The sequence below is a fragment of the Aeromonas sp. CD genome, assembly GCF_033349375.1.
GTDB classification, from domain to species: Bacteria; Pseudomonadota; Gammaproteobacteria; order Enterobacterales; family Aeromonadaceae; genus Aeromonas; species Aeromonas hydrophila.
Map to the genome: position 1 here is coordinate 872,672 of NZ_CP137631.1, position 56,325 is coordinate 928,996.

Here is a 56,325-nt window from a genome sequence, read left to right on the forward strand (position 1 = left end):
CGCGCCAGATCGAATCGGCAAAGAACAGCCAGGCAGGGGAGGCGGTGGTGCCGGTGGTCAGGTTGATGAACACCTTCGGATTGGCGGCCCGCGCATCTGCAATCAGGTGGATGGCGGCATCGAAGTCGCTGGTGAAGCGGCTCCCCTCGATCAGCTTGTCCGCATTGCCGGTCCCGTCGAACTTGAAGTGGCTGACCCCCTGCTCCTTGATGAGCGACATCACCTTCTGGTGGAAGTTCTGGTAGTAGACCGGGCCGGAGAGGGCGAACTTGCCATCGCTCAGCTCATAGCCGAACTCGGCGGCATGGGAGACCCGCTCATCCCTTGGCTTGTTGTAGCCACCCCAGGGGGAGAGCCAGATCCCGAGCTGGGCATGGTAGCGTTCGGCCGCACGCTTGAGCTTGCTGAAGCCGTTGGGGAAATCCTTGCTGAAACCCCAGTTGCCCAGTCGATCGTCCCAGCCGTCGTCAAACAGAAAGCCGTTCATGGGTACGCCGCGCCGGCTGATCAGCGCCTCGCCGAACTGATCGATGCGCTTGAGTGCCTCGGCCTCCGTGTAGGGATTGAAGAAGCCGATGTCGAGCCAGGAGTTGTAGTGCAGGTAGGGGGCGTAGGGGCGATCGCGGGCCTCGTTGAGGAAGCGGTTGAAGTCGCGCCTGAGCTGACCCTCGCCAAAGGTGCCGACATAGGTGCGATAGCTGAGCGGCTTGCCCTGGGCGAGCGGCAGCTTGAGCGGGATCAGCTGGCTGACGCCACCCTCGTAAGCCCGGGTATTGACCAGTGGATTCTGGGGGGTAATGAAGAAGCTGTCGCTGACGATGGGCGAGCTGTTGATGGCGCCATAGACAAACGGCGCCTGGGAGTGGAAGGGAAGCATGGAGAAGCCGTTGATCTTTTTGCCGTTCTTGAGGGTATCGAGGGCAAAGTCGATGCTGGCGTAGCGCTTGTCCCGGCCCAGCCGGATGGCGCTTTTGACCACGAAGTCGGCATTTTCCAACGCCATCTCGATCCGGTCCTCGCTCTTGGTGAATGCAGTGACCTTGAAATCGGCGGAGGGGGTCAGCCGATCATCCGTCCCCTTGATGTCGAACAGGTTGTCAGAGCGAATGAGATCGCCGTTGGCGGTATTGGTGAAGGTCAGCTCCCGGAACTTGCCGGCATCGGTCTCGACCTTGATACGGTACTGGTCACCCTCCAGCGACAGGGTTTCGGCCTGGGTGAAGGGGGTCAGCATGAGCAGCAGCGTCATGGCGGTACGTGCGTGCATGGTTGTCTCCATGTGTTGATGTGAGTGAGGTGTGAGTCGGCAGAACCTCGCCTGTGATACCGGGATGGAGGCGGGCTCGCCGCAGCGGGCCCGCCTTTGGGATTACAGCTTGCCGTCGCTCATGCACATGCGGATCTTGGCGGCGACCACCTCCTCCATGGCAGCCATGGCGGGCACCAGATACTGGCGCGGGTCGCTGGCGTCGGGGTGGGAGGCCAGGAACGCCTTCATGGCGTCGGAGAAGGCGATCTTGAGCTCGGTGGCCACGTTGACCTTGCACACCCCGAGCTCGATGCAGCGGCGTACGTCCCGGTCGGGAATGCCGGAGGCACCGTGCAGCACCAGCGGCACCGCTACCCTGGCCCGGATGGCGGCGAGGCGCTCGAAGTCGAGGCGCGGCTCCTCCTTGTAGAGGCCGTGGGCCGTGCCGATGGCGACCGCCAGGGAGTCGATGCCGGTGCGCGCCACGAACTCGGCCGCCTTGTCCGGGTCGGTCAGATGGGCGTTGGCGGCGTCCACGATGAGGTCATCCTCCTGGCCGCCGAGCTGGCCCAGCTCGGCTTCCACGCTCGCCCCCATGCGGTGGCAGAAGGTGACGACCCGCTGCACCTTGGCGACGTTCTCCTCGAACGGCAGGTGGGAAGCGTCGATCATGGCGGAGTGGATGCCGGCCTCGACCTTGTAGTGGATATCCTGCTCGTCCTCGTGGTGGTCCAGATGCAGAACCAGCGGGATGCGGTACTGATGGGCAGCCGAGGCGCAGATGGAGACCAGATACTCGACCCCGGCGTGGCGGTAGGTGCCCGGCGTGGCGGCCAGGATCACCGGGGAGTGCAGCTTGGCGGCGGTGCGGGCCACCACCTCGACGGTCTCTAGGTTGTGGATGTTGAAGGCGGGCACCGCATAGCCGCGGCGCTGGGCATCTTTAAGCATTTCGTGGGACGAGATCAGATACATGAGGACTCCTTGGCACCCTGGCGGGCACCAGCTTCAGGGAAAGAGAGCGGGGTTGGGGCGGGGAGGAGCTCCCGGCCCGCCACCCAGATATGTTGTTGATTGAGTTCCGCGGTCAGGGCGAGCAGGTTGGCCTGCTTGCCGACGGCCAGCGAGCCGAGGCGATGTTCGATTCCCAGCATCCGGGCCGGTGCCAGCGAAGCCATGGGGATGGCCTCGTCCAGCGGTACGCCGGCCAGCTGCACCATGTTGCGCACGGCGCCGAGCAGGGTGAGGGTGCTGCCCGCCAGGCCGCCGGTGTCGGTGCGCACCACCCCGCCCTTCATCTCCACCCGGTAGTCACCGAGCAGGTAGTGGCCGTCCGGCATGCCGGCGGCGCGCATGGCATCCGTAATGAGCAGCAGGCGATCCCTGGCGCAGCAGTGACAGAGTCTGAGCACGCTCGGATGGACGTGGTGGCCGTCGGCGATGAGCTCCAGCCAGGCATCGGGATGCACCAGGCCGGCGCCGACCATGCCGGGCTCTCTGTGGTGCAGGCCGCGCATGCCGTTGAAGCAGTGCACCAGCCCGGAGGCCCCCGCCGCCAGCGCCGCCATGGTGGTGTCGTGGTCGGCGGCGGAGTGGCCCAGCATCACCCGGATGCCGGCCTGCTTGAGATGACGGATGGCGGCCAGCGCCCCGGTTTTCTCGGGGGCGAGGGCGACCACCTTCAGGGTGCCTCGCGCCACCTGTTGCAGCCGGTCGAGCTCCGCCAGATCCAGCTCCCGGAACAGGGCCGGGTCATGGGCGCCCTTGTTGTCCGGGGTAAAATAGGGCCCCTCCAGATAGCTGCCGAGCAGCTGTGCACCCGGCAGGGGGCTCGCCATGGCATCGGCGATGCGACCCAGGGTGCTGAGGATGGCGGGCAGCGGGGCGGTGACCGTGGTGGCGAGGAAGGCGCCCACCCCTTCTGCCGCCTTGGCAAGGGAGAGACGGGCCAGGGCGTCGGCCGCCTCATCCATCACGTCGACGCCGGCCCCGCCGTGGACATGGCCATCGATGAGGGCGGGCACCAGCAGCTCGACCTCCCGCACCGGGTCGTCGGCCGGGATGGGGTTGATGGCGGTGATGACGCCCCCTTCATGGGTCAGTACCTGATGTTCCCGCCAGCCCTGCTCGGTCAGCAGGCGGCGGGCGCGGATCCGCTCTGCCATCTAGATCCCCTCCTCGGCCAGGGTATCGGCCCGCTCGCGCGCCAGCTCGTCCACCAGGCTGGTGAGGCCGCGATGACCACAGCACAGCGCCTGTTCACGAAACTGGGACGGGGTCAGCTCGCCGCGCTCCATCACCATCTCCAGCAGCAGCTGCAGATTGGTGCCGGTGACCACCTCCCGCCCGGGCTGGCGCAGCGCCAGGGTGGAGGCGACCCGAAACGGGGTTCCCCCCAGCAGGTCGGTCAGAAAGACCACCCCATCCCCTCGTTCCACCTGAGTCAGGGCAGTTTCGCACTGATCCTGCAGCAGGGCCGTGGTGGAGGACTCGGGAAAGTCGATGGCGACCACCGCCTCCTGCTCGCCGAGGATCTGCAACATGGCCTGTTCCATGCCGCTGGCGAAGCCGCCGTGTCCGCAAATGATGATGCCCAACATAATCTGTTCCTTTACAGCAAAGGGCCGGCCTGGTGCCGGCGCCGGATTAGAGGAAGCCTGCAAACTTGCCGACGATGCCGAGCACGACCGTGATGACGATGAGGCGCAGCGGGCTCCAGCCGCGGCGGATCAGCCCATACATGGCCAGGGTGTAGAGCAGCGGCAGGAAGGCGGGCATCAGCTTGTCGAGCACGTCCGCCTGCAGCTTCACCACCGCATCGCCGGCGGTGATCTCCAGGGTGGTGCCGAGCCGCACATAGGTGGCGACCAGGGCGCCGATCACCGTCATGCCGACGATGGAGGCGGCATGGCCCACCTTGCGGGTGTTGGCCTTGATGAGCGGAATGGCGGCCACCCCCATGCGGTAGGCGTAGTGCGCCAGCCCGAAGCGCAGACCGAAGTGCACCAGGTTGAACAGCAGGAAGAAGACCACAGCCCCCATGATGGAACCCTGCAGGGCCAAGTCGGCGCCGATGCCGCCGCAGATGGGCAGCAGGGTGAGCCAGAACATGGCATCGCCGATCCCGCCGAGCGGGGCGCCGACCGCGATCTTGGTGCTCTGGATGCTGTTGACGTTCTGCTTGGAGCGCTCCATCGCCAGCACTATCCCCATCACGAAGGTGACCAGGAAGGGGTGGGTGTTGAAGAAGCCCATGTGGCCCTTCATCGCCCGGGAGAGATCCTTGGGATTGGTGTGGATCTTTTGCAGTGCCGGCAGCAGGCCGTAAAGCCAGCCGGAGGCCTGCATCCGCTCGTAGTTGAAGGAGGCCTGCAGCAGCAGGGAGCGCCAGGCGAAGCGGTTGATGTCCTGGCGGGTCAGCTCGGCCCCCAGCTGTTGATCTTCGTAGACGTCGTCGGAGACGGTGCGGGTCGGTTGCGGCTCGGCCGCCTGGGCCAGCCGGGTGGCGGTGTTGTTAGATGCCATCTTCAGTTTCCTCCTGGATGGGGCGGGCTTGTGGCGCCGGGTCCTTGCGCATGAAATCGATCAGAGCCATGGCCAGGGCGGCCGCGGCGATGGCCAGCACCGGCAGCTTGAGCCAGGCGGCGGCGACGAAACCGAGGATGAAGTAGGGGATGTAGACATTCTTCATCATGATCTTGAGCAGCACGGCGAAGCCGATGGCGGGCATGATGCCGCCGGCGACGCCAAGACCGTCGATGAGACGGGCGGGCAGCACGTCGATGGCGCTCTTGGCGTGTTCGGCCCCGAAGTAGGTGGGCAGGAAGGCGCACAGGAAGTAGAAGGAGCCGAGCGCCAGCAGCGCCAGGTAGTTGACCCGCTCGATGCCGCGCACATCCCCCTGTTCCGCCATCCGGTCACAACGGGACATGACCCCCGACATCACCGAGAAGAGGAAGGTAATCCCCATCTGGACCGCCACCGCGAACGGCACCGCGACCCCGACCGCCACATCCGGCTTGACCCCGGTGGTGATGGCGAAGGTGGCGCCGACTATGGTGCCGATGATGACGTTGGGCGGCTGGGCGCCTGCCAGCGGGGCCAGCCCCATCCAGACCAGCTCCAGGGTGCCGCCCACCAGAATGCCGGTGGGCAGGTCGCCGAGGATCAGGCCCACCAGCGGGCCCAGTACCACGGGCCGGTGGAAGTGGGTCAGGCCGTTGAACAGGTCAAGCCCGGCGAAGAACGCCAGCATGCCCAGCAAGAGCCCTTGCAACAAACTGATTTCCATCACAATTGTCCTTAATCAGATGAGGTTGAAAATGTCCTGTGCCGGTTCGGTCGGCACCCCTTGGACAAAGCAGGCGACGTGGGCGTCCTGCAGGGCGCGAAACGCCGCTATGTCCGACTCGTCCACCGATACCGTCTTGTGGATCTGACGCTTGCCGTCGGCGTAGTGCATGTTGCCGACGTTGATGCGGGGGATGGGCACCCCGCCCTCCACCAGGGTGCGAAAGTCCGCGGGACTCTTGCACACCAGCAGGATCTTCTGGCGATCGGCGGCCTTGCCGATGTTGTCGATCACCTTCTGCAGCGGCCAGAAGCGCACTGCGATGCCTTCGGCCAGCACCATCTCCATCAGGTTCTGCTGGATGGGGTCCTCTGCGACTTCGTCGTTGGCGACCAGCACCAGATTGGCGCCGGCGAAGCCGACCCATTGCACGCCGACCTGACCGTGGATCAGGCGCTCGTCGATACGGCTCAGCACTATGTTCGGCATTAGACGCCTCCTTGCTGGTTGAACGGATAGATGTTGACCCCCTGCACGACCCGGTTGACCCGCCCGCTCGGGCAGGGATTGTCCGGGGTGATGCCCAGCACTAGCGCGGTGTGGAAGGCGTAGTACTGGGCGTAGAGCAGGTAGCAGAGCGCCAGCTCGGCGTCGTCACCGTTGAGGGAGATGGGCAGATAGATGTGTTCGCCGGCGCTGATGAGCGGATCTGGCCGGTCGGCCAGGGCGACCACCCGGGCGGCATGGCCGTCCTGGCGCAGCTCGCCGAGCAGATCCAGATCGTACTGGCGGGTATAGGGATCGTTAGACACCATCAGCACGATCAGGGTCTGCCGATTGATGGCCGACTTGGGCCCGTGGCGAAAGCCGGTGGGGGAGTCGTGCATGGCCATCACCTGGCCGGCGGTGAGCTCCAGCAGCTTGAGGGCCGCCTCCTGGGCCACCCCTTGCAGGCTGCCACTGCCAAGGTAGATGACCCGCTCCGGCAACGGCCGATCCCACTCGGGCACCTTCAGTTCGGCCTGGGGCAGGATGGCGTCTCCCAGCGCGATGAGCGGCTGGCTGGCGATCGGGTTGAACTGGCGCGGCAGGAATACCGCCAGGCAGCTCAGCATCATGCTGGTCAGGCTGCTGGTCATGGCAAAGCTGCGGTCGTGGGTCTGGGGCGGCATCAGCAGCGCCAGGGAGCGGGCATCCTTCTGGCCGCGGCGATAGAGCTCCCCCTCACCGTTGCAGGTCAGCACCAGGTGGTGGCACTCGCTCAGCAGCTGGCTGGCCAGCTCGACCGCCGCCACGCTCTCCGGGCTGTTGCCGGAGCGGGCGAAGGAGATGAGCAGGGTCGGACAGTCCTGTGCCAGGTATTCTCCCGGATCGGTGACTATGTCGGTGGTGGCGATCGCCTCGAAACGGCCGTTGAGGCGGGCACTGAGATAGGGGGCGAGGGCGCGGCCGGCAAAGGCGGAGGTGCCGGCCCCGGTCAGGATCACCCGCAGGTTGCCCCGTGACAGCAGGGGCAGCAGGAAGCGCTCTATGGTGGCGCGGCACTCCTCCACCATGGTGAGGGTCTCCCGCCAGGTGGCGGGTTGCTGGCGAATTTCACGGGCGGTGGCCAGGCCGTTGGCCGACCGCAGCGTCTCTTCTGGATAACCAAGGATCATCTCTACAACTCCTTATACAACCGGGGTCAGCCGGGAGTGGCTGGCGGGGACGGCGCTGCAGGCCGCCGCGTATTGGCGCAGCACCTCCTGCACCTGATCGAGAATGAGGTCGTGAACCCGGGGCGACAGCGTGCCCTGGCGCACCTTGCGGTATTGCAGCGGCAGGTGCTGGCTGAGCAGCGGCAGGGGAATGGGTTCGGCGGCCAGGTTGGCCAGCAGCCGGGCGTAACAGTCGTCGACCCGGCTGTCGGGCCAGTAGTAGCGAATGCGATCGGAGTAGCTGTAGCCGCGGGCCAGCCGGCACTCGTTGGGGCTGCCCTGATAGTGGCTGCGCCAGAAGTCGGGGCGATCCAGCATGGTCTCTTCCAGCACCTGGCGCAGGCCCGAGCAGGCCTTGGCCACCACCAGCTCCTCCTCGATGGCGGCGAGGGCAAACAGTGCCTCGCGCAGGGCAAAGGTGAGGGCCGGGCCGACCTTGAGGATGGCGAAGTGATCGCGCACCAGCTGGCGGTAGGCGTCCGGGGTCTGGTAATCGGTGGAGTGGGCCTCGAACACCAGATGGGGATAGGCCTCGATCATCCGGCTCAAGGGGGCGGCCCGCTCGGGGCGGTAGTCGATGACGTGGGTGTGGTCGAACTCTACGCCGGGCTGTACCACCAGACCGATCACCCGCGGCCAGAGCTGGGCCAGTCCGGCCTGCTCGAAGGCTTGCTGGTGGGCAGCCAGGGTGTGGCGCGCCGCCTCCGGTGTGGTGACCGCCAGTTCGGCCAGATCCTCGTGGGCACCGCCCGGTACCGGCACTTCGGTGCCAATCACATAGACCAGGTCGCTGTGGCCAAACTGCCGGGTGGCGGTCTGCTCGGCTATCCTGGCCAGCCGGGCGGCACGCGCCGCCACCAGCTCGTCGGTCAGCGGCACCGGATCCCCCTGGCAGGACATGCTGCAGTCGAGGTGGATCTTCTTGAAGCCGGCCGCGACATAGCTGGCGATAAGATCCTCGGCGTGGGCCATGGCCTGTTCGGCGGGCTCGCTCTGCCAGCGGTTGGGGCCGAGGTGATCCCCACCCAGTACCAGCCGCTGCACGGGAAAGCGGCACTCGGCGGCGAGCCGGTGCAGCAGGTCGCGAAAATCGGCCGGTGTCATGCCGGTGTAGCCGCCAAATTGATCCACTTGATTGGAGGTGGCCTCGACCAGCAGCAGCTGATCCCCTTGCGCCGCCAGTCGCAGGGCCGCCTCCAGCACCAGCGGATGGGCGGAGCAGACGGCGTAGATCCCGACCTGCTCCCCCTGCTTGTGTTGTGCGACCAGATCCAGCATTGATTTCATTTCCCTCTTCCTCTTGGTCTGAACAAGATGCTTTGCTTTCGGTTTCTTTCTTTACCCTAGGCGTACGGCGTTCGAAACGAAATAAAAGCGTGTTCACATCTTGAGCAAGATCACAAAAAGAAATGAATCGAAAGTGTTGTGACTGTTTTAGGGAGTCTGACGGCACTTTTCAATTCAATGAAAGCTTGATTTGCCATCGAGGCTGAGTGTTAATAGGGAAACGTAACGAAGTGAAAGCTCTACTTTCACCACAGGACTCCGGCAGAGAGACTATGCAAATCACCGAAAAGAGCGTGCTCGGCACCAGCGAGCGACGGGAGCGCATCATTCAGCAGCTGCGCAGCAATGGCAGCGTTCAGGTCAACGAGCTGGCCGGCCACTATCAGGTCTCCACCGTCACCATCCGCAACGATCTGGCATTTCTGGAGAAACAGGGGGTGGCGGTGCGCGCTTACGGCGGCGCCCTGTTGTGTGAATCCGGCCAGCCGGTGGCCGAGCGCACCATTGCCGACAAGAGTGTGCTCAACACCCCGGTCAAACAACGCATCGGCGCCATGGCGGCGAGCCTGGTGCAGCCGGGTTGCCGCCTCATTCTCGACTCGGGCACCACCACCCTGGAGGTGGCACGCCACCTGCGCGATCACCAGGAGATAGTGGTGATGACCAACGGCATGAATGTGGCGAATGCCCTGCTGGAGGCGGAAGGGGTGGAGCTGCTGATGACGGGGGGCCACCTGCGCCGCAAGTCGCTCTCCTTCTACGGCGCCCAGGCGGATCTCTCCCTGCAGAACTATCACTTCGATCTGCTGTTTCTCGGGGTGGATGGCATCGATCTGGATCGCGGCGTCAGCACCCATCATGAAGACGAGGCCAGGCTCAACCGCTGCATGTGCCACGTGGCCGAGCGGATCATCGTCGTGACCGATTCCAGCAAGTTTGGCCGGCTGAGCCTGCACAAGATCATCGATACCCGGCGCATCCACACCCTGATCACCGACGACGCTATTGCGGCCGAGACCCTGGCCGGTCTGCGTCAGGCCGGGATAGAGGTACTGCTGGTGGAGGCCTGAGTCGGCACTCGACGGAGAATGCGAAAGAGGGACGCCGCGGCGTCCCTCTTTCGTGGTCAGGGGCGAAGCTCAGCGCTGCTCGGGAAAATAACGCTCGAGCAGGGCAGTGAGGATGGCCTGGCTCTCGGCATCCGCTTCACCGCTGACCAGGGCGGGTCGGAAGTGGAGCTGGAAGGCGCGCAGGGCGGCGCGGCTCTGCTCGTCCCAGGCGCCGCTTTGGGCGACGCCGTAGCCGTAGCGGGCCAGCCGTTGCTGCCAGCCGAGGGCATCCCAGGCCGGTGCCGGCTGCTGGCGCAATTCGGCCAGCCGGGTTTCGTCGGGCCAGGCTCCCACCCCGTAGTGCAGGGCCAGCTCGCGCCAGGGGAAGTGGGGGCCGGGATCCTGCTTGCGCTCGGGGGCGACATCGCTGTGGGCCAGCACCTGGGTGGGGGGGATCTGGTAGCGCTCGACCAGCTTGCGGGTGAGGGCACCGAGGGCGGCTATCTGTGCCTGGGTGTAGGGCTGCCAGCGCCGCTGGTGGGCGGGCAGCAGTTCGTCTTGTGGCGGGTAGCCGAGGTTGACGATCTCGATGCCGAGTGAGCTGGCGTTGAGCCCCGCATATTGATGCCAGCGACTGCGGCCGGCATGCCAGGCGCGCTGGCTGTCGGGCACCAGCTGGTAGACCGGCAGTGGCCGCTCATGGGTATCGCGCGGGATCAGGTAGTGGGCGCTCACCTGATGGGCCGGCTCGGTCAGCAGGCGCAGGGAGTGGCCATCGTCTTCGTCCGTGTAGTGCAGGATCAGAAAGGCGATGCGCTCGTTCTGGCTGGCGCTCTGATAGTCGTTGTTGAGCCGATAGGGGACGGGCTGGCAGGCGCTGAGCAGCAGGGCGAGGCAGAGTGCACACCCGTGGCGACGGGTGCCCGGGAGGTGAACACCCAGTTGCCATGGCCGGCGCCACCCACCGGCCGCCTGCTGGCGGGATGACGGTGAGAGCAGACGCCGGCCCATGGTTCAGCCGCGATACTTGGCGGTGAGACCGATGAGGAAGTTGCGCAGGATCTGATCCCCGCAATCCTGATAGTGCTTGTGGTCCCGTGAACGGAACAGGGCGCTCAGCTCGGACTTGGAGAGGTTGAAGTGGGCCAGCTTGAGGGTGCCCAGCATGTCCTCTTCCTTGAAGTTGAGGCCGATGCGCAGCTTGCGCAGGATCATGTTGTTGTTGATCCGGTTCGGGATCACCTGGGCCGGCGCATCTTCCCGCGCACCGCGGCGCACCAGGATGAAGCCGTCGAGGAACTGGCTCAGGGCCGAATCCGGACAGGCGGCAAAGCCCGCTTCCTGCTCTTCCCCTTCCTCCGCCTCTTTGATCAGCCAGCCGTGCAGCTGGGCATGGGTGACGGTCAGGTTGCCCTTGGCAAACATGTCGACCATCTGGTCGTTGCTGATGCTGAGGGCGTAGCGCAGGCGGCGCAAAATATCGTTGTTGGTCATGTCGACTCCTGTGGAAACGGCGCAACTTTACCATCTGGCGGGGCCCGCGTCAGAAAAAGCGGGTTGCCCGGTTCAGGATAGATAGCGTGGCGCCTCCTGGCGTACCTGCTCCATCGCATCCTGCAGCTCCAGCAGTTCGGGCTCGAGTTCGGTCACCGGCACCCCGTCGCGCAGCTGCTGCTCCAGCTGGGAGAGCAGCCGCTGCAGGCTGGGCACGCCGGAATAGGCGCAGCCGCCGTTGAGGCGATGCAGCTGGACCAGCACCTCGCTATCCTCCACCTGGCCGGCAAGCGCCGCCTCCAGCACCGGATCCACCTCGTCGAAACTGGCCATCAGCATGGTCAGCATCTCCTTGGCCAGATCCAGCTTGCCCGCCGCCTGGCGCACCGCCAGCGCCCAGTCGATCTGCTGGCTGGCGTGGTTCTGGTGGCGACGATGGGCAAAGTCGGTGATGAGCTTGGCCAGCATGGCCTCGTCGATGGGCTTGGCCAGGTAGTCGTCCATGCCCTGGCGGATCAGCCGCTCCCGCTCGCCGGGAATGGCGTGGGCGGTGACCGCGACGATGGGGGTCTCGGTGTTGAGCGACTGGCTGCGAATAGCCTGGGTGGCGCTGATGCCGTCCATGATCGGCATCTGGATATCCATGAAGATGATGTCGAACGGCTGGCTCTGGGCCAGTCTGACCGCCTCCTTGCCGTTCTTGCACACCACCACCTGGCTCACCATCTCCTTGAGCATGGCGGCGATGAGCTTGAGGTTGGCGGCGTTGTCGTCCACCGCCAACACCTTGATCTCCTGCACGCTGCGCGGGGAGGGGGTCGGCAGCGGGGCGCTGCGGACCGCCTCGGGGGAGAGCAGGGCATGCAGCAGCTTGCGATGGTTGATGGGCTTGGAGAGGCAGTGCTGGGCGCCGTGGGCCAGCATGGCCTCGTAGAGCGAAGGTTCGTGGCTGCTGAGCAGCACTATGGTGTTCTGCTGGCGATCCAGCCCGTCGAGGCGTGCCACCACCTGCTGCGGACTGTGCTGGGTGCCGCTGCCGATGATCACCATGTCCTGGCTGCTCATTTCGGGCCAGGGGGCGTCGCTGGTGAGGGATTGCACCTCCAACTGCCACTCCGCCAGCAGGGCGCAGAGGGCTGAGTGGCTGAAGGGATCCGGCTCCAGCAGCCAGACCCGCTTGCCCTGGATGCGATCCAGCGGCAGCTTGTCAGTCTGGGGCAGGGGAGAGACCTCCAGATCCAGGCTGAAGGAGAAGACAGATCCCTTGCCGAGCTCCGATTCGAACCGGATCTGGCCACCCATCTGTTGCACCAGCTTCTGGGTGATGACGAGACCCAGGCCGGTGCCGCCATAGCGGCGGGAGATGGAGGAGTCGGCCTGGTTGAAGGCCTGGAACAGCTGGCGTTGCTGCTCTTCCGAGATGCCGATGCCGGTGTCGCGGATCAGCACGTTGAGCCGCACCTTGCTGCCGCTGGCACTGCCGATCTGCTCGATGCGCACATCCACGTTGCCGTGCTCGGTGAACTTGATGGCGTTGCCGGTGAGGTTGGTCAGCACCTGCTGCAGGCGCATGGGGTCGCCGGTGAGGTAGTCCGGCACCTCGGCATCCACCTGCAGGGAGAGCTCCAGTTGCTTGTCGTGAGCGCTGGGACCGAGCAGGTGCATGGTCTCGTTGAGGGTGTCGCGCAGGCTGAAGGGGATGTGCTCCAGCTGCAGCTTGCCCGCCTCCAGCTTGGAGAAGTCGAGGATGTCGTTGATGATGCCGAGCAGGTTGCGGGCCGACTTCTCGATGGTCTGCATGTAGTCGGTCTGGCTCGGGGTCAGGCTGGTCTTGAGCAGCTGGCGGGTAAAGCCGATGACCCCGTTGAGCGGGGTGCGCAGCTCGTGGGACATGTTGGCGAGGAACTCCGACTTGACCCGCGCCGCCTCCTGCGCCCGCTTCTTGGCCATGTCGAGCTCGACGTTCTGGATCTCGATCTGCTCCAGCGTTTCGCGCAAGTCGGAGGTGGCCTGATCGATGTTCTGCTGCATCTCCTCGTGATATTCCGAGAGCGCCTTGGCCATGGCGTTGATGCCGTTTTTCAGCATGTCCAGCTCGCCGGTGAGCTGACCGCTGACCCGGGTATCGAGCCGCCCCTCCCTGATCTTGTGCACCGCCTGCACCATGTCGGTGATGGGCTGGGTCACGCTCTTGACGAGTCTGAATCCAAACAGGGTACTGAAGGCGATGCCGATGAGCACCATGATCACCGCGAAGAAGGTGTCGCGGTACTGCAGGATCATGGCCCGGTCGGTGGTCATCTGCATGGAGATGTAGCCGATCATCGGTGGCTCCACGTCGCTTGGCAGCGGGAAGCCGTCCATGCTGGTCTCGGCCTGGATCGGGGTGCGCAGTATGATGTCGTCACCATAGAGGGTGACGCTGGTGAGCTCGGGGATCTGGCTGCCGTCCGGCAGCCGCAGCCGGGTGAAGTCCCTGTGGTAGTTGGACGTCACGAACAGCTGGTTGTCCTGGGTGAAGACGGCGATGGACTTGATGAGCGGCGAGTTCTTGCGGTGGGTGAGGCCGATCAGCCGCTTGAGCGACTCGCGGCTGTGCTGGGTCATCCCGTATTCGCTGGCGATGGCCAGCGGCTCTATGATGTTGATGCCCTGATCGATGAGGTTGTTTTCCAGCTGCTGATAGCGGTGGAAAGTGAAATAGCCGGCCATCAGGCCGCCGATGATCAGGGTCGGCAAGATGGTAAAGGCCAGCACACGCGCCCGAAGGCCGTATTTGGTCATGCGGATGATCCCCCGATGAGCAGGGTTGGCAATGGCGTAAACGAGCGGGAGCGGGCCCACAGGCCGTATTTGGTCATACTATTATTCTTGTGGGACAATAGCCTGCTGCAGATTCCACAATCATGACATAGCCACCTATAGGCACCAAGTTTTATGGCCCAGTTTTTCAAGCCCCAAAAGAAATCCACCCAGCCCCAACGCATTGAATTTACGGTAGACAGTTTGGATCACCACTGCGTCGGGATCGGCCGCCACCAGGGCAAGGCGATCTTCATCGAAGGGGCGCTGCCCGGTGAGCAGGTCAAGGCCCGCATCCTCGAAGACAAGAAGCAGTATGCCCACGCCGCCCTGCAACAGGTGGTGACTCCGGCGGCCAATCGCATCGCCCCCTTCTGCAGCCACTACCGCGAGTGCGGCGGCTGCAGCGCCCAGCACCTGGCTGAAGCGGATCAGCGTGCCGCCAAGGAGGCCGGCCTGGTCAGCCTGTTCGAGCGGCTCGGCAACATCCAGCCTCCGGCGCTGGAGCCCGTGCTGGGAGGAGAGTCCCGCGCCTATCGCCGGGTCTGCCGGCTGGCCATCAAGTTCGACAAGAACGGCCGCTGCACCCGGGTGGGCTTTCGTCGCCGTCAGTCGAACGATCTGGTGGAGATCGGCGGTTGCCCGGTGCTGGCCGAGCCGCTCTCCGTGCTGATCACCCCGCTGCGCGAGTGTCTCAACCGTCTCAAGAGCCAGCGCGAGCTGGGCCATGCTGAGCTTATCCAGGCCGAGCAGGGGATCCTGATGCTGCTGCGTCATACCGGTCGGCCGACCGAGGCGGATCGGGCGCAGCTAATTGAGTTTGCCAAGACGCAGGGGATCGACCTCTATCTGCAGGCGGCCGACGAGCAGATTGAGCCGCTGCACCAGCAGTTTGCGCCCTCCTACTCGCTGGATGGCCTGTCTCTTGCATTCGCTCCTGGTGACTTCATTCAGGTCAATGCGCCGGTCAACCAGCGCATGGTGGAGCAGGCGCTCTCCTGGCTGGAGGCGGGCAAGGATGACAAGGTGCTCGATCTGTTCTGCGGCATCGGCAACTTCACCCTGCCGCTGGCCCGTCAGGCCCGCGAAGTGGTGGGGGTGGAAGGGGAGCTGGCCATGGTGGCGCGCGCCGAAGAGAACGCCCGTCGCAACGGCATCAACAATGCCCGTTTCTACAAGGCGGACTTGAGCGGTGACATCGCCGGCATGTCCTGGGCACGGGAAGGCTTCGATCTGGTGTTGCTGGATCCGGCCCGTCCCGGAGCGTTCGAGGTGATGGAGCACGTCGTGAAACTTTCACCCAGACGGGTGGTCTACGTTTCTTGTAATCCGGTCACCCTGGCGCGCGACAGCCAGGTGCTGGTGAAAGGGGGCTACCGGCTGGTGCGTCTCGGCATGCTCGACATGTTCCCCCACACCGGCCATCTGGAGTCCATGGCGCTGTTCGAGCGCAAGTAACGGGCGCTGCGGGGCAGATGAAACGGTACCGCCGCTGGGGCGTCGGCTCGCCAGGTTGCGTGGCATCTGCCCGGTCCATAACGCTGTCTGGGCGGGCATGATTGGGGTAATCTAGACCCTCGTAAATCGGCAGGGGCTGGCGGAGAACTCTATTGTCTTTCTTGACAATATGCCTTGAAAAAATCTCCGCATATCCCCATTTGAGGCATTCTCATGAGGGGGAGGGGGCGACAGCCTTCGGCCCAATAATTTAAAGGATTGATACCATGGTTGCGGTTCGCGATATTCATTTGAAAGACAACTTCACCCTGGAGGAGTGGGTCAGCTCGCTCACCCTGAGTGATAGTGACAAGGATCAGCTGCGAACCGTCTACCAGTACTGTCTGACGCTCGGTGACGAAGCGCTCACCAACCGCCTGCTGGTGCGCGGGGTCGAGATGGTGGGCATCCTGCTGATGCTCAGCATGGATCTCGGCACCCTCAAGGCCGCCATCATCTACCCCTTCGTCGAAGCCGGTCTCATCAGCCAGGAGCGGATGGACGAGGACTTCGGCCCCAAGATCGCCAAGCTGGTGGAAGGGGTGCTGGAGATGGAGGCCATCCGCTCCCTGCAGACCCTGCACCGCAGCGAAACTTCGCCGGAACAGGTCGACAACGTGCGCCGCATGCTGCTCGCCATGGTCGAGGATGTGCGCGCCGTGGTGATCAAGCTGGCGGAGCGGATCGCCTGCCTGCGGGAAGCGAAGAAGGCGGATGAAGAGACCCGGGTGCTGATGGCCCAGGAGATCACCAACATCTACGCCCCGCTGGCCAACCGGCTCGGCATCGGTCAGCTCAAGTGGGAGCTCGAAGATCTCGCCTTCCGCTACCTGCACCCGGATACCTACAAGCAGATCGCCAGGCAGCTCGACGAGAAGCGGCTCGATCGGGAGCGCTACATCCGCGAGTTCGTGCAGTCCCTGCGCGATGCACTGAAAGAGGCGGGGGTCGAGGCCGAGGTCTACGGCCGGCCGAAACACATCTACAGCATCTGGCGCAAGATGCAGAAGAAGCACCTCGAGTTCAACGAACTGTTCGACGTGCGGGCGGTGCGGGTGGTGACCAAGCGGCTGCAGGATTGCTATGCGGCGCTCGGCATCGTTCACACCCACTTCCATCATATTCCCCGCGAGTTTGACGACTACGTCGCCAACCCCAAACCCAACGGCTATCAGTCCATCCACACAGTCGTGGTGGGGCCTGAGGGCAAGACGGTCGAGATCCAGATCCGTACCGACCAGATGCACCAGGATGCCGAGCTCGGCGTGGCGGCGCACTGGCGCTACAAGGAAGGGGCTCAGGCCGGCGGCAAGGCCAACACCTTCGAAGACAAGATCGAGTGGCTGCGCAAGCTGCTCGCCTGGCAGGAGGATCTCTCCGAGAGCGGCTCCCTGCTCGAAGATCTGCGCAGTCAGGTGTTCGAGGACAGGGTCTACGTCTTCACCCCGAAAGGGGATGTCATCGACCTGCCGGCGGGCGCCACCCCGCTCGATTTTGCCTATCACGTGCACAGCATGATCGGCCACCGCTGCATCGGCGCCAAGATCGACGGCCGCATCGTGCCGTTCACCTATGCGCTGCAGACCGGCGATCAGGTGGAGGTGATCACCCAGAAGGAGCCGAACCCAAGCCGCGACTGGATGAACCCCAACTCAGGCTTCCTGCGCTCCAGCCGGGCGCGGGCCAAGGTGGCCACCTGGTTCAGAAAGCTGGATCGGGACAAGAACATTGCCGCCGGCAAGGAGCTGCTGGAGAAGGAGCTCGACAGACACAACCTGACCCTCTCCAAGGTGGACAAGGTGGTGCTGGAGCGCTTCCATGCCGACGAGCTGGAAGATCTGCTGGCCGGCATCGGCAGCGGCGACATCCGCATCAACCAGCTGCTGAACTATCTGGACACCCGCTACAACAAGCCGACGGCGGAAGAGGAAGATCGCCGCCTGCTGGAAAAGCTGGAGCAGAAGGCCAACGTACCGTTCCGGCCCAAGCCCAAGGATCACATAGTCGTGGAAGGGGTCGGCAACCTGATGACCCATATCGCCCGTTGCTGCCAGCCCATTCCGGGGGACGGCATCCAGGGCTTCATCACCATGGGTCGTGGCGTCTCCATCCACCGCGAGGATTGCGAGCAGCTCAAAGAGCTCTCCCGTCGCAACCCGGAGCGGCTGATCGACGCGGTATGGGGGGAGAACTACTCCGGCGGCTACGGCCTCACCATCCGCATCCTCTCCAACGACCGCTCCGGCTTGCTGCGCGACATCACCACCGTGCTGGCCAACGAGAAGATCAACGTGATGGGGGTGCGTTCGCGCTCCAACGTGCGCGAGCAGACCGCCGAGATCGACATGGAGCTGGAGATTTACAACATCAACGCCTTCAACCGGGCGTTGGCCAAGCTCAGTCAGCTCAACGACGTGATCAGCGCCAAGCGCCTCTGATTGTCATCAACAACCAACTCGTGACCGACCGCCAGGTCGGTCACTGTTTTCCGAATCAAGAAGCGAATATCCCATGTCCCAACGTTACGACCTGCCTCAACTGCTCGACATCATGGCCAGATTGCGCGACCCGAACGGGGGTTGCCCCTGGGATCTGAAGCAGAGCTTCCAGACCATAGTGCCGCACACCCTGGAGGAGGCCTACGAGGTAGCCGATGCCATCGAAACCCAGGATTGGGACGGATTAAAGGGTGAACTGGGCGATCTGCTGTTTCAGGTGGTGTTCTACGCGCAGCTCGGCAAGGAACAGGGGCTGTTCGATTTTGCCGATATCGTCGATACGGTGAGCGAGAAGCTGATCCGCCGCCATCCCCATGTTTTCTCTGATGCCGACCTTGGCGACGAGCAGGCGGTCAAGGTGAACTGGGAGGCAGAAAAAGCCAGAGAGCGGGCTGCGCTCGACAAGGAGAGCGTGCTGGACGACATCCCGCTTTCGCTGCCGGCCCTGACCCGCGCGGCCAAGATCCAGAAGCGCTGCGCCACCGTCGGCTTCGATTGGAAGACCCTGGGGCCTGTGGTGGACAAGATCCACGAGGAGATCGACGAGGTGATGGAAGAGGTGCTGATGGTCGATGTGGACGAGGCGCGGGTGAGCGATGAGCTCGGCGATCTCTTGTTCGCCACTGTCAACCTGGTGCGCCATCTGGGCAAGGATCCGGAGCAGGTATTGAGGGGCGCCAACGCCAAGTTCGAACGCCGGTTTCGTCAGGTTGAGCAGTTTATCGCCGCAGAAGGGCTGAAAGTGAGCGACTGTTCGTTGGAAAAGCTCGATGCCGCCTGGAACAGGGCCAAGGAAACCGAACAAAGTTGATTTGGCGCAAGATGGGGGCGCCGGGAGCCTGATAGATTTTTGTTCATTGTTTGGGAGAGGGGGTTTTGGTATACTGTTTCCCCGTCCTGCTTCATCCCCGAAGCACCCCTTAAAATTCCCTAAACTTCTTTCAGGTTCAGCATGACGACAAAATATATTTTTGTAACTGGTGGCGTTGTTTCATCCCTCGGCAAAGGCATTGCCGCAGCTTCTCTGGCAGCCATTCTGGAAGCCCGTGGTCTGGATGTGACCATCATGAAACTGGACCCCTATATCAACGTGGATCCGGGCACCATGAGCCCGACCCAGCACGGTGAAGTGTTCGTAACCGAGGACGGGGCCGAGACCGATCTGGACTTGGGCCACTACGAGCGTTTCATCCGCACCAAGATGACCCGCCGCAACAACTTCACCACCGGTCGCATCTATGCAGACGTGCTGCGCAAAGAGCGCCGTGGTGACTATCTGGGCGCCACCATTCAGGTGATCCCGCACATCACCAACGCCATCAAGGAGCGGGTGATTGCCGGTGCCGAAGGCCATCAGGTTGCCATCGTCGAAGTGGGCGGTACCGTGGGCGATATCGAGTCCCTGCCGTTCCTCGAGGCCATTCGTCAGCTGGCTGCCGAAGTGGGCCGCAACAATGCCATGTTCATGCACCTGACGCTGGTTCCTTACCTGGCTGCCGCCGGTGAAGTGAAGACCAAGCCGACCCAGCACTCCGTCAAAGAGCTGCTCTCCATCGGTATCCAGCCAGACGTGCTGATCTGTCGCTCCGACCGTGCCATCCCGGCCGTTGAGCGCGCCAAGATCGCCCTGTTCTGCAACGTGCCGGAGCGCGCCGTCATCTCCATGAAAGACGTTGACTCCATCTACAAGATCCCGGCACTGCTCAAGTCCCAGAATCTGGACTCCTACTTCACCGAGCGCTTCGGTCTGGAGTGCAAGGAGGCCGATCTGGCCGAGTGGGAACAGGTCATCTATGAAGAGGCCAACCCGACCGCAGAAGTGACCATCGGCATGGTCGGCAAGTACGTATCCCTGCCGGATGCCTACAAGTCCGTCAACGAGGCACTCAAGCACGGTGGCCTGAAGACCCGTCTGTCCGTCAACATCAAGTACATCGATTCCCAGGACATCGAGACCCGTGGCGCCGAGCTGCTGGAAGGTCTGGATGCGATCCTGGTGCCGGGTGGCTTCGGTGAGCGCGGCGTGGAAGGCAAAATTCAGGCAGCCCAGTATGCTCGCGAGAACAAGATCCCCTACCTGGGTATCTGCCTCGGCATGCAGGTTGCCATGATCGAATTCGCCCGCAACGTGGCAGGCATGGAGGGGGCTCACTCTTCCGAATTCAAGAAGGATTGTGCCTATCCGGTGGTGGGTCTCATCACCGAGTGGGTGGATGACGAAGGCAACGTCGAGACCCGTACCGAGAAGTCCGATCTGGGCGGTACCATGCGTCTGGGTTCCCAGCTCTGCCACCTGGTCGAAGGTTCCAAGGTGCGCCAGATGTACGGCAGCCCGACCATTTACGAGCGCCACCGTCACCGTTATGAAGTGAACAACAAGTTGCTGCCGCAGATTGAAGCAGCAGGCCTGAAAGTGACCGGTCTCTCCGCCGACAAGAAGTTGGTGGAAATTATCGAGATCCCGGATCACCCTTGGTTCGTGGCCGCGCAGTTCCACCCGGAGTTCACCTCGACTCCCCGTGATGGCCACGCCCTGTTCGCCGGTTTTGTGAAGGCGGCAGGCGAGTATCAGAAGCGTAATCTGAAGTAATTGAAAATAAATGCGGTTGGGGCCCTGTGCCGCAGCCGCTTTTTTTGGCATATTTTTGTTGTTTTTTTACGAAACCTGAGGAAATACACATGTCCAAGATCGTTAAAGTGATCGGTCGTGAAATCATCGACTCCCGTGGTAACCCGACCGTTGAGGCCGAAGTTCACCTGGAAGGTGGTTTTGTTGGTATGGCAGCCGCTCCGTCTGGCGCGTCCACCGGTTCCCGCGAAGCGCTGGAACTGCGTGACGGCGACAAGAGCCGTTTCCTGGGTAAAGGCGTGCTGAAAGCCCTCGAAGCCGTAAACGGCCCGATCGCTCAAGCTCTGCTGGGTAAAGATGCCAAGGACCAGGCCACTGTCGACCAGATCATGATCGACCTCGACGGTACCGAGAACAAATCCAAGTTCGGCGCCAACGCCATCCTGGCTGTTTCCCTGGCCAACGCCAAAGCTGCCGCTGCTGCCAAAGGCATGCCGCTGTACGCCCACATCGCCGAGCTGAACGGCACCCCGGGTGTCTACTCCATGCCGCTGCCGATGATGAACATCATCAACGGTGGTGAGCACGCCGACAACAACGTCGACATCCAGGAGTTCATGATCCAGCCGGTTGGCGCCAAGACCCTGAAAGAAGCCGTTCGCATGGGCGCAGAAGTGTTCCACAACCTGGCCAAAGTGCTGAAGTCCAAGGGCTACAACACTGCCGTTGGTGACGAAGGTGGTTTCGCTCCGAACCTGAAATCCAACGCCGAAGCGCTGGAAGTGATCGCCGAAGCCGTTGCCGCTGCCGGTTACAAACTGGGCACCGACATCACCCTGGCCATGGACTGCGCAGCTTCCGAGTTCTACGACGCAGAGAAGAAAGAGTACAACCTGAAAGGCGAAGGTCGTGTCTTCACCTCCAACGGTTTCTCCGACTTCCTGGCTGACCTGACCACCAAGTTCCCGATCGTCTCCATCGAAGATGGCCTGGACGAATCTGACTGGGACGGTTTCGCTTACCAGACTGCCGAGCTGGGCAAGAAAATCCAGATCGTGGGTGACGACCTGTTCGTAACCAACACCAAGATCCTGAAGCGCGGTATCGACAACGGCATCGCCAACTCCATCCTGATCAAGTTCAACCAGATCGGTTCCCTGACCGAAACTCTGGCTGCCATCAAGATGGCCAAAGACGCTGGCTACACTGCCGTCATCTCCCACCGCTCCGGTGAGACCGAAGACGCGACCATCGCCGACCTGGCCGTTGGTACCGCTGCTGGCCAGATCAAGACCGGTTCCATGAGCCGTTCTGATCGTGTTGCCAAGTACAACCAGCTGATCCGTATCGAAGAAGCGCTGGGTGCCAAGGCTCCGTTCCGTGGTCTGAAAGAAGTGAAGAACCAGGCTTAATTTTCGCCTGCTTCCACGCTTTGCAAAGCCCCGCCAATCGGCGGGGCTTTTTCGTTTCTGCCGCCGCCGCGGCGGGTTTCTGCATTTTTTATTCCGGCCCAACCCATCCGGGGCACAGGCTTTCTTTTGTCTTGCCTGCGAATATGGGAAACTAGGCCGCTTGAAGGAGACTCAGTGCATGCGGCTACTCACTCTTATCCTGCTTCTCCTGTTGGGGGGGCTTCAATATGACCTCTGGCTGGGGAAGAACGGCCTGTCTGACTATCATGAGCTGTCCGATGCCATCACCCGGCAGCAGCAGGACAATCTGGTACTCAAGGATCGCAACAACCTGATTTATCGCGAGATCGACGATCTGACCTCGGGCCTGGAAGCCATCGAGGAGCTATCGCGCAACGATCTTGGCTACATCAAGCAGGGCGAGACCTTCTATCGGATCATCCCCAAGGACAAAGACAAGGGTTCCAGCTCTGGAGACGCAGCCTACGATGACTGATCTCCGCCCCGGGCTGACCGCCATCGTCCCGGCCGCGGGCATCGGCAGCCGAATGGGGGCCGAGTGCCCCAAACAGTATCTGCAGCTGGCGGGTCTGACCATTCTGGAACATACCCTGACCCGGCTGCTTTCCCATCCGGCCATCGCTCAGGTGATCGTGGCGCTGGCTCCCCATGACCGCTGGTTCGACGCCCTGGCCGTGGCCGCCGATCCGAGGATCCTGCGAGTGGAAGGGGGCGCCGAGCGGGCCTTTTCCGTGCTCAACGCGTTGCATGTGGCCGCAGGGGAGTGGGTACTGGTGCACGACGCCGCTCGCCCTTGTCTGACTCACGGCGATCTCGATGCTCTGATTGCCACCGCCATGGCCTGTGATGGCGCCATCCTAGGCAGCCGGGTGCGCGACACCATGAAGCGATCCGACGAGGCGGGCAACATCCTCGCCACCGTCGATCGCGAGCAGCTCTGGCATGCCCTGACCCCCCAGATGTTTCCCACCGGGCCGCTCAAGCGGGCACTGGAAGAGGGGCTGGCGCTGGGGGCCACCATCACCGACGAGGCCTCCGCCATGGAGCGTGCCGGTTTCACGGTGCGGATGGTGGAAGGACGAGCCGACAATATCAAGGTGACCCGGCCGGAGGATCTCTCTCTGGCGGGGCTCTATTTGCAGCAACAGAACGCGCGCCAGCCGGCGCAACCCGATTCACCCACAGAGGAGCTGGCATGATCCGGATTGGACATGGTTTTGATGTACACAAGTTTGGTGGGGTTGGCCCCTGCATGCTGGGCGGGGTGGCGGTGCCGTATGAGCAGGGCCTGCTGGCTCACTCCGATGGTGACGTGGTGCTGCACGCGGTGAGCGATGCCCTGCTCGGCGCCATCGGTGCCGGCGATATCGGTCGTCACTTTCCCGACACGGCGGCCGAGTTCAAGGGGATCGACAGCCGCATCCTGCTGCGGGACGTGTTTGCCCGGGTGCAGCAGTCGGGCTATGCCATCGGCAACCTGGATGTGACCATCATTGCCCAGGCGCCCAAGATGGCGCCGCATATCGAAGCCATGTGCGCCGTGCTGGCCGCCGATCTGCAATGTGATTTGAACCGGGTGAACGTCAAGGCGACCACCACCGAACAGCTGGGATTCACGGGGCGCAAGGAAGGGATCGCCACCGAAGCCGTCGTCTTACTGGTGAAACAATAATGCTGGAACAACTTGCCTATCTGCACGGGGCGCCGACTGCCCGCGGCATCCTCAAGGCACAAGCCGCCGATTTCGTGGTCAATGAAGATCTCGGGTTTGAACCCTGCGGCGAGGGGGAACACATCTTCGTCCGGGTGCGTAAAACCGGGGAGAATACCGCCTGGGTGGCTGGTCTGCTGGCCGATGCGGCCGGGGTCAACCGCAATGCGGTGACCTGGGCCGGGCTGAAAGATCGCCACGCGGTGACCGAACAGTGGTTCGGCATTCATCTGCCGGGCAAGGCGGAACCTGATCTCTCCGTCATCGAGAGCGACAGCATCCAGATCCTGCAGGTGAAGCGCCACAACAAGAAGCTGCGGGTCGGCTATCTCAAGGGCAACCACTTCATCCTGCGCCTCACCGCCCTGGAGCAGGCCGACGGTCTGGAATCCCGCCTGCAGGCCATCGCTGAGCAGGGGGTGCCAAACTATTACGGCGAGCAGCGTTTCGGCCGGGGTGGCAACAATCTGGAGGCGGCCAAGGCGATGTTCGCCGGCAAGCGGATCAAGGATCGCAACAAGCGCTCCCTCTATCTCTCCGCTGCCCGCAGCATGCTGTTCAATGCCATCGTCAGTGCCCGCATCGAGCAGGGACTGGCCCATCAGCTGCTGGCCGGTGACTGTGTGATGCTCAAGGGCAGCCACTCCATCTTCAGCGAAGAGGGCGTGACCCCTGAGCTGGAGGCACGTCTCGCCTCCGGCGACGTGCAGCTCACCGCGCCCCAGTGGGGCCGTGGCCGGTTGGCCAGCCAGGGGGCCGCCGCCGAGTTCGAGCAGAGCGTGCTGGCCCCCTATCACGATTGGTGTGACGGCCTGGAAAAAGCCGGGCTGGACCAGGACCGCCGCCCGCTGCTGCTCAAGCCGCAAGCCATGAGCTGGCAGCTGGAGGGGGCCGTGTTGACCCTGTCGTTCTTCCTGCCGGCCGGGGCGTTTGCCACCAGCGTGGTGCGCGAGTTAATGCAGGCCGAAGAGGCCGATCATGGTTTCAGGAATCAGTCCGATGAGAATTCTGGTCAGTAATGATGACGGTGTGCATGCGGAGGGCATAAGAGCCCTCAGCGAGGCGCTGGCTGCCTGTGGCGAGGTCATCGTGGTGGCACCGGATCGCAATCGCAGCGGGGCGAGTCATTCCCTGACGCTGGAAGTGCCGCTGCGGGTCACCCGCATCGCCGAAACCGGATATCATGCGGTGAAGGGAACGCCGACCGACTGCGTGCACCTGGCGGTCAACGAGCTGGTGCGCCCGGAGCCCGACATGGTGGTGGCCGGCATCAACCACGGCGCCAACCTGGGTGATGATGTCATCTACTCGGGCACGGTGGCGGCGGCAACCGAGGGACGCCACCTCGGCTTCCCCTCGCTGGCCATCTCGCTGGTAGGCAAGACCCATTTCGCCACGGCGGCCCACTACGCCGCCCAGCTGGTGAAGGGCATGATGGTACACCCGCTGCCTGCCGATCAGATCCTCAACGTCAATGTGCCGGACCTGCCCCTCGACCAGATCAAGGGAATCAGGGTGACGCGCCTTGGCAATCGCCACCGGGCGGAGTCGGTCATATGCAGCGAGGATCCCCGTGGCCAGCCCATCTACTGGATCGGCCCGCCCGGTAGCCAGCAAGATGCGGGTGAAGGTACGGATTTCGCCGCCATCGAGCAGGGCTACGTCTCGATCACCCCCCTGACCATCGATATGACTGCCTACAGCAGTCTGGCGGGGCTGGGGGCTTGGTTGGACCTGCAGGGATGAAGGTGTGATAGTACAGCGCCTGTTAAACCAGCTGATCGCGCAGGACATTCGCGATTTCCGCGTACTCGCGGCGATTGCCAAGGTGCCGCGCCAGCTGTTCGTGGATGAAGCCATGGCCCACAAGGCCTGGGACAATACGGCGTTGCCCATCGGTCACGGTCAGACCATCTCGCAACCCTATATGGTGGCGCGGATGACCGAGCTGCTGATCCAGAACGATCCGGCCCACGTGCTGGAGATCGGCACTGGCTCGGGCTACCAGACGGCGGTGCTGGCTCATCTGGTGGAGCACGTCTACACGGTGGAGCGGATCAAGTCGCTGCAGTTCCAGGCCCGGCGCCGGCTGCGTCAGCTCGATCTGCACAATGTCTCCGCCAAGCACGGCAATGGTTGGTTGGGTTGGCCCAACAAGGGACCGTTCGATGCCATTCTGGTCACGGCTGCCGCCAGCGAGGTGCCGACGGCCCTCACCGATCAGCTGGCTGACGGTGGCCGGCTGGTGTTGCCGGTGGGGGACAGCCAGCAGACCCTGCAGCTGATCGAGCGGTCGGGCTCCCAGCTGACCAGCCGGATCCTGGAGCCGGTCCGTTTCGTCCCCCTGATTGACGGAGATGTCGAGTGAAGTTGTTTTCCCGCCTCTATGTGCTGGTGATGCAGTGGGCACGCCACAAGTATGCCCCCTGGTATCTGGCGATCACCGCCTTCATCGAGTCGGTGTTTTGGCCCATTCCGGTGGACGTGATGCTGGCCCCCATGGCGCTGGCCAGACCGCACAAAGCCTGGCACTACGCCGCACTGGCGACCCTGTTCTCCGTACTGGGGGCGCTGTTCGGCTATCTGCTCGGTTATGCCCTGTGGGAGCCGGTGGTCCAGCCGCTGGTGGTCTCGGTGGGTTATGAAGACAAGATTGCCCTGGCCCGGCAATGGTTCGAACAGTGGGGCATCTGGGTGATTTTTATTGCCAGTTTCACGCCGATCCCCTACAAGGTGTTTACCGTGACGGCCGGCCTGTTGCAAATGGCACTGCTGCCCTTCATCGTGACCTCGCTGATCGGGCGTGGCATGCGCTTTTTCCTGGTGGCAGGCCTGATGCGCTGGGGTGGCGAGAAGATGGAGCGCAAGCTGATGCACTATGTGGATGTGCTGGGTTGGCTCTGTATTGGTTTGGCCGTTGTGGCCTATTTCTGGTTTAGTCGTTAAAGGATCCACTATGCGTTCGCGTGTTTGGCAAGGAAGCAGTGTCGTCGTGTTGTCATGGCTGCTGCTCGCTTGCTCTTCCAGTAAGACTGCTGCTCCGGTACAAGGATTGGGCAATGATGGTCTCGTCTCTACCATTCCGGCTCGCCAGATGGCGGCTCAGCCCGCCATCCAGGGCAACAGCTACACGGTGAAAAAAGGGGACACCCTCTACTCCATCGCCTTCAATTCAGGCAATGACGTGCCCTCGCTGGCCAGTCTCAACGGCATCAGTCCCCCCTACAACATCTATCCGGGCCAACAGATCCGGCTCGATGCCTCCGGCAGCACCATGGCCGTTACGCGCAGTGCTGGTACCTATCAGGTCCGTCCAGGGGATACGCTGAGCAGCATTGGCCGCCAGTTTGGCATGTCGAATCAGACTCTGGCACAAAGCAACAATCTGCAGGCGCCCTTTGCCCTGCAGGTCGGGCAGGTGCTGAATGTGCAGTCCGCCAGCAGCGGCAGTGGCCAGATGGTAGCGGCGACTCGCCCGGTGGTGACCCAGAGCTCCGGCCCTAAACCCCTGGCGCCAGCGACCTCAGGTACGACCACTCCATTTATCAAACAGAAAACGATTGCTCAGCCATCTTCAAAAGAATACGCTCAGGTAAAAGAACAAAAAACAGACAATTCCTACAGCAAGCTATCTTGGCACTGGCCTACCAAGGGCCGGATCGTCGAAGGTTTCTCTGTTGCAGAACAGGGTAACAAGGGCATAGATATCGCCGGTCAGAAGGGACAACCCGTCTACGCGGCGAGCGGCGGCAAGGTCGTCTATGCCGGTAGCGCACTGAGGGGTTATGGCAAGCTGATCATTCTCAAACATGATGATGACTACCTTTCTGCTTACGCCCACAACGACGAGTTGCGAGTGAAGGAAGGGGACAGCGTCAAAGGCGGATCAGTCATTGCCAACATGGGTAGCACGGACGCGCCGGATGTGCGATTGCACTTTGAAATCCGGTACAGAGGCAAGTCGATTAACCCGATGAGCCATTTGCCAAAGCGTTAGACCCAGAGAGTTAAGTCTTACTCTGGTGCCGGTCAGGGAGACACGCCATGAGCCAAGAACAACTGGTTATGCAGGATGCAGAGTTAGAGTTCGACGAAGAGCTGGAGACCCACGAAGAGGAAGAGGTTCAGGAAGTCGCGGCCGAGGCCGAAGAGACGATTTCCGATGAACTGATGGCACCTGAACTGAACAAGGTGATGGACGCCACCCAGCTCTATCTCGGGGAGATTGGCTTCTCCCCGCTGCTCACCGCCGAAGAAGAAGTCTATTACGCCCGTCGTGCCTTGCGAGGTGACAAAGCCGCCCGCAAGCGCATGATCGAGTCCAATTTGCGACTGGTGGTCAAGATCGCCCGCCGCTACAACAATCGCGGCCTGGTGCTGCTCGATCTTATCGAAGAGGGCAACCTCGGCCTCATCCGCGCAGTCGAGAAATTCGATCCTGAGCGCGGTTTCCGTTTCTCTACCTATGCGACCTGGTGGATCCGTCAGACCATAGAGCGGGCCATCATGAATCAGACCCGTACCATTCGTCTGCCCATTCATGTGGTCAAGGAGCTGAACGTCTATCTGCGCACCGCCCGCGAACTTTCCCATCGGCTCGATCATGAACCGACGGCGGAAGATATCGCCTTCGCGCTGGATCGCTCGGTAGACGATGTGAATCGCATGCTCAAGCTCAACGAGAAGATCACCTCAGTCGATACCCCCATCGGTGGCGATCGCGACAAGGCGCTGCTGGATGTGCTCTCTGACGAGCGCGGCATGGGCCCTGAGCTGGAGTCCCAGGATGACGACATGCGTGCCAGCATAGTGCACTGGCTGGAGGAGCTGAACCCCAAGCAGCGCGAGGTGCTGGCCCGTCGCTTCGGTCTGCTCGGCTATGAGCCGGCGACTCTGGAAGACGTGGGTGCCGAGATTGGTCTGACCCGCGAGCGGGTTCGCCAGATCCAGGTAGAAGGGCTGCGCCGCTTGCGGGAGATCCTGCTGGGGCAGGGGCTCTCCATCGAGGCGCTGTTCCGTACCAACTAAGGGTTGCGAGTGAGTGGCGATACTTACCAAGCAAAACAAAAAGGGGCCAAAGGCCCCTTTTTCATGTCTGCAGGATCCGCTGGATCAAACCGGATCCAGGGTATCCAGCGGCCAGCGCGGCACCGCCTTGACCACCAGGGGTTCGAACACCCCAGCTTTCAGACGCTGCATGCCGGCATAGGCGATCATGGCGCCATTGTCGGTGCAATATTCGGTGCGTGGGTAGAACACTTCCCCCTTGAGGCTCTCCATCAGCTCGGCCAGCTGGGCGCGCAGGTGACGGTTGGCGCTGACGCCGCCGGCCACCACCAGACGCTTGAGGCCAGTCTCCTTCAAGGCACGGCGACACTTGATGGCCAGGGTGTCGACTACCGCGTCTTCAAACGCTCTGGCGATATCGGCACGGGTCTGTTCATCATCACCGTTGGCGGCGATGGTGTTGGCGGCGAAGGTCTTGAGGCCGGAGAAGCTCATGTCGAGCCCAGGACGGTCGGTCATGGGACGCGGGAAGGTGAAGCGTCCAGTGGTGCCCTTCTCCGCCAGCCGGGAGAGCAGCGGGCCACCTGGGTAATCCAGTCCCATCAGCTTTGCCGTCTTGTCGAAGGCTTCGCCGGCAGCATCATCGATCGACTCGCCCAGTAGTTGATAGCTGCCGATGCCATCGACCCGTACCAGCATGGAGTGACCGCCGGAGACCAGCAGTGCCACAAAGGGAAACTCGGGGGCTCGTTCTTCCAGCATGGGCGCCAGCAGGTGGCCTTCCATGTGGTGCACGGCAATGGCCGGTTTGTTCCAGGCCATCGCCAGCGAGCGGCCGATGGTGGCCCCCACCAGAATGGCGCCAACCAGGCCCGGACCTGCGGTGTAGGCGATGCCGTCGATGTCGTCCTTGCCCAGCCCCGCCTCTCGCAACGCGGCCTGGATCAAGGGGATCGTCTTGCGGACGTGATCCCGGCTGGCCAGCTCGGGAACGACGCCGCCGTAGTCCGCATGCAGCTTGACCTGGCTATACAACTGGTGGGAAAGGATCCCTTTTTGATCGTCGAAGATCGCGATCCCGGTTTCGTCACAGGATGTCTCTATGCCCAATACACGCATTGCTAAAAAATTTCACTGCTAAAATGAGACGGCTATGGTAACCTTCGCGGGTTTTTTAAACCAGAGCGATCTCTGCGGGTTTACTTTCATTCCCTGTCCAGAGTATAATTTCGCACCATTTTAAGACATGCTGATCGATTGAAGGTCAGCTAACAATTTATCACTGAGGTGAAAGGCACATGCCAGTAATCAAAGTCCGTGAAAATGAGCCGTTTGACGTTGCTCTGCGTCGCTTCAAGCGTTCTTGCGAAAAAGCCGGTATCCTGTCCGAAGTTCGTAGCCGTGAGTTCTACGAGAAGCCGACTACCATTCGCAAGCGTGCCAAAGCGTCTGCCGTTAAGCGTCACGCCAAGAAGCTGTCCCGCGAAAACGCACGTCGTATCCGCCTGTACTAATCAAGGGTTCATGCCGTGTCGCTGAAGGATCAACTCAAGGATCAACAAAAACTCGCCATGCTTGCCAAAGACAAGGCTCGCCTGGGGGCGATCCGTTTGTTGATGGCTGAAATCAAGCAACGTGAAGTTGATACCCGTGTCGAGCTCAATGATCAGGATATCCTCGCTGTGGTGACCAAAATGGTCAAACAGCGTCGTGATTCCATCAGTCAATTCGAAGCTGCCGGTCGCCAGGATCTTGCCGACAAAGAGTCCGCAGAGATCGTTGTGTTGCAGGAGTTCCTGCCGCAACAGCTGACCGCAGCCGAAATTGCCGCACTGATTGAGCAAGCCATCGCTGAAAGTGGTGCTGCCGTCATGGCTGACATGGGCAAAGTCATGGCTGTCTTGAAGCCAAAAATTCAGGGGCGTGCCGATGTCGGCGCCGTCAGTGCTCAGGTGAAAACCCGCTTGGCGTAACAGGCAACTCTCTTGTTTGGTCAAAGAAGCCGTGCTTCCCTAGGAATGCGCGGCTTTTTTATTTTCTATGCAATGAAACAGGACGGTTATGGCAGGCAGGATCCCACAATCCTTCATCGATGATCTGCTCGTACGCACCGATATCGTCGAGTTGATCGACTCACGGGTGCGGCTGAAGAAAGCCGGTAAGAACTACCAGGCTTGCTGCCCTTTTCATAACGAAAAAAGCCCCTCTTTTACTGTCAGTCAGGAGAAGCAGTTCTATCACTGTTTCGGTTGCGGCGCTCACGGCAATGCCATCGGCTTTGTCATGGAGTATGACGGGCTCGAATTTCCCGATGCCATTGAGGAACTTGCCAGCCTGCATGGCATGCAGGTTCCCCGTGAGCAGACAGCAGGTGGGGCCAGCAGCAGCCAACCTGCGGTCAGCAAGGATCTGTTCGAGCTGATGAACCAGATTGCCCGTTTCTACGAGAGCAATCTCAAGAGCGCGCCGCAGGCGGTGGAATACCTGAAGGGGCGCGGTCTGACTGGTGAAGTGGTCAAGCGCTTCAACATCGGGTATGCCCCTGCCGATTGGGATCAGGTGCGTCGGCGCTTTGGCGCCAGCCGGGAGCACGAGCAGTTGCTCATCTCGGGCGGCATGCTGATCACTCGTGACAGCGGACCCGGCAGCTATGATCGCTTTCGCGATCGCATCATGTTTCCGATCCGTGACAAGCGTGGCCGGGTCATCGGTTTCGGTGGCCGGGTGCTGGGGGAGGGGACGCCCAAGTACCTGAACTCGCCGGAAACACCCATCTTCCACAAGGGGCGGGAGTTGTTCGGCCTTTACGAGGTCAAGCAGGCACACAAGGATCCGCGCCGGATCCTTGTGGTGGAAGGCTACATGGATGTGGTGGCGCTCGGCCAGTACGACATCGATTATGCGGTGGCGGCGCTGGGCACCGCGACCACCAGCGACCATATCCATACCCTGTTTCGTACCACGGCCGAGGTTGTCTGCTGCTACGACGGCGACAACGCCGGTCGGGAAGCGGCCTGGCGGGCGCTGGACAACGCGCTCTCCCACCTGCAGGACGGCCGTGAACTCAAGTTCGTCTTTTTGCCGGATGGTGAGGATCCCGACTCGCTGGTGCGCCAGATCGGCAAGGAGGGATTCGAATCTCTGCTAGACCAGGCCCAGCCCTTCGCCGACTTCATGTTTGAGCGCCTCGGGCGCGATGCGGCTCTTTCCGGTGAAGCGGGCAAGTTTGAAGTGGCCAACAAGGCCGCCGAGCTGATCCGGCGAGTCCCGGAAGGTTTCACGCGCGAGGGGTTGATCACCCGCCTCTCCAGCATGATGCGCTGGGGCGAGAACAAGCAGCGGATCGCCGAACTGTTTGCCCGCAACAGTCAGCCGAAGGCCGAGGTCAACAAACCCAAGGCAGCCAAGTTGACACCGCTGCGCCGGGCGCTGGCATTGATGGTGCAGTATCCGGCGATCACGGCCGAACTGCCGGCCATGCCTGAACTGGCCGGATTGCGCCTGCAGGGCATCAGGTTCCTGCTGCAGTTGCATCAACAGATCCTGACTCAGCCCGGGGTCACGACGGGCATCCTGCTGGAGCACTGGCGTGGTACCAAAGAGGGAGAGATCCTGGCGCAACTGGCAATGCACGATCTGTTTGAAGAGGTAAAACTCGACCAGGAGCCGGATATTCTGGGAGAATTGCAGGATACTTTTGTCGGTTTCATCAACCTGTTCCTGAAGCAGCGCATCGAGGAATTGCAGGCCAAGGTGGCGCAGGAAGGGCTAAGCTCTGAGGAAACTCAGGAGCTGATGATGCTGATCAGAGAGGTGCAAATTGAGAAAAGAAATGAGAGTGGGGCTTGATATTTGAGTGATTAACCCCAATATGAATACCGTTGCCCGAATCGACGGGATTAAAAGCAAACATTTTATAACCGCCTGGCCCCGACAATACTGCGGGCAGGGGTTTCTCATGACCGACGCCGCAACCAGACATAGCATGTCTGGCGGTTTTCTATTAGAATTGGCTATTTGCGCAGCAGCGCACTGTACGCGCAACCTAGCAACACCAACCGGATGAGTTCTATGGAGCAAACCCCGCAGTCTCAGCTTAAACTCCTCGTTGCCAAAGGTAAAGAACAGGGCTACCTGACCTATGCCGAGGTGAACGATCACCTCCCGCAAGACATTGTCGACTCTGACCAGATCGAAGACATCATCCAGATGATCAACGACATGGGCATTCAAGTGGTGGAAAACGCCCCGGATGCCGATGACCTTATCATGGCTGAAGGTGGTACCGCCGATGAGGACGCTGCCGAAGCAGCGGCCCAGGCACTGGCATCTGTTGAATCCGAGATTGGTCGTACGACCGATCCCGTCCGCATGTACATGCGGGAAATGGGTACCGTCGAACTGTTGACTCGCGAAGGCGAAATCGACATCGCCAAGCGCATCGAAGACGGTATCAACCAGGTACAAAGCTCCGTCGCCGAGTACCCGGAAGCGATTACCTATCTGCTTGAGCAATACGACAAATACGAAGCGGAACAGCTGCGTCTGTCCGACATCATTTCCGGCTTCATCGATCCCAACGAGACCGACGACGTCGCACCGACTGCCACTCACATCGGCTCCGAGCTCAGCGAAGAAGATCTGGCTGACGAAGATGAAGACGAAGATGAAGACGAAGACGGTGATGGCGATGATTCCGACGATGATGGCGACGGTGGCCCGGATCCGGAAGTCGCTCGCGAGAAGTTCGGTGATCTGCGCGCCCAGTACGAAGTAACTCGTCTCTCCATTCAGCAGAATGGTCGTGCGCACGAAGATACTCAGGCTGCGATTGCCCAGCTGGCCGATGTATTCCGTCAATTCCGCCTGATGCCCAAGCAGTTCGATCGCCTGGTCAACAACATGCGCGAGATGATGGAGCGGGTCCGTGTGCAGGAACGCATCATCATGAAACTCTGCGTTGAGCAGGCCAAGATGCCGAAAAAGACCTTCGTCGCGGCCTTCACCAACAACGAGTGCGAAACTGCCTGGTTCGAATACCAGAAGCAGGCCGGCAAGGCCTGGTCACCGCGTCTGGTCGAGATGGATGAAGATGTGCTGCGCGCCATCGGCAAACTGCAGCAGATCGAGGAAGAGACCGGTCTGTCCATCGCCCAGATCAAGGACATCAACCGTCGCATGAGCATCGGTGAGGCCAAGGCCCGCCGCGCCAAGAAAGAGATGGTCGAGGCCAACTTGCGTCTGGTTATCTCCATCGCCAAGAAGTACACCAACCGTGGCCTGCAGTTCCTGGATCTGATCCAGGAGGGCAACATCGGTCTGATGAAGGCGGTAGACAAGTTTGAATACCGTCGTGGCTACAAGTTCTCGACCTATGCGACCTGGTGGATCCGTCAGGCCATTACCCGCTCCATCGCGGATCAGGCCCGTACCATCCGTATCCCGGTACACATGATCGAGACCATCAACAAGCTCAACCGTATCTCCCGTCAGATGCTGCAGGAGATGGGTCGTGAACCGAACCCGGAAGAGCTGGCCATGCGCATGGGCATGCCGGAAGACAAGATCCGCAAGGTATTGAAGATCGCCAAAGAGCCCATCTCCATGGAGACGCCCATCGGTGATGATGAAGATTCCCACTTGGGTGACTTCATCGAAGATACCACCCTGGCTCTGCCAGCGGATGCTGCCACCAGCGAGAGCCTGCGCAACGCCACCCGCGAAGTGCTGGCCGGCCTGACCGCCCGTGAGGCCAAGGTACTGCGCATGCGTTTCGGTATCGACATGAACACTGACCACACCCTCGAGGAAGTGGGCAAGCAGTTCGACGTTACCCGTGAGCGTATTCGTCAGATCGAAGCCAAGGCGCTGCGCAAGCTGCGCCACCCGAGCCGCTCCGAAGTACTGCGCAGCTTCCTGGACGAGTAATCCCGGACGGGGACAACCCGTAACCGCTGCCAAAAAGCCCCGCCATGCGGGGCTTTGTTTTATCTGTGGTGACGGGGGTGTGAAGATGAGCCACGGAACCGCTTGAATATGGATGAAATCTCGCCAAGTGGTTGATATGCCTATGGACGGGGTATCCGCCATCCCCTATAATCCACGCCGCAAACCAGTATCAATGGCCCCTTAGCTCAGTTGGTTAGAGCAGTCGACTCATAATCGATTGGTCGCCCGTTCAAGTCGGGCAGGGGCCACCAAATTCAATAAAAAGGCCGCTCTTCATGAGCGGCCTTTTTATTGCTCAAATGAGAGCGTCACACGGGTCAGGAACCCTGATCCTGATGGGCTGGAGCCTGTTCGGGGGCACTGTGGCGCCGGGCGGGCAACATGCGCTTCACCAGATTGCTGCGCTGGCGCCAGGAGGTGAACAGGATGGCCAGCAGGTGCAGCGCTATCATGCCCTGCAGGGCCCAGGTACACCAGACGTGCCAGTCGTCCGCTCCCAGCTCGAACCCCATCTCGGTATTCTGGAACCAGCCGGTACCGGCGGTGGCCAGGATCAGCAGCCAGAGTGTCCAGACCGCCAGCTTGCCGCTGCCGTGGTGACCAGGGGCCGGTGGCGTGCGCTCGCGCAGCTCCACCGCTTGCTGGCGAAAATCTTCCCGGCTTGGGATGAGGGCTCGCAACCGGGCATGGCCCTTGGCAAACGAGAGCCCCCACGCCAGGCGCAGGCTGATCAGGGCGATGGCCAGGTAACCCAGCCGCTCGTGCCACTCCTCGCCCGCCTCGTTGAGCCAGAGGTTGCCGATACAGATGGCCGCCACACCCCAGTGGGTGAGGCGGACCAGACTATCCCAGTGGAAGGGATCAGCCTTTTTGCTTGGCATATTTGTGGTACTCCTTCTTCAGGTCGTTGACCTTGGCCAGGTGCTCGCGTGCCTTGGCTTCGTCACCCGCCTTGAGGGCGGCCAGGCTGGCATCCAGCTCGGTCTGCACTTCGTTCATGCCTTCCAGGAACTTCTCTTTCTTGGCGGCTGGCATGTTCTTCTGCTTGGCGATGTCGAACTGCGCCTTCATCTCGTTGATGTATTTTTCCATGGTGGCGGCATCGTCAGCCTTGACCGCCTGCTTGTAGTTGAAGCCGATCTTCTTCATCGGCTGTTCCAGCTCACCGGCCATGGCGGGCAGGGTCATCAGGCCAAACATCAGGGGCAGCAACAGGGGGCGAACAGTTTTCAACATGGGATTTCCTTATTTAAACGACATGCTTATCGATCTTGTGTGGCTTCTTATGAACCCTTGTTTGGATTCATCACAGGCATGATGCCATGACAGTGCGTGAACTGTTTGTGAATATTGCTGTTTTTTGTCACAAAGGGTAACGGGGAAGGGGGAGATGTAAGGAAGTTGCTGAGCCAAGCGAACCAGGCCATTCGAGTCATCTACCGGGCTGCGTGACCGCGAGATACGCCGGATAAAGAGAGGGCCCTTGCGGGCCCTGTTGATTACTGCTGCTGTTCACGCTCGATGGCGCGCCAGCCGATGTCGTGGCGGTAGAAGACGCCGTCCCACTTGATGCGACCTGCCAGCTGATAGGCCCGTTTTTGCGCCTCGGCCACGCTGTGGCCGAGGGCAGTGGCACACAGCACGCGGCCACCGGCGGTCACCACGGTATCGCCTTCCAGCTGCGAGCCGGCGTGGAATACCTTCTCGCCGCTCGCCTCTTCCACCGGCAGGCCGCTGATGGGCTTGCCCTGCTGGTAGTCGCCGGGGTAGCCGCCCGCCGCCAGCACCACACCGATGGCGACGCGGGGGTCATAGATGGCTTCGACCTGATCCAGCTTGCCGGCGCAGGCGGCCAGGCAGAGCTCCACCAGATCGGAGCGCATGCGCAGCATGATGGGCTGGGTTTCGGGATCGCCGAAGCGGCAGTTGAACTCGATCACCTTGGGGTTGCCCTGGCCGTCGATCATCAGACCGGCGTAGAGGAAACCGGTGTAGACGTTGCCCTCGGCCGCCATGCCGCGCACGGTCGGCATGATCACCTGCTCCATCACCTTGCGGTGCACGTCGGCCGTGACCACGGGGGCGGGGGAGTAGGCGCCCATGCCGCCGGTGTTGAGGCCGGTATCGCCATCACCGACCCGTTTGTGATCCTGGCTGGTGGCCATCGGCAGCACATGCTCGCCGTCCACCATGACGATGAAGCTCGCCTCTTCCCCGTCCAGAAACTCCTCGATCACCACCCGGGCCCCGGCGTCGCCAAAGGCGTTGCCGGAGAGCATGTCGCGTACCGCCTCTTCCGCCTCGCTCAGGGTCATGGCAACGATGACCCCCTTGCCGGCGGCCAGGCCGTCAGCCTTGATGACGATGGGGGCGCCCTTCTCGCGCAGGTAGGCCAGCGCCGGCTCCACCTCGGTGAAGTTCTGGTACTCGGCGGTCGGGATGGCGTGGCGGGCCAGAAAATCCTTGGCAAACGCCTTGGAGCCTTCCAGCTGGGCGGCGGCGGCGGTCGGGCCAAAGATGGCCAGCCCCTCGGCGCGGAACGCATCGACCACCCCTTTCACCAGCGGCGCTTCCGGCCCGACGATGGTCAGACCGATGCGCTGCTCCTTGGCAAACGCCAGCAGGGCCGGGATGTCGGTGGCGGAGATAGCCACGTTCTCGATGCTCCCTTCATGGGCTGTGCCGGCATTGCCGGGGGCGACGAAGACCCGGGTCACCAGGGGGGATTGCTTGGCCTTCCAGGCCAGGGCGTGTTCACGGCCGCCGTTGCCAATGATCAGTACTTTCATCGTATCGCTCGCTTCTATTCGGGGTCACTGGCGGGCCAAAAGCCTGCGCCGGTGAAAATAGCCAGGTGAAAATAGCCAGGTGAAAAGAGACAACAAAAGGGCCGCCGACGGCGGCCCTGATCCATCAGTGACGGAAGTGGCGCATGTTGGTGAACAGCATGCACATGCCGTGTTCGTCGGCGGCGTCGATCACCTCCTGGTCGCGCATCGAGCCACCGGGCTGGATGACGCAGGAGATGCCGGCGGCCGCTGCGGCGTCGATGCCGTCGCGGAACGGGAAGAAGGCATCGGAGGCCATGACGGACCCCGCCACGGTCAGCCCTTCATCCTCGGCCTTGATGCCGGCTATCTTGGCCGAGTAGACGCGGCTCATCTGGCCGGCACCCACGCCGATGGTCTGGCCGTCTTTGGCATAGACGATGGCGTTGGATTTGACGAACTTGGCCACCTTCCAGCAGAACAGCAGGTCGTTCAGTTCGGCCTCGGTGGGCTGACGCTTGCTGACTACGGTCAGATCCCCCAGGGTCACCATGCCAAGGTCGCGCTCCTGCACCAGCAGGCCGCCGTTGACGCGCTTGAAGTCAAAGCCTTGCGCCGGCGCGGTCCACTGACCGCACTCGAGCAGCCGCACGTTCTGCTTGGCGGCGACCGTGTCGCGGGCCGCCTGGCTGACGGTGGGGGCGATGATCACCTCGACGAACTGACGCTCGACGATGGCCTTGGCGGTGGCGCCATCCAGTTCACGGTTGAAGGCGATGATGCCGCCAAACGCGGAGGTGGGGTCGGTCTGCCAGGCGCGCTCGTAGGCGCTCAGCAGGTCGCTGCCGATGGCCACGCCGCACGGGTTGGCGTGCTTGACGATGACGCAGGCCGGCTGGTCGAACTCCTTGACGCACTCCAGCGCCGCATCGGTGTCGGCGATGTTGTTGTAGGAGAGGGCCTTGCCCTGCAGCTGGATGGCGCTCGCCACCGAGCCCGGTGCGGCCTGCTCCTCGGCATAGAAGGCGGCGGCCTGGTGGCTGTTCTCGCCGTAGCGCATGTCTTGCTTCTTGATGAACTGGCTGTTGAAGGTGCGCGGGAAGCGGGACGCCTCGTCACCCTCCTTGTTGTCACCGTAAGAGGGAACCATGGTGCCGAAGTAGTTGGCGATCATGCCGTCGTAGGCGGCAGTGTGCTCGAAGGCGGCAATGGCCAGATCGAAACGGGTGGCCAGTTTCAGGCTGTTGCCGTTGCCATCCATCTCGCGGATGACGCGGTCATAGTCGGCAGCCTTGACCACGATGGCCACATCTTTGTGATTCTTGGCGGCGGAGCGAACCATGGTCGGGCCGCCGATGTCGATGTTCTCGACTGCATCGGCCAGGGTGCAGCCGGGCTTGGCGACGGTCGCGGCGAAGGGATAGAGGTTGACCACGACCATATCGATGGGGGAGATAGCGTGCTGGGCCATGATGGCGTCGTCTTGCTCGCGCCGGCCGAGAATGCCGCCGTGGACCTTGGGATGCAGGGTCTTGACCCGGCCATCCATCATTTCAGGGAATCCCGTGTAATCGGAGACCTCGGTCACCGGCAGACCGGCGTCGGCCAGCAGCTTGGCGGTACCGCCGGTGGAGAGCAGGGCCACGCCACGTTCGTTGAGTGCCTTGGCAAATTCCAGGATGCCAGTCTTGTCAGACACACTCAGCAGTGCACGGCGAATGGGTCGAGCTTGTTCCATCACACTATCGTCCTCAGCATAACGGGGACCGTTCCATGGGAGGCGAGGCTCAACACAGAGAGTCCCCAAATAAATGGAAGTGGGGGATTTCGCAAACCGCTCTCGCCTGAAAAACCTGCCGACAGGCAAAAGCGTTTTAGGAAATGCCCGCTTGACGCGACGCTCTCTTGTGGGCGCGTATTCTACACAAAAAATGTGACCCGTGGTGGATTTTTTAAAGTGACAAAGCCTTGCCTGGTGCGGTGTTAAACGTTTTCTGGCCGGTTTTTGTGAAACGTTTGTCTTTTCAGTCTCTTGATGGCAAAAGGGTGGCCGCGTCCTCTTTCCCGCTGCCGGCTGGCAATCGCCGGGCAAAGGGGCGATAGTGGGGGCCGGTTGTGGCTGTGTGGCAAATTCAACGGGAGAAAAGGCATGTATCGGATCGGGGAGCTGGCCAAGGCGTGCGGGGTGAAGGCGGATACCCTGCGTTTTTACGAGAAGAATGGTCTCATCTCGCCAGGCATTCGCAACGAGTCCGGCTATCGCCTCTATGGCGAGCAGGACAAGCGGCGGCTGGAGTTCATCATCCGCGCCAAGTCGGTGGGGTTCTCGCTGGCCGACATCGGCGAGCTGCTGGATCTCGATACCAACAAGGCCAAGGTCACCTGTCAGGAGGTGAAGGCGGTGGCCGACACCAAGCTCGAACAGGTGGAGCAGAAGATCGTCGAGCTGACCCGTTTTCGCGACAACCTGCGCGAGCTCTCCAACATCTGCTGCGGCGGCCCTCGCTCGGCGGAGCACTGCGCCATCCTGGAGACGCTGGAGTCCGGCGCCCCCTCCCGTCATGAGCACCACGACCATGAGCACTGAGCTGCGCCGGCCCCGGGTATCCGCCTTTCTTGCCCTCTCCCTCGACGGCTTCATTGCCGGGGAGGGGGGCGATCTGGCCTGGCTTGAGCCCTACAACGGCGACTCCCAGGAAGAGACCGGCTACAGCGCACTGATGGCGAGCGTTGATACCCTGCTGATGGGGCGCAACAGCTACGATACTGTGCTCGGCTTTCCCGAGTGGTTTTATGGCGACAAGCCGGTGGTGGTATTGACCCACAGACCCGCCGCTCCCCGTGAGCACGTCTCCTTTCGGCAGGGGGCGCTGGCGCAGGTGCTGGACGAGCTGTGGCAGGCGGGTAGCCGCCATCTTTATCTGGATGGCGGCGAGGTGGTCAGGCAGGGACTGCAGGCCGCGCTGGTGGACGAGCTGATCCTGTTCTGGGTGCCGGTCACCCTGGGGGGCGGGGTGTCGCTCTTTGCAGGGCCGCTGCCCGGCGCGCTGGTACCGGTGTCGAGCACCGTGCTGCCGAGCGGGCTGGTGCGGGTCGTCTATCAACCGGCCTGAGGAGCATACCAGCCCCCTTGCAGGCGGGCCGGGAGAGGTGCACAATCGGCACGTTTTTTCGCCGCCTGCCCCGGATCTGTGGTGGCAGGGGCGATGGGCAAACACGACCAACCGCATCAAGGAGCCGATATGGCCAAGAAGAAGGTGACCCGGGTCACCACCGAGCCCGCCTGCGAACATCAGCGCGGCATCATTCAGGACAACCACCTCAAGGCACTAGTGACCTCTCCCCTGTTCCAGGCCCGGGTCGAACCGAGCAAGAAAGGCAAGGGCAGCTATCAGCGCAAGGCCAAGCACGGCAAGCGGTGGGAGCCCGGTCAACAGCAGATGGTACGCGTCTGCTGTTGAGCGGGTTTCTGCTTTGGAACCTGTCCACGATCTTGCTGCGAGGCCGTGATCAAGGCTCATGTGCTGCTCGGAATCCTCATGTGTACTTACACACTCCGGTTCCTGCGCTGCTCTTCACCTTGCTGACAGCCTCTCGCGACAGACCGTGAACAGGTTCTTGGAACCAAAACAAGCGGGGCGCTCATGGCGCCCCGCTTGTGTTTCATCTGGTTAAAGGCGGTTACCTCACTCGTCCATAAAGAGCTCGAGCAGCACGTTGAGATAGCGATGACCGAGGGACGTCAGCTGCCAGCTGTCGCCGAGATCCTCGATCAGCTCCTTGCTCTGGGCAATCGCCAGCATGGTCTCTACCCGTTCCAGCGACAGCCCGGTATAGGCCTCGAACTCCGCCTTGGGGGCCGGTTCAAACAATCTGAACCGATTCATGAAGTACTCGAGCGGCAGATCGTCCGCACTCACTTGCCACTGTTCGTCCAGATAAGGGCGGCTCGGGTCCAGATAACCTTTCGGGTGCTTCACCTTGGCGGTGCGCAGGATCTGCTGGTTGGCGAGATCCGTCACCTTGCCGTGGGCGCCGCAGCCGATCCCCAGATAGTCGCCGAAGCGCCAGTAGTTGAGGTTGTGGCGGCACTGGTAGCCTGCCTTGGCATAGGCCGAGATCTCGTACTGCTGATAGCCGTGGGCGGTGAGCATGGCGTGGCCCTGCTCGTAGATGTCCCACAGGGTGTCATCCTCCGGCAGGGTGGGCGGCTTGGAGGCGAACGCCGTGTTCGGCTCTATGGTGAGCTGGTACCAGGAGAGGTGCGGCGGCGCGCAGTCGATGGCCTGCTGCAGATCCGAGAGCGCGTCCGCCAGGCTCTGATCCGGCAGGCCGTGCATCAGATCCAGGTTGAAGGTGGGCAGTTTGATGGCGTGAGCCAGCTCGGCGGCCTTGCGCGCCTCTTCGGGGCCGTGAATGCGGCCGAGCCGGGTCAGCTTCTCCTGCTGGAAGCTCTGCACCCCGATGGAGATGCGGTTGATGCCGGCCCGCTGGAAGCCGGCGAACTTGTCCGCCTCCACCGTGCCCGGGTTGGCCTCCATGGTGATCTCGCAGTCCGCGGTGAGTTCGATGCGCGCACGTACCCCGTCCAGCAGTGCCTGCATGGCCTCCACGGAGAGCAGACTCGGCGTGCCGCCGCCGATGAAGATGGAGGAGAGGGAGCGTCCCTGGGCCCAGTGCAGGTCTTGCTCCAGATCCTCCAGCAGGGCGGCCACGTACTCGAGGTGGGGCAGCTCTCCCTTCTGGGCGTGGGAGTTGAAGTCGCAGTAGGGACACTTCTGGACACACCAGGGCACGTGGATATAGAGGGAGAGGGGCGGCAGTTGCAGCATGGGGTTTCCAGTATTCAAAAAATCATCAGGGGTCGGGTTGCCCTTGTCGTCGATGACAACGGGCCGGGGCGCCGCGAACGAAACGGGGGCCGACGGCCCCCATTGTAGATGACAACGCGGCGGGAGACAGCGCTTTAGTTGACCGCCGCCAGAGCAGATTTGAGCTTAGCCAGCGCCTGGCCGCGATGGCTCAGCTGGTTCTTGAGCTCGGCCGGCATCTGGGCCGAGGTGCAGTCGTGATCGGGCACGAAGAACACCGGGTCATAGCCAAAGCCGTGCTGGCCGCGCGGCTCGTCGATGATCATCCCTTCCCAGCTGGCCTGGCAGATGATGGGGGTGGGATCGTCGGCGTGGCGCATGTAGACCAGCACGCACCAGAAACGGGCGCTCTTGAGATACTCGGGGGCCCCTTTCAGCTCGCCCAGCAGCTTGTCGATGTTGTCCTTGTCGCTGGCACCCTCACCGGCAAAGCGGGCGGAGTAGACGCCGGGACGGCCGTGCAGCAGATCCACTTCCAGGCCGGAGTCGTCGGCAACCGCCGGCAGGCCGGTGATGCGGGCGGCGTGGCGGGCCTTGATGATGGCATTCTCGACGAAGGTGGTGCCGGTCTCTTCGGCATCGGAGACCGCAAACTCGCTCTGTGGGATCACCTGGATCTTCATATCGGCCAGCATGGCGGCCAATTCCTTCACCTTTTTCTGGTTCCCTGTTGCCAGGACAAGCTTGTTCATCGAGCACCTCCGCAAAAATAATCTGCGCATTCTATGCGGGGCTGGCGCCCAGGAAAAGCGCCAATTGCCCTGGATCACCCTTGCCGGGGTCATGGCAAGATGCAGATAAAATGAATGTTTCCTGAATGGAATAACAGAAGTGATTAAATACCATTTCAATTCATTACTGTGAGCCAGTAGACTCGCGCCCCAATCTATTTTCCCCATGCCACGAGGTGACTGATGCCATTGATTCTTCTGCTTGTCCTACTGGTGCTGTTCAGTCCGCTGGCCATCGACATCTACCTGCCCGCCATCCCACAGATGGCCGAGCAGCTGGGGGCCGAGGTGACCCTGATGCAGGGCACCATCACCTGGTTCCTGTTCAGCATGGGACTGGGACAACTGCTGGTGGGGCCGCTGGCCGATCGCTACGGCCGCAAGCCCATCGCCCTTGGCGGTGTGCTGCTCTACGGTCTGAGCGCCCTGGGGGCCGGCTTTGCCGCGAGCCTCGGCGAGTTGATGCTGGCGCGGGTGCTGCAGGGTTTTGGCGCCTGTGCCACCTCGGTGGCCGCTTTCTCGGTGGTGCGTGACAGCTACGGCCCCAAGAAGAGCGGTCAGATGATCTCCTACCTGAACGGTGCCATCTGCTTTATTCCGGCGCTGGCCCCCTTGCTCGGTGGCTGGCTCACCGCCAAGGCGGGCTGGTCTGCCAACTTCTGGTTCATGGCCGGTTATGCGGTCATCGTCGGTAGCTGGCTGCTGTGGCGGATGCCGGAGACCCGTCCGGAAGAGACCAGCAGCAGCGGCCCGCTCATCAGCTGGTCGCGCTACAGCCCGGTGCTGCGCTCCCCGAGCTTCCTGTTCAACGCGACGCTGTGCATGCTGGCGATGGCGGTGATCCTGGCCTATGTCACCGCGGCGCCGGTGCAGCTGATGGTGAAGCTGGGGCTGGACATGAGCGGCTTCAGCTACTGGTTCACCGCCAACGCGGCACTCAACATCCTGGCCTGCTTCCTGGCGCCCCGTTTCATCGCCAGGGTGGGGCCAAGACGCACCCTGCGCATCGGCCTGCTGGTGCTGCTGCTCTCCGCCATCGCCTTGACCCTGGCCATGCACATCGAGCATCCGCTGGCCATGATGGGGCCGGTGTTTCTCTCCAGCATCGGCTTTGCCATGATCCTGGGCGCCGCCGCCGGCATGGCGCTGGCACCGTTCGGCCACTGCGCCGGCACCGCCGCCGCCCTGCTCGGTCTGTTCCAGATGAGCGGCTCCGGCGCGCTGGTGGGCTTCATCGGCGTGCTGATGCACGATCCGCTCAGCCAGCTGGCGCTGCACATGTGGCTGCTGCTGCCCCCCCTGCTGATGCTGATGACCCGCCAGGGCCGGCGCTTGTGTTTGCAATAAATCCTGTGCTCTGATTGGCACACTCAGGGGGCCTTGGGCCCCCTTCTCTATTTGGCAGGCAAGGGTTTGCCTGCGCCCTGTGACACAGCTACCCGTGGAGAAAACCGGATGAGCCACACAATCAATGCCGCCCTGGTGGGCTACGGCTTTGCAGGCCAAACCTTTCACGCCCCGTTTCTGACCAGCACGCCCGGGCTCTCCCTCGGCTGGGTGGTGAGCCGCGATGCCGCCAAGGTGCAGGCCGAGCTACCCGGTTGCCGGGTCGGTTCGCTGGCCGAGGTGCTGGCGGACCCGTCGGTCGATCTGGTGGTGATCGCCACTCCCAACGACACCCATGCCCCCATCGCCCGCGAGGCCCTGTTGGCCGGCAAGCACGTGGTGATCGACAAGCCGTTCGCCCTGGATCTGGCCGAGGCGAAGGCGCTGGTCGAGCTGGCGGAGAAGCAGCAGCGACTGCTCAGCATCTTCCACAACCGACGCTGGGACGGTGACTTTCTCACCGTACGCCGCCTGCTGGCGGAGGGGGCGCTCGGTCAGGTCGCCCAGTTCGAATCCCACTTCGATCGCTATCGTCCCGAGGTGCGCCAGCGCTGGCGCGAGGCGGGCGGTCCGGGCTCCGGTCTCTGGTTCGATCTCGGCCCCCACATCCTCGACCAGTCGCTCCAGCTGTTCGGTCCGCCGGACTGGCTGCAGGCGGATCTGGCCCAGCAGCGCCCCGGTGCCCTGGCGGATGACTACTTCCACGTGGTGCTCGGCTATGGCGAGATGCGGGTCGTGCTGCACGGCAGCTGCCTGGTGTCGGCCACCATGCCGCGGTTTGTCATCCACGGCAGCGAGGGCTCCTTCATCAAGTTCGGCATGGATGTGCAGGAGGAGCAGCTCAAGCTCGGCAAGCGGCCGCCGGCGGCAGACTGGGGAGTGGACAACGAACCCGGCCAGCTCAGCCGGATCCGCGACGGTCAGCTGCAGCAGCAGAGCGTGGCCGGCGAGGCAGGGGACTACGGCGCCTACTATCGCGGCGTCTGCGCCGCCATCCGTGGGGAGGGGGAGAACCCGGTGCCGGCCGGCGAGGCGCTGGCGGTGATGGCGCTGCTGGACCTGGCCCGCGACAGCGCCCGCGAGGGCAAGCGGCTGGCTTGTCAGATCCTGTCTGATTGAGGCGCAGTCCGCGCGTGGTTGCCGGCACAATGCAATAGCCGTTTATTGCCAGCAATCACGAGGCCTGTGGCGTTTTATTGTACAAAACTGCGCCGTTTACAGTGTTTTGTATTAATGTTTGTCGTTGTAGTAGTTCTTTTCATCCAGCCAACGAGAAAATATCATTGTGATACTCGTTTTCATTGGGCGCGTATGGGGATATATTTCGCGCGCCTCTTGGCTCCCGGCATATGGGTTTTTCACCGGGTGAAAGGACGCACTGTGATGGTTGTACCAACCATCTCTCCATATTTTTCTGAGGGTATGCACATGAACAAAGTACTGGTAGCCGGTATCCTGGGTCTGATGTTGACCGCTTGTGGTCAGAAAGAAGAAGCCGCCGCTCCGGCTGCTACTCCGGCCGCCGACGTTGCTGCAACTGTTGAAAAAGCCGCTAGCGAAGCCACCTCTACCGTAGAGAAGGCCGCTTCCGAAGCGACTGCAACCGTTGAGAAGGCTGCCGCTGACGTAGCCACCAAGGCAGAAGCCGCAGTGAGCGATGCCAAGGCCAACTAAGCCTGCACCTCATCTGAAGAACGGGCCCGAAGGCAACTTCGGGCCCGTTTTTTTATGCCCGTTCCCCGCCTTTGACGGGGTCCTTGCCGGCAAGAGAACCGGCTAGAGCGCCGGGTTGAGGCGCGCGGTGAGGATATGATCCTCCCAGCGGCCGTTGATCATCAGGTAGTCTTTGGCGTACCCCTCCCGCTCGAAGCCGAGCCGCTCGAGCAGGGCGCCGCTGCGCAGATTCGACGGCATGTAGCCGGCCATGATGCGGTGCAGGCCGTGTTCCCGGAACAGGTAGTCGATGCCGGCCTCGACGATCTCTTGCATCAGTCCCTGTCCCTGATGGGCCTGGTCGATGGCATAACCCAGATGGCAGGCCTTGAAGGCGCCCATCAGGATGTTGGTGAAGTTGCAGGTGGCGATCACCTGCTCACCATGGGGATCGAGCGCCACCAGATGCACCCCGCTGCCATTGAAGAACTGGCCATAGCTGTCGCGCAGCCGGCCGTGCCAGTGGCTCAGGGTGTAGAAGCTCTCGTCCCGGCTGGGCTCCCAGGGGGCGAGGTGGGTGCGGTTGCGCAGATAGAAATCCAGCATCAGATCGGCCCGTTCGGGGGGCAGTATGGTGAGCTGGCAGCGGGCCGTGCACAGGTGTGGCAGCGCCATCAGTGATCCCTCTGCCTGAGCCACTCATCGCGCAGCAGGCTGTAGTGAACGTGATCCACGATGCGGTCGGCCAGCCGCTCAGCACGGCGGGTGATCCCCTCCTGCTGCATGCCGAGGCGCTCGCAGACGGCCCGGCTGGGTTCGTTGTCGGTGGCGGCGCTGATCTCCACCTTCTCCATCCCCATCTCCTCGAAGGCGTGATGGATCAGGGCCTGGCAGGCGCGGGTGATGATGCCGTTGCCTTGCCAGCGCTCGGCCAGCCAGTAGCCGATGCTGACCTTGGCCAGTGCCCGGTCGATCTGGTTGTAACCGATGACGCCAACCACTTCCCCCTGATACTCGATGGCGGTGGTCAGCCCCTCGCCGCGGGCAAACTTCTCGATGGCGTGGCGGATGAAGGTGGCACTGTCGGCGGGCTGCTGAATGTAGGGCGGCCAGGGCAGCCACTGGGTCAGGTAGTCGCGGTTCTCCCGACACAGGGCAAAGAGTTCGCTGGCCATGTCGGGCTGCAGGAACAGCAGCGCCAGCTCGTCGTCCAGTTGCCATGAAAACATCCGCACCTCCCCTCCAATCTGGGCCTGAAACGGGCCGCCAAACCGCCAATGTAGCCAATCAACCCCTTGTACGCCAAGGGTTTTCCAACTGTTCTTGCGCCCCGCCATCCCCATATGGAGGGGCGATTGGTGGCGGCCAGAAAGCGCCTGGCCATTGTTCGGCTTTTTTTGGTGTTATTCGCCATTTTTAGCTCTTTTCACGCGACCAAACAGGGGCAACAGCAGATCCTGCTATGGGTTTGTGCTGCGCTGTCACATATGACAGGCAGCAATCTTGAACGTGCCAACTAGTGTAGGAACGCCGGGCAACGGACCCGACGTGTAATCTTCATCGACTTAAGGAAAAGACGGATGAACAAAGTCTATTTGGCCGTGGTATTGGCCTGCTGGGGAAGCGCTGCGCTGGCTGCAGAACAGGTGGATGTGCATCAGGTTGCGGGCATTCAAGGGGCGCCGAGCGGCGCTGCCGGGGTGAGCGCGCTGGCAGGGGATGGCGAGTTTCGTCAGGTGCGGGCGGTCAAGCTGCCCAACGGTCAGCAGCGGGTGCGCTATGAGCAGACCTGGCACGGCATCCCGGTCTGGGGCCAGGTGCTGGTGGCCGAGCAGTCCCTCGGCGGGCAGATAAGCCAGGTTTCCGGCCAGATCCTGCGCCAGATCGATGCCGACGTGGCCAGTCCGACCGCCGCTCTGTCGCCGGCCGATGCCGCCAGCAAGGCGCGGGCCGGGGCCAAGGGCAGCAACGAGCGGGTCAAGCTGTTCGTGATGCAGGATGAGGCCGGTCAGGCCCGCCTGGTCTATCTGGTCTCCTGGCTGGCGGCGAGCGACGAGCCGAGCCGCCCCTTCGTGGTGATCGATGCCCAGAACGGCAGCGAGCTCAAGCGCTGGGAAGGGATCAACCACAAGGACGCCACCGGCCCGGGTGGCAACGTCAAGACCGGCAAGTATTTCTACGGCGCCGACTTCGGCCCGCTGCTGGTGGATGACAGCTGCCGGATGAGCAGTGCCAACGTGGACACCATCAACCTGAACCATGCCACCAGCGGTGGCTCGGTACACCAGTTCACCTGCCCGGAGAACACGGTCAAGGAGATCAACGGCGCCTACTCGCCGCTCAACGACGCCCACTACTTCGGCAACGTGGTGTTCGACATGTACCGCAACTGGTACAACACGGCGCCGCTGACCTTCAAGCTGAAGATGCGGGTGCACTACAGCCGCAACTACGAGAACGCCTTCTGGGACGGCAGCCAGATGACCTTCGGTGACGGCGCCACTACCTTCTATCCGCTGGTGAGCCTGGACGTGGCGGCCCACGAGGTGAGCCACGGCTTTACCGAGCAGAACTCCGGGCTGGTCTACTCCGGTCAGTCGGGCGGCATCAACGAGGCCTTCTCCGACATGGCGGGGGAAGCGGCCGAGAACTTCATGAAGGGCAGCAACGACTGGCTGGTGGGCGCCCAGATCTTCAAGGGCAACGGCTCGCTGCGCTACTTCGAAGATCCGACCCGGGACGGCAGCTCCATCGGCCATGCCAGCGACTACTACGATGGCATCGACGTGCACCACAGCTCAGGTGTCTACAACCGCGCCTTCTACCTGCTGGCCAATACCAGCGGCTGGAACACCCGCAAGGCCTTCGAAGTGTTCGTGCTGGCCAACCGCCTCTACTGGGGCGCCAACACCACCTTCGATCAGGGCGCCTGCGGGGTGACCAAGGCGGCTACCGATCTGGGCTACAGCGTGACCGACGTGGCGGCAGCCTTTACCACTGTCGGGGTCAATGCCACCTGTGGCGGCACCACGCCGCAGCCGGGCAGCGTGCTGCAAAACGGGGTACCGGTGAGCGGTCTCTCCGCCGCCAAGGGTGGCAAGCTGAACTTCACCATCGACGTGCCGGCCGGCAAGAGCCAGCTGGTGATCGCCAGCGGCGGCGGTACCGGTGATGCGGATCTGTATGTGAAGTTCGGCAGCGTGCCGACCAGCAGCAGCTATGATTGCCGCCCCTACAAGAGCGGCAACGCCGAGACCTGCACCCTGAACTCGCCCAAGGCGGGGACCTGGAACGTGCAACTGAGCGCCTACAGTGCCTTCTCGGGGGTGACCCTCAAGGCCAGCTACTGAGCCTGAGTCACCGTAACAGAGATAGAGCGCCGGACTTGTCCGGCGCTTTTTTTATGCGGATTTGCCCGCCCAGCGCCGGGCCAGGGTACGGGCGGCTTCCAGCACCCGCTCCTTGGCGGGATTGGGCCGTTTGCCGCTGCGCCAGGCCATCATCACGTCCCAGTGATCCGGCGGCAGATCCACCACGTCCAGTTGCACCAGCCGGCCGAACTCCAGATCCCGGGCGATGGCGAGCGCCGGCATCAGGGTGATGAAGCCGTGCTCCAGCGCCAGCTCCCGCGCCGCGCTGGCGGGCTGGATGGCGTGCAGCGGGCTCGCCACCTGGCGCAGCAGGCGCAACTGCAGGATCAGCTCGTCGCAGCCGGTGCCCCACTGCTGGGGTGCCAGCCGCTCGTTGGCTATGTCCTGCAGGGTCAGGCCCTGCCGCCCGGCCAGCGGATGGGTGGCGCAGGCCACGGCTATGATGGGGGAGCGATAGAGCAGTTCGAGCTGGATGCCGGCGATGGCCGGACACTTGAGGATGAAGCCGACGTCGGTCTCGCCGGTCAGCAGCTCCTGCATGATGATGCCGGAGTGATCCGTGTTGCAGCGGATCTCGAAGGTCTCGTCGACCAGTGCCAGCAGCAGGGGGCCGAACACCACGGTCGTCAGGGAAGGCAGGCAGGCGAGCCGGATGCGCGGCAGCGCCGGTGCTCCCTGCATCGCCAGGCGACCCCCTTCCAGCGCGCTCAGTGCCGCACTCGCGGCAGGCAGGAACTGCTCGCAGGCCGGGGTAGGGGTGGCGCCGCGCCGATGGCGGCGAAACAGGGGCTGGCCCAGATCCTGTTCCAGCACGGCGATCCGCTGGCTCACCATGGGTTGTGACCAGCCGCGCACGGCGGCTGCCTTGCTGAAGCTGCCGCGATTGACCACATCCAGCAGCAATTGCAGATCGTCGAGGGTCATAGCCATAACATAATCCAATATAAAATATAGCCAGTTGTCGGCTACCACTATATCTGGCGTCCTTCCAGAATAGCAGTATCAATCGTTGTGCTTTGGCATATTGCCATATCGGTTCAGGGGCTTGTTGCACCTTGAGCCCGTTTGGTGACGGCGTCATTCGGGCGATGAGGCGAATCAATCGGAAGGTCATCAGAGAAGCAGGGGGCAGGTAGTCATGGTGGAGCGGGCGAGGCGGTTGGGGCGGTGGTTTTTGGCGTTGGATTCCCTGTTGGTGATCCTGGGGTTCTTCGTGGTGATGCCCATGATCAGCCTGCGCTTCGTGGATCAGCTAGGCTGGGCGGCCGGGGTGGTGGGGCTGGCGCTGGGCTTGCGCCAGCTGACTCAGCAGGGGTTGGGGATCCTGGGAGGCTCGCTGGCGGACAAGTTCGGCGCGCGACCGCTCATCGTGGGCGGCATGCTGCTGCGGGCGGCGGGGTTTGCCAGCCTGGCCTATGCCCAGAGCGGGCTGGAGCTGATCCTCTCCTGCGTCATCTCGGGGCTGGGGGGCTGTCTGTTCGATCCGCCCCGCGCCGCACTGGTGATCAAATTCACCCGGCCCCGTCAGCGGGGGCGCTACATATCCTTGTTGATGATGCTGGAGAGCGCCGGCGCCGTGGTGGGGGCCCTGCTTGGCAGCTGGCTGCTCAATTTCGACTTCGAGTATGTCTGTCTGCTGGGGGCCGGCCTGTTTGTCTGCGCCGCGCTGTGCAACCTGCTGATCCTGCCCGCCTACAAGCTCTCGGTGCGACCGACCCCGATCCGCGCCGGTCTCGGCCAGGTGATTGCGGACAAGGCGTTCTGCCGGCTGGTGCTGATCCTGAGCGGCTACTACGCGCTCTGGGTCCAGGTGATGCTGATCTTCCCCATCCTGGTCAAGCAGATGGCGGGTACCACCACGGCGGTGGGCTGGATGTATACCCTGGAGACCGCCATCTCACTGGCGCTGCTCTATCCGCTGGCGCGCTATGGCGAGCGCCACTTCAAGCTGGAGAGCCGCTTGATGGCGGGGGTGCTGCTGATGACCACCGGCATCGGGCTGGTGGCCTTTGCCAACACACTGCCCGCGGTGTTCATGCTGCTGGCCTGCTTCTACTTAGGGATCGTCATCGCCGAACCGGCGCGGGAGACGCTGATGACCAAGCTCGCACAGCCGGGGGCACGCGGCAGCTACATGGGCTTCAGTCGGCTGGGGCTGGCGCTGGGGGGCATGACGGGTTACGTGGGGGGCGGTGCGCTGCATGACTACGCCATGCTGCAGGGCCAGCCCTGGTTACCCTGGCTGGTGCTGGGCACGGTCGGGGTGACGACCTTGCTGCTGCTGGTGAACTGCTTTCACCGCGAGCCGAGTCTGGCGCGGGTCAACATCTGACGGGCAATAAAAAACCGGCCGCTGGGCGGCCGGTAAAAAATACAGTAGGCAATTCAGGGAAGACTTAGAAGTTGTACTGCAGGGCCACGGCGACCACGTCGTCGGTGTTTTTGCCCAGCGAGTTGGTGTGGGTACCGTTGACGTTGTCCAGCAGGTTGATCTTGTAATCAACGTAGGCGTTGAAGTTGTCGGTGAAGTTGTACCAGGCACCGATGGAAACGTACTCGGTGGCGGTGTCATCGATGCCGCGAGCGTTGTCCTTCACGTCGGTACGCAGGTAGGCCAGGGACGGCTTGAACTTGCCGAAGGCGTACTGGGCGACGGCTTCGTAGCCATCCATCTTCTCGGCGTAGCCGTTGTTGACGAACAGGTGGTCTTCACCGTGGGAGTAGGTAGCGGCCAGGTAGAGGTCGCCGACGGCGTATTTGGCACCCACGCCGTACAGCTTGGCGTCGCGGTCACCACCGAAGGCGGCGTTGGCGGCCTGCTCGTCGGTCTTGCCGGCCTGGTTGTAGGCGGTACCCAGGCTCAGGCCCATGTCGAAGTCATAGTTGGCAGACACGGCGAAGCCTTCGGCGGAACCCTTCGGATTCCAGGTGCCGTTGGTAACAGTCAGGTTGGAACGGTCGGCGTTCTGCGGATCGTTGTTGCCGGTGAACTGGGCACCCAGGGTCAGGCCCTGATAGGTGTAGATGTACTGGGCCAGGCCGTTGGTACGACCGGTACCGAACACTTCGGTGTCCTTGCCCAGACCGTCACCGCCCCACTCTGGCAGCACGTCGGTGTAGTTGTTCACGGCTTTGGTGAACAGGCCATCCTGACGGCCGTAGCTGAAGGCACCGAAACGATCGTGCTTGATGCCGGCGTAGGCATAACGCAGCTCGTCGTTGTCGGAGCCGGAGACCGGCAGGTTGTATTCAGCGAAGCCGAACGCGGTCAGCTCGTTGTCGATCTTGGTTTCGCCGGCAACGTGCAGACGCAGGTAGCTCTGGTCACCTTCAGAACCGTTGTCATCAGTGCCGTAGTACATGCCTTGAGCGCGACCACCGATGTCCAGTTTGGTGTCGTTCTGGTTGTAGACGGTAGCGGCTTGCGCACCACCGGCCAGCAGCACGCTGGAGATGGCCATGGTCAATGCTGTCTTTTTCATTGTTCGTTCCTCTGGTGTAAACACTGTCGGACCTGTGCTCGGCCCTGTTGATCGGTTTCTGTTCCGATGCCCCAGAGTAGATCTGCGAACCTTGATAGAAACTGAAGCGCACAAGGATTAATTAATGATTTGACCTGAAAAGCAGGCATAAAAAACGGCCCGAACAGGGCCGTTTGCGTGTTTGTGGAATTAAATGCTGGTTAGAGCATCATGCCACCGAAGAAGAAGCCCAGCGCCACGGCGATGGCGATGGTGGCAACACCCGGTACGAAGAAGGGGTGATTGAATACCGCCTTGCCGATACGGGTGGAGCCGGTGTCATCCATTTCGACCGCGGCCAGCAGAGTTGGGTAGGTCGGCAGCACGAACAGGGCGCTCACAGCGGCGAAGGAGGCGATGGCGGTCAGCGGGCTGACACCCAGTGCCAGAGCGGCCGGCATCAGGGCCTTGGTGGTGGCGCCTTGTGAGTAAAGCAGCATGGCGGCAAAGAACAGCACCACGGCCAGCAGCCAGGAGTATTGGTTCAGCAGGTCGCCGGCGATCAGCTGGATGGTGTCCATGTTGCCTTTCACGAAGACGTTACCCAGCCAGGCCACGCCCAGTACGCAGATACAGGCGGACATGCCGGACTTGAAGGTCGGCATGTTGGTGACCTGGGTGGCGTCCAGCTTGCAGACCAGGGTCATGATGGTGGCAGCGGCCAGCATGATGCCCATGATGGCGCCATCACGGGGGATCGGCGGGTTGGCGATCAGGCCCACTTTACCGGAGATGGCGGTGGCGTAGGCCATCACGGCCACGATGGCGGCGATGAAGATCCAGACCGACACCTTGGCGTAAGGCTTGAGCTCCAGCTTGGTGGTGCCGCGCAGCTTGATCAGCCCCTTGGCCTTGCGCTCCAGGTAGACTTCGTCCTGGTCGAGCGGCTTGCCCAGCATATTGGCGACGAAGGCGCCGAGGATGCAGGCGATGAAGGTGGAGGGGATGCAGATGGCCAGCAGGGTCAGGTAATCCACGCCAAACGGCTCAAGCATGCCGGAGAAGGCAACCACGGCCGCGGAGATGGGCGAGGCGGTGATGGCGATCTGGGAGGCGATGACGGCGATGGAGAGCGGACGGGACGGGCGAATGCCCTGCTCCTTGGCCACCTCGGCGATCACCGGCAGGGTGGAGAAGGCGGTGTGACCGGTACCGGCCAGCATGGTCATCAGATAGGTGACGACCGGCGCGGCGAAGGTGATGTATTTGGGGTTCTTGCGCAGGGCTTTTTCGGCCAGGGAGACCAGATAGTCCATGCCACCGGCCAGTTGCATACAAGCAATGGCGCAGATGACGGACGCGATGATCATGATCACGTCCCAGGGGATGTAGGTGACCAGCTGGTCGCTGGGAATTGGCATCCCCAGACCCCAGGTCAGTACCAGTACCCCCAAACCACCGGCAAAGCCGATGCCGATGCTGCCTATCCGGGCCCCCAGATAGATAGCGGCGAGCACGACAAGTAACTCGATTCCAATCATAGCGAACACTCCATTTTCCAGTTTTTTTAGGTTTTATTTGGCAGAAAAGCCAATTCCCGATGGGGCTGGGCAAGACCTATCGGGAACTGACTTTATGGGCCGGGATAAACCCGGCCCATTTGCTCGCTTATACGGTGGCTTCGCGGGTATAACGCTTGGCTTTGTATTGCGGGTTCATCAGGTTCTCGATGGAGAGAATTTCATCCAGCTGCTCGGCGGTCAGCAGGCCGCGCTCCAGCACGACTTCACGGACGTTCTTGCCGGTCTGGGCACAGATCTTGCCGACGATGTCGCCTTCGTGGTGGCCGATGAAGGGGTTCAGGTAGGTCACGATGCCGATGGAGTTCAGCACGTGGTTCATGCAGATTTCCGGGTTGGCGGTGATGCCTTCCACGCACTTCTCGCGCAGGGAGATGCAGGCTTTTTCCATCAGGCTCAGGGATTCGAACATCGCCTGACCGATCACCGGCTCCATGACGTTCAGCTGCAGCTGACCGGCTTCGGCGGCGAAGGTAATGGTGACGTCGTTACCAAAGACCTTGAAGCAGGACTGGTTGACCACTTCCGGAATGACCGGGTTGACCTTGGCCGGCATGATGGAGGAGCCAGCCTGCATTTCCGGCAGGTTGATCTCTTTGAGTGCGGTACGCGGGCCGGAGGAGAGCAGACGCAGGTCGTTACAGATTTTGGAGAGCTTCATCGCCATGCGCTTGATGGCGCCGTGTAGCATCACGTAGGCGCCGCAGTCGGAGGTCGCTTCGATCAGATCTTCAGCCGGAACATAGGCACGACCGGTGATCTCGGCCAGGCGCTTGATGGCCAGGGCGGAGTACTCGGGCGGGGTGTTCAGGCCGGTACCGATAGCGGTGGCGCCCAGGTTCACTTCCAGCAGCAGCTCCTGGCAACGCTTGATGGACTTGATCTCTTCGCGCAGGGTGACGGCGAAGGCATGGAACTCCTGACCCAGGGTCATCGGCACCGCATCTTGCAGCTGGGTACGGCCCATCTTCAGGATGCCCTTGAACTCGGCGGCCTTGGCATCGAAGGCGGCGATCAGCGCTTCCAGGGCGTGCAGGGTGGTGTCGGTGCTGTTGACCACGGCCACGCGGAAACCGGTGGGGTAGGCATCGTTGGTGGACTGGCACTTGTTGACGTGGTCATTGGGGTTGATGACGTCGTAGCGACCCTTGGCCAGGCCCATGATTTCAAGGGCGATGTTGGCCAGTACTTCGTTGGTGTTCATGTTGACTGAGGTGCCGGCACCACCCTGGTAAACGTCGACCGGGAACTGGTCGAAGCATTTGCCGGTGTTCAGCATCAGGTCGCAGGCTTCTACGATCTTGTCAGCAATTTCAGGACGGATAGTACCCAGTTCGCCGTTCGCCAGGGCGGCGGCCTTCTTGGTCAGTACCATGCCGCGGACGAATTCCGGAACGTCAGAAATCTTCTGAGTGCTGATCTTGAAGTTCTCAACGGCGCGCAGGGTATGCACACCGTAGTAGAGATCGTTGGAAACTTCTTTGGTGCCCAGCAGGTCTTCTTCAATGCGGACGTTCTTGATGTCGCTCATTGTAATGCCTCAGAAATCAGATAAATGGAAACGATCCTCACCGAGTGGTCGCGAGTTCCTTACGCACGGTTCATCCTGAAGCACCACACATCGAGTGGGGCGGTTGGGGGCTTTTTTGCTCCCTTAATTACTGGCGTCGATATTACCCCAATTGAGGTATCTGATATTAGACCTGGATCACTAAATTTGAGACAACCTCAAATAACTTGTGGTCATTAAACAGATATTGCAATCAACCGATTTACTTTGACAGAACAATGACTTCAATCACAGTCTGGCAAGCCGGTTTTTCTGTGGATCCGGCGCCTTGTCACCCTGTGGACTTGAAAAATGCGCGTCACCCCCCATTTTAATCAACAGGAACCGATACCATGGCGGGTTGGCAACGGCATCAATGGTTGTCGCACTTCGCCAGCGGTTCATTCACATTCATCCGCACT

52 protein-coding genes and 1 tRNA gene (1 of these 53 running past the window's edge) are annotated in these 56,325 nt (G+C 62.1%); 28 read left to right on the forward strand and 25 right to left on the reverse strand.

Annotation, left to right across the window (positions count from 1 at the left end; genetic code table 11):
- The 9 genes from ast to kbaZ all read right to left on the reverse strand — a co-directional run.
- Positions 1-1,267: the 5' portion of a thermostable cytotonic enterotoxin Ast gene (gene ast, locus R2E40_RS04050; protein ID WP_318164831.1), read on the reverse strand. Its footprint begins 644 nt before the window's first position; 1,267 of the gene's 1,911 nt are visible here — the first part of the coding sequence; its start codon is at positions 1,265-1,267; its stop codon lies off the left edge, out of view.
- 102 nt (positions 1,268-1,369) lie between these two features.
- Positions 1,370-2,224 (reverse strand): tagatose bisphosphate family class II aldolase, encoded by an 855-nt coding sequence (locus R2E40_RS04055; RefSeq protein WP_202012508.1) that lies wholly within the window; start codon positions 2,222-2,224, stop codon positions 1,370-1,372.
- Complete coding sequence (gene nagA, locus R2E40_RS04060; protein WP_318164832.1) at positions 2,215-3,414, reverse strand: N-acetylglucosamine-6-phosphate deacetylase; 1,200 nt, start codon at positions 3,412-3,414, stop codon at positions 2,215-2,217. Before nagA ends, R2E40_RS04055 begins: the two co-directional genes overlap by 10 nt.
- Positions 3,415-3,849, reverse strand: coding sequence for a PTS galactosamine/N-acetylgalactosamine transporter subunit IIA (gene agaF / locus R2E40_RS04065; protein ID WP_042064174.1), 435 nt, complete (start codon positions 3,847-3,849; stop codon positions 3,415-3,417).
- A gap of 46 nt (positions 3,850-3,895) precedes the next feature.
- Entirely contained in the window at positions 3,896-4,774 is an 879-nt protein-coding gene (gene agaE, locus R2E40_RS04070) for a PTS N-acetylgalactosamine transporter subunit IID (protein ID WP_017764753.1), read from the reverse strand.
- A complete protein-coding gene (agaW, locus tag R2E40_RS04075; protein WP_042051145.1) occupies positions 4,764-5,540 on the reverse strand; it encodes a PTS N-acetylgalactosamine transporter subunit IIC in 777 nt (258 codons plus the stop codon). Before agaW ends, agaE begins: the two co-directional genes overlap by 11 nt.
- Before the next feature lie 15 nt (positions 5,541-5,555).
- Positions 5,556-6,029: a PTS N-acetylgalactosamine transporter subunit IIB gene (gene agaV, locus R2E40_RS04080; protein WP_005309404.1), complete on the reverse strand. Its 474-nt coding sequence runs from the start codon at positions 6,027-6,029 to the stop codon at positions 5,556-5,558.
- Complete coding sequence (locus R2E40_RS04085) at positions 6,029-7,198, reverse strand: SIS domain-containing protein (RefSeq protein ID WP_318164833.1); 1,170 nt, start codon at positions 7,196-7,198, stop codon at positions 6,029-6,031. Before R2E40_RS04085 ends, agaV begins: the two co-directional genes overlap by 1 nt.
- A 12-nt stretch (positions 7,199-7,210) precedes the next feature.
- Positions 7,211-8,524 (reverse strand): tagatose-bisphosphate aldolase subunit KbaZ, encoded by a 1,314-nt coding sequence (gene kbaZ, locus R2E40_RS04090; protein WP_318164834.1) that lies wholly within the window; start codon positions 8,522-8,524, stop codon positions 7,211-7,213.
- Between the two features lie 272 nt (positions 8,525-8,796).
- On the opposite strand from kbaZ, the gene R2E40_RS04095 reads away from it, so the two are divergent.
- Positions 8,797-9,594, forward strand: a complete 798-nt coding sequence (locus tag R2E40_RS04095; RefSeq protein ID WP_242761216.1) for a DeoR family transcriptional regulator — start codon at positions 8,797-8,799, stop codon at positions 9,592-9,594.
- A gap of 69 nt (positions 9,595-9,663) precedes the next feature.
- On the opposite strand, the gene R2E40_RS04100 is transcribed toward R2E40_RS04095, so the two are convergent.
- From R2E40_RS04100 to barA, 3 genes are all read right to left on the reverse strand, one after another.
- Positions 9,664-10,584, reverse strand: a complete 921-nt coding sequence (locus R2E40_RS04100; protein WP_318164835.1) for an N-acetylmuramoyl-L-alanine amidase — start codon at positions 10,582-10,584, stop codon at positions 9,664-9,666.
- A 3-nt stretch (positions 10,585-10,587) separates the two neighbouring features.
- Positions 10,588-11,067, reverse strand: a complete 480-nt coding sequence (locus tag R2E40_RS04105) for a DUF1456 family protein (protein WP_011704763.1) — start codon at positions 11,065-11,067, stop codon at positions 10,588-10,590.
- Positions 11,068-11,139: 72 nt separating this feature from the next.
- On the reverse strand, positions 11,140-13,851 hold the full coding sequence (barA, locus tag R2E40_RS04110) for a two-component sensor histidine kinase BarA (protein WP_318164836.1): 2,712 nt from the start codon (positions 13,849-13,851) through the stop codon (positions 11,140-11,142).
- Positions 13,852-14,004: 153 nt separating this feature from the next.
- Between barA and rlmD the strand changes: the two genes are divergently transcribed.
- From rlmD to rpoS, 14 genes are all read left to right on the forward strand, one after another.
- Positions 14,005-15,327 (forward strand): 23S rRNA (uracil(1939)-C(5))-methyltransferase RlmD, encoded by a 1,323-nt coding sequence (gene rlmD / locus R2E40_RS04115; RefSeq protein ID WP_060390863.1) that lies wholly within the window; start codon positions 14,005-14,007, stop codon positions 15,325-15,327.
- Positions 15,328-15,593: 266 nt separating this feature from the next.
- On the forward strand, positions 15,594-17,804 hold the full coding sequence (relA, locus tag R2E40_RS04120) for a GTP diphosphokinase (RefSeq protein WP_011704766.1): 2,211 nt from the start codon (positions 15,594-15,596) through the stop codon (positions 17,802-17,804).
- A 73-nt stretch (positions 17,805-17,877) separates the two neighbouring features.
- Positions 17,878-18,675 (forward strand): nucleoside triphosphate pyrophosphohydrolase, encoded by a 798-nt coding sequence (mazG, locus tag R2E40_RS04125; protein ID WP_318164837.1) that lies wholly within the window; start codon positions 17,878-17,880, stop codon positions 18,673-18,675.
- Positions 18,676-18,816: 141 nt separating this feature from the next.
- Positions 18,817-20,454, forward strand: coding sequence for a glutamine hydrolyzing CTP synthase (gene pyrG, locus R2E40_RS04130; RefSeq protein WP_017410643.1), 1,638 nt, complete (start codon positions 18,817-18,819; stop codon positions 20,452-20,454).
- An 89-nt stretch (positions 20,455-20,543) separates the two neighbouring features.
- On the forward strand, positions 20,544-21,845 hold the full coding sequence (gene eno, locus R2E40_RS04135) for a phosphopyruvate hydratase (protein ID WP_011704769.1): 1,302 nt from the start codon (positions 20,544-20,546) through the stop codon (positions 21,843-21,845).
- Between the two features lie 178 nt (positions 21,846-22,023).
- Positions 22,024-22,341: a cell division protein FtsB gene (ftsB, locus tag R2E40_RS04140; protein WP_011704770.1), complete on the forward strand. Its 318-nt coding sequence runs from the start codon at positions 22,024-22,026 to the stop codon at positions 22,339-22,341.
- Positions 22,334-23,065, forward strand: coding sequence for a 2-C-methyl-D-erythritol 4-phosphate cytidylyltransferase (gene ispD, locus R2E40_RS04145; RefSeq protein WP_318164838.1), 732 nt, complete (start codon positions 22,334-22,336; stop codon positions 23,063-23,065). The genes ftsB and ispD overlap by 8 nt, the downstream gene beginning before the upstream one ends.
- Positions 23,062-23,538 (forward strand): 2-C-methyl-D-erythritol 2,4-cyclodiphosphate synthase, encoded by a 477-nt coding sequence (ispF, locus tag R2E40_RS04150; RefSeq protein ID WP_016349536.1) that lies wholly within the window; start codon positions 23,062-23,064, stop codon positions 23,536-23,538. The genes ispD and ispF overlap by 4 nt, the downstream gene beginning before the upstream one ends.
- Positions 23,538-24,596, forward strand: a complete 1,059-nt coding sequence (gene truD / locus R2E40_RS04155) for a tRNA pseudouridine(13) synthase TruD (protein WP_101150527.1) — start codon at positions 23,538-23,540, stop codon at positions 24,594-24,596. The genes ispF and truD overlap by 1 nt, the downstream gene beginning before the upstream one ends.
- On the forward strand, positions 24,577-25,323 hold the full coding sequence (surE, locus tag R2E40_RS04160) for a 5'/3'-nucleotidase SurE (protein ID WP_017410638.1): 747 nt from the start codon (positions 24,577-24,579) through the stop codon (positions 25,321-25,323). Before truD ends, surE begins: the two co-directional genes overlap by 20 nt.
- A 4-nt stretch (positions 25,324-25,327) precedes the next feature.
- Positions 25,328-25,945 carry a protein-L-isoaspartate(D-aspartate) O-methyltransferase gene (locus tag R2E40_RS04165; protein WP_011704775.1) on the forward strand — a complete coding sequence of 206 codons (618 nt, stop codon included), beginning with the start codon at positions 25,328-25,330 and terminating at the stop codon, positions 25,943-25,945.
- On the forward strand, positions 25,942-26,523 hold the full coding sequence (locus R2E40_RS04170) for a YqaA family protein (RefSeq protein ID WP_016349540.1): 582 nt from the start codon (positions 25,942-25,944) through the stop codon (positions 26,521-26,523). Before R2E40_RS04165 ends, R2E40_RS04170 begins: the two co-directional genes overlap by 4 nt.
- 10 nt (positions 26,524-26,533) lie before the next feature.
- A complete protein-coding gene (locus R2E40_RS04175) occupies positions 26,534-27,574 on the forward strand; it encodes a peptidoglycan DD-metalloendopeptidase family protein (RefSeq protein ID WP_318164839.1) in 1,041 nt (346 codons plus the stop codon).
- Positions 27,575-27,621: 47 nt separating this feature from the next.
- Positions 27,622-28,605, forward strand: coding sequence for an RNA polymerase sigma factor RpoS (gene rpoS, locus R2E40_RS04180; RefSeq protein ID WP_011704778.1), 984 nt, complete (start codon positions 27,622-27,624; stop codon positions 28,603-28,605).
- An 84-nt stretch (positions 28,606-28,689) separates the two neighbouring features.
- Here the strand turns inward: rpoS and tsaD are convergent, their stop codons facing one another.
- Positions 28,690-29,703, reverse strand: coding sequence for a tRNA (adenosine(37)-N6)-threonylcarbamoyltransferase complex transferase subunit TsaD (gene tsaD / locus R2E40_RS04185; RefSeq protein WP_318164840.1), 1,014 nt, complete (start codon positions 29,701-29,703; stop codon positions 28,690-28,692).
- A 179-nt stretch (positions 29,704-29,882) separates the two neighbouring features.
- Between tsaD and rpsU the strand changes: the two genes are divergently transcribed.
- The 5 genes from rpsU to R2E40_RS04210 all read left to right on the forward strand — a co-directional run bounded on the left by rpsU (position 29,883) and on the right by R2E40_RS04210 (position 34,784).
- Complete coding sequence (rpsU, locus tag R2E40_RS04190) at positions 29,883-30,098, forward strand: 30S ribosomal protein S21 (RefSeq protein ID WP_005309452.1); 216 nt, start codon at positions 29,883-29,885, stop codon at positions 30,096-30,098.
- 15 nt (positions 30,099-30,113) lie between these two features.
- Complete coding sequence (locus R2E40_RS04195; protein ID WP_016349543.1) at positions 30,114-30,557, forward strand: GatB/YqeY domain-containing protein; 444 nt, start codon at positions 30,114-30,116, stop codon at positions 30,555-30,557.
- An 88-nt stretch (positions 30,558-30,645) separates the two neighbouring features.
- Positions 30,646-32,433 carry a DNA primase gene (gene dnaG / locus R2E40_RS04200; protein ID WP_318164841.1) on the forward strand — a complete coding sequence of 596 codons (1,788 nt, stop codon included), beginning with the start codon at positions 30,646-30,648 and terminating at the stop codon, positions 32,431-32,433.
- Between the two features lie 183 nt (positions 32,434-32,616).
- On the forward strand, positions 32,617-34,512 hold the full coding sequence (gene rpoD / locus R2E40_RS04205; RefSeq protein WP_263642045.1) for an RNA polymerase sigma factor RpoD: 1,896 nt from the start codon (positions 32,617-32,619) through the stop codon (positions 34,510-34,512).
- 195 nt (positions 34,513-34,707) lie between these two features.
- A tRNA-Ile gene (locus R2E40_RS04210) sits at positions 34,708-34,784 on the forward strand.
- 66 nt (positions 34,785-34,850) lie between these two features.
- Here the strand turns inward: R2E40_RS04210 and R2E40_RS04215 are convergent.
- The 4 genes from R2E40_RS04215 to purH all read right to left on the reverse strand — a co-directional run bounded on the left by R2E40_RS04215 (position 34,851) and on the right by purH (position 39,039).
- On the reverse strand, positions 34,851-35,414 hold the full coding sequence (locus R2E40_RS04215; RefSeq protein WP_318164842.1) for a cytochrome b/b6 domain-containing protein: 564 nt from the start codon (positions 35,412-35,414) through the stop codon (positions 34,851-34,853).
- Positions 35,395-35,769, reverse strand: coding sequence for a cytochrome b562 (locus tag R2E40_RS04220; protein WP_011704785.1), 375 nt, complete (start codon positions 35,767-35,769; stop codon positions 35,395-35,397). Before R2E40_RS04220 ends, R2E40_RS04215 begins: the two co-directional genes overlap by 20 nt.
- A 263-nt stretch (positions 35,770-36,032) precedes the next feature.
- Positions 36,033-37,322, reverse strand: coding sequence for a phosphoribosylamine--glycine ligase (gene purD / locus R2E40_RS04225; protein WP_011704786.1), 1,290 nt, complete (start codon positions 37,320-37,322; stop codon positions 36,033-36,035).
- Positions 37,323-37,446: 124 nt separating this feature from the next.
- The gene (gene purH / locus R2E40_RS04230) at positions 37,447-39,039 is read right to left on the reverse strand and encodes a bifunctional phosphoribosylaminoimidazolecarboxamide formyltransferase/IMP cyclohydrolase (RefSeq protein ID WP_318164843.1); all 1,593 of its coding nucleotides are present in this window, start codon (positions 39,037-39,039) and stop codon (positions 37,447-37,449) included.
- Between the two features lie 411 nt (positions 39,040-39,450).
- On the opposite strand from purH, the gene zntR reads away from it, so the two are divergent.
- From zntR to R2E40_RS04245, 3 genes are all read left to right on the forward strand, one after another.
- Positions 39,451-39,888: a Zn(2+)-responsive transcriptional regulator gene (gene zntR, locus R2E40_RS04235; protein WP_005309469.1), complete on the forward strand. Its 438-nt coding sequence runs from the start codon at positions 39,451-39,453 to the stop codon at positions 39,886-39,888.
- Positions 39,878-40,414: a dihydrofolate reductase family protein gene (locus R2E40_RS04240; RefSeq protein WP_318164844.1), complete on the forward strand. Its 537-nt coding sequence runs from the start codon at positions 39,878-39,880 to the stop codon at positions 40,412-40,414. Before zntR ends, R2E40_RS04240 begins: the two co-directional genes overlap by 11 nt.
- 129 nt (positions 40,415-40,543) lie before the next feature.
- Positions 40,544-40,762 carry an alternative ribosome-rescue factor A gene (locus R2E40_RS04245; protein WP_017410628.1) on the forward strand — a complete coding sequence of 73 codons (219 nt, stop codon included), beginning with the start codon at positions 40,544-40,546 and terminating at the stop codon, positions 40,760-40,762.
- A gap of 225 nt (positions 40,763-40,987) precedes the next feature.
- Here R2E40_RS04245 and hemW read toward each other — a convergent pair whose 3' ends face one another.
- Positions 40,988-42,133, reverse strand: a complete 1,146-nt coding sequence (gene hemW, locus R2E40_RS04250; RefSeq protein ID WP_318164845.1) for a radical SAM family heme chaperone HemW — start codon at positions 42,131-42,133, stop codon at positions 40,988-40,990.
- A gap of 134 nt (positions 42,134-42,267) precedes the next feature.
- Positions 42,268-42,864 (reverse strand): RdgB/HAM1 family non-canonical purine NTP pyrophosphatase, encoded by a 597-nt coding sequence (gene rdgB / locus R2E40_RS04255; RefSeq protein WP_318164846.1) that lies wholly within the window; start codon positions 42,862-42,864, stop codon positions 42,268-42,270.
- A 222-nt stretch (positions 42,865-43,086) separates the two neighbouring features.
- Between rdgB and R2E40_RS04260 the strand changes: the two genes are divergently transcribed.
- From R2E40_RS04260 to R2E40_RS04270, 3 genes are all read left to right on the forward strand, one after another.
- On the forward strand, positions 43,087-44,250 hold the full coding sequence (locus R2E40_RS04260; RefSeq protein ID WP_024946189.1) for a multidrug effflux MFS transporter: 1,164 nt from the start codon (positions 43,087-43,089) through the stop codon (positions 44,248-44,250).
- A 108-nt stretch (positions 44,251-44,358) separates the two neighbouring features.
- Positions 44,359-45,408, forward strand: coding sequence for an oxidoreductase (locus tag R2E40_RS04265; protein ID WP_318164847.1), 1,050 nt, complete (start codon positions 44,359-44,361; stop codon positions 45,406-45,408).
- Positions 45,409-45,717: 309 nt separating this feature from the next.
- On the forward strand, positions 45,718-45,963 hold the full coding sequence (locus tag R2E40_RS04270) for a hypothetical protein (RefSeq protein WP_005309486.1): 246 nt from the start codon (positions 45,718-45,720) through the stop codon (positions 45,961-45,963).
- Between the two features lie 102 nt (positions 45,964-46,065).
- On the opposite strand, the gene rimJ is transcribed toward R2E40_RS04270, so the two are convergent.
- Positions 46,066-46,617 (reverse strand): ribosomal protein S5-alanine N-acetyltransferase, encoded by a 552-nt coding sequence (gene rimJ / locus R2E40_RS04275; protein ID WP_029302370.1) that lies wholly within the window; start codon positions 46,615-46,617, stop codon positions 46,066-46,068.
- Entirely contained in the window at positions 46,617-47,171 is a 555-nt protein-coding gene (locus tag R2E40_RS04280) for a GNAT family N-acetyltransferase (protein WP_017410624.1), read from the reverse strand. The genes rimJ and R2E40_RS04280 overlap by 1 nt, the downstream gene beginning before the upstream one ends.
- Positions 47,172-47,522: 351 nt before the next feature.
- On the opposite strand from R2E40_RS04280, the gene R2E40_RS04285 reads away from it, so the two are divergent.
- Complete coding sequence (locus R2E40_RS04285) at positions 47,523-49,292, forward strand: M4 family metallopeptidase (RefSeq protein ID WP_318164848.1); 1,770 nt, start codon at positions 47,523-47,525, stop codon at positions 49,290-49,292.
- Between the two features lie 51 nt (positions 49,293-49,343).
- On the opposite strand, the gene R2E40_RS04290 is transcribed toward R2E40_RS04285, so the two are convergent.
- Positions 49,344-50,243, reverse strand: coding sequence for a LysR family transcriptional regulator (locus R2E40_RS04290; RefSeq protein WP_024946193.1), 900 nt, complete (start codon positions 50,241-50,243; stop codon positions 49,344-49,346).
- 208 nt (positions 50,244-50,451) lie between these two features.
- Between R2E40_RS04290 and mdtH the strand changes: the two genes are divergently transcribed.
- Positions 50,452-51,645 carry a multidrug efflux MFS transporter MdtH gene (gene mdtH, locus R2E40_RS04295; RefSeq protein WP_318164849.1) on the forward strand — a complete coding sequence of 398 codons (1,194 nt, stop codon included), beginning with the start codon at positions 50,452-50,454 and terminating at the stop codon, positions 51,643-51,645.
- Between the two features lie 64 nt (positions 51,646-51,709).
- On the opposite strand, the gene R2E40_RS04300 is transcribed toward mdtH, so the two are convergent.
- The 3 genes from R2E40_RS04300 to aspA all read right to left on the reverse strand — a co-directional run bounded on the left by R2E40_RS04300 (position 51,710) and on the right by aspA (position 55,885).
- Positions 51,710-52,795 (reverse strand): porin, encoded by a 1,086-nt coding sequence (locus R2E40_RS04300; RefSeq protein ID WP_103829314.1) that lies wholly within the window; start codon positions 52,793-52,795, stop codon positions 51,710-51,712.
- A 200-nt stretch (positions 52,796-52,995) separates the two neighbouring features.
- Positions 52,996-54,315 carry an anaerobic C4-dicarboxylate transporter gene (locus R2E40_RS04305; protein ID WP_011704800.1) on the reverse strand — a complete coding sequence of 440 codons (1,320 nt, stop codon included), beginning with the start codon at positions 54,313-54,315 and terminating at the stop codon, positions 52,996-52,998.
- A gap of 127 nt (positions 54,316-54,442) precedes the next feature.
- Positions 54,443-55,885, reverse strand: a complete 1,443-nt coding sequence (aspA, locus tag R2E40_RS04310) for an aspartate ammonia-lyase (RefSeq protein ID WP_011704801.1) — start codon at positions 55,883-55,885, stop codon at positions 54,443-54,445.
- Between the last annotated feature and the right edge of the window lie 440 nt (positions 55,886-56,325).

Excerpts from the sequence above, each read along its gene's own strand:
- R2E40_RS04055 (WP_202012508.1), bottom strand. The coding sequence starts at position 2,224 with ATGTATCTGATCTCGTCCCACGAAATGCTTAAAGATGCCCAGCGCCGC.
- nagA (WP_318164832.1), bottom strand. The coding sequence starts at position 3,414 with ATGGCAGAGCGGATCCGCGCCCGCCGCCTGCTGACCGAGCAGGGCTGG.
- agaF (WP_042064174.1), bottom strand. The coding sequence starts at position 3,849 with ATGTTGGGCATCATCATTTGCGGACACGGCGGCTTCGCCAGCGGCATG.
- agaE (WP_017764753.1), bottom strand. The coding sequence starts at position 4,774 with ATGGCATCTAACAACACCGCCACCCGGCTGGCCCAGGCGGCCGAGCCG.
- agaW (WP_042051145.1), bottom strand. The coding sequence starts at position 5,540 with ATGGAAATCAGTTTGTTGCAAGGGCTCTTGCTGGGCATGCTGGCGTTC.
- agaV (WP_005309404.1), bottom strand. The coding sequence starts at position 6,029 with ATGCCGAACATAGTGCTGAGCCGTATCGACGAGCGCCTGATCCACGGT.
- R2E40_RS04085 (WP_318164833.1), bottom strand. The coding sequence starts at position 7,198 with ATGATCCTTGGTTATCCAGAAGAGACGCTGCGGTCGGCCAACGGCCTG.
- kbaZ (WP_318164834.1), bottom strand. The coding sequence starts at position 8,524 with ATGAAATCAATGCTGGATCTGGTCGCACAACACAAGCAGGGGGAGCAG.
- R2E40_RS04095 (WP_242761216.1), top strand. The coding sequence starts at position 8,797 with ATGCAAATCACCGAAAAGAGCGTGCTCGGCACCAGCGAGCGACGGGAG.
- R2E40_RS04100 (WP_318164835.1), bottom strand. The coding sequence starts at position 10,584 with ATGGGCCGGCGTCTGCTCTCACCGTCATCCCGCCAGCAGGCGGCCGGT.
- R2E40_RS04105 (WP_011704763.1), bottom strand. The coding sequence starts at position 11,067 with ATGACCAACAACGATATTTTGCGCCGCCTGCGCTACGCCCTCAGCATC.
- barA (WP_318164836.1), bottom strand. The coding sequence starts at position 13,851 with ATGACCAAATACGGCCTTCGGGCGCGTGTGCTGGCCTTTACCATCTTG.
- rlmD (WP_060390863.1), top strand. The coding sequence starts at position 14,005 with ATGGCCCAGTTTTTCAAGCCCCAAAAGAAATCCACCCAGCCCCAACGC.
- relA (WP_011704766.1), top strand. The coding sequence starts at position 15,594 with ATGGTTGCGGTTCGCGATATTCATTTGAAAGACAACTTCACCCTGGAG.
- mazG (WP_318164837.1), top strand. The coding sequence starts at position 17,878 with ATGTCCCAACGTTACGACCTGCCTCAACTGCTCGACATCATGGCCAGA.
- pyrG (WP_017410643.1), top strand. The coding sequence starts at position 18,817 with ATGACGACAAAATATATTTTTGTAACTGGTGGCGTTGTTTCATCCCTC.
- eno (WP_011704769.1), top strand. The coding sequence starts at position 20,544 with ATGTCCAAGATCGTTAAAGTGATCGGTCGTGAAATCATCGACTCCCGT.
- ftsB (WP_011704770.1), top strand. The coding sequence starts at position 22,024 with ATGCGGCTACTCACTCTTATCCTGCTTCTCCTGTTGGGGGGGCTTCAA.
- ispD (WP_318164838.1), top strand. The coding sequence starts at position 22,334 with ATGACTGATCTCCGCCCCGGGCTGACCGCCATCGTCCCGGCCGCGGGC.
- ispF (WP_016349536.1), top strand. The coding sequence starts at position 23,062 with ATGATCCGGATTGGACATGGTTTTGATGTACACAAGTTTGGTGGGGTT.
- truD (WP_101150527.1), top strand. The coding sequence starts at position 23,538 with ATGCTGGAACAACTTGCCTATCTGCACGGGGCGCCGACTGCCCGCGGC.
- surE (WP_017410638.1), top strand. The coding sequence starts at position 24,577 with ATGAGAATTCTGGTCAGTAATGATGACGGTGTGCATGCGGAGGGCATA.
- R2E40_RS04175 (WP_318164839.1), top strand. The coding sequence starts at position 26,534 with ATGCGTTCGCGTGTTTGGCAAGGAAGCAGTGTCGTCGTGTTGTCATGG.
- rpoS (WP_011704778.1), top strand. The coding sequence starts at position 27,622 with ATGAGCCAAGAACAACTGGTTATGCAGGATGCAGAGTTAGAGTTCGAC.
- tsaD (WP_318164840.1), bottom strand. The coding sequence starts at position 29,703 with ATGCGTGTATTGGGCATAGAGACATCCTGTGACGAAACCGGGATCGCG.
- rpsU (WP_005309452.1), top strand. The coding sequence starts at position 29,883 with ATGCCAGTAATCAAAGTCCGTGAAAATGAGCCGTTTGACGTTGCTCTG.
- dnaG (WP_318164841.1), top strand. The coding sequence starts at position 30,646 with ATGGCAGGCAGGATCCCACAATCCTTCATCGATGATCTGCTCGTACGC.
- R2E40_RS04215 (WP_318164842.1), bottom strand. The coding sequence starts at position 35,414 with ATGCCAAGCAAAAAGGCTGATCCCTTCCACTGGGATAGTCTGGTCCGC.
- R2E40_RS04220 (WP_011704785.1), bottom strand. The coding sequence starts at position 35,769 with ATGTTGAAAACTGTTCGCCCCCTGTTGCTGCCCCTGATGTTTGGCCTG.
- purD (WP_011704786.1), bottom strand. The coding sequence starts at position 37,322 with ATGAAAGTACTGATCATTGGCAACGGCGGCCGTGAACACGCCCTGGCC.
- purH (WP_318164843.1), bottom strand. The coding sequence starts at position 39,039 with ATGGAACAAGCTCGACCCATTCGCCGTGCACTGCTGAGTGTGTCTGAC.
- zntR (WP_005309469.1), top strand. The coding sequence starts at position 39,451 with ATGTATCGGATCGGGGAGCTGGCCAAGGCGTGCGGGGTGAAGGCGGAT.
- R2E40_RS04240 (WP_318164844.1), top strand. The coding sequence starts at position 39,878 with ATGAGCACTGAGCTGCGCCGGCCCCGGGTATCCGCCTTTCTTGCCCTC.
- R2E40_RS04245 (WP_017410628.1), top strand. The coding sequence starts at position 40,544 with ATGGCCAAGAAGAAGGTGACCCGGGTCACCACCGAGCCCGCCTGCGAA.
- hemW (WP_318164845.1), bottom strand. The coding sequence starts at position 42,133 with ATGCTGCAACTGCCGCCCCTCTCCCTCTATATCCACGTGCCCTGGTGT.
- rdgB (WP_318164846.1), bottom strand. The coding sequence starts at position 42,864 with ATGAACAAGCTTGTCCTGGCAACAGGGAACCAGAAAAAGGTGAAGGAA.
- R2E40_RS04260 (WP_024946189.1), top strand. The coding sequence starts at position 43,087 with ATGCCATTGATTCTTCTGCTTGTCCTACTGGTGCTGTTCAGTCCGCTG.
- R2E40_RS04265 (WP_318164847.1), top strand. The coding sequence starts at position 44,359 with ATGAGCCACACAATCAATGCCGCCCTGGTGGGCTACGGCTTTGCAGGC.
- R2E40_RS04270 (WP_005309486.1), top strand. The coding sequence starts at position 45,718 with ATGAACAAAGTACTGGTAGCCGGTATCCTGGGTCTGATGTTGACCGCT.
- rimJ (WP_029302370.1), bottom strand. The coding sequence starts at position 46,617 with ATGGCGCTGCCACACCTGTGCACGGCCCGCTGCCAGCTCACCATACTG.
- R2E40_RS04280 (WP_017410624.1), bottom strand. The coding sequence starts at position 47,171 with ATGTTTTCATGGCAACTGGACGACGAGCTGGCGCTGCTGTTCCTGCAG.
- R2E40_RS04285 (WP_318164848.1), top strand. The coding sequence starts at position 47,523 with ATGAACAAAGTCTATTTGGCCGTGGTATTGGCCTGCTGGGGAAGCGCT.
- R2E40_RS04290 (WP_024946193.1), bottom strand. The coding sequence starts at position 50,243 with ATGGCTATGACCCTCGACGATCTGCAATTGCTGCTGGATGTGGTCAAT.
- mdtH (WP_318164849.1), top strand. The coding sequence starts at position 50,452 with ATGGTGGAGCGGGCGAGGCGGTTGGGGCGGTGGTTTTTGGCGTTGGAT.
- R2E40_RS04300 (WP_103829314.1), bottom strand. The coding sequence starts at position 52,795 with ATGAAAAAGACAGCATTGACCATGGCCATCTCCAGCGTGCTGCTGGCC.
- R2E40_RS04305 (WP_011704800.1), bottom strand. The coding sequence starts at position 54,315 with ATGATTGGAATCGAGTTACTTGTCGTGCTCGCCGCTATCTATCTGGGG.
- aspA (WP_011704801.1), bottom strand. The coding sequence starts at position 55,885 with ATGAGCGACATCAAGAACGTCCGCATTGAAGAAGACCTGCTGGGCACC.